The organism is Nostoc sp. (assembly GCF_036918015.1).
GTDB lineage: Bacteria > Cyanobacteriota > Cyanobacteriia > Cyanobacteriales > Nostocaceae > Nostoc.
Genome location: NZ_JBALEO010000093.1, coordinates 1 through 57,671, shown reverse-complemented (window position 1 = coordinate 57,671; position 57,671 = coordinate 1). Strand labels below are relative to the sequence as shown.

57 protein-coding genes and 2 pseudogenes are annotated in these 57,671 nt (G+C 41.3%); 46 read left to right on the top strand and 13 right to left on the bottom strand.

Features of this window, described 5'->3' with window-relative positions; genetic code table 11:
- Positions 1 to 21: 21 nt before the first annotated feature.
- The 7 genes from V7K61_RS29275 to V7K61_RS29245 all read right to left on the bottom strand — a co-directional run bounded on the left by V7K61_RS29275 (position 22) and on the right by V7K61_RS29245 (position 6,166).
- The gene (locus tag V7K61_RS29275; protein ID WP_335058990.1) at positions 22 to 963 is read right to left on the bottom strand and encodes a LysR family transcriptional regulator; all 942 of its coding nucleotides are present in this window, start codon (positions 961 to 963) and stop codon (positions 22 to 24) included.
- A 246-nt stretch (positions 964 to 1,209) separates the two neighbouring features.
- A complete protein-coding gene (locus V7K61_RS29270; RefSeq protein ID WP_094351667.1) occupies positions 1,210 to 1,998 on the bottom strand; it encodes a BMC domain-containing protein in 789 nt (262 codons plus the stop codon).
- 57 nt (positions 1,999 to 2,055) lie between these two features.
- Positions 2,056 to 2,823, bottom strand: a complete 768-nt coding sequence (locus V7K61_RS29265; RefSeq protein WP_335058988.1) for a transferase — start codon at positions 2,821 to 2,823, stop codon at positions 2,056 to 2,058.
- A gap of 179 nt (positions 2,824 to 3,002) precedes the next feature.
- Positions 3,003 to 5,009, bottom strand: coding sequence for a ribulose bisphosphate carboxylase small subunit (locus V7K61_RS29260; protein WP_335058986.1), 2,007 nt, complete (start codon positions 5,007 to 5,009; stop codon positions 3,003 to 3,005).
- Between the two features lie 102 nt (positions 5,010 to 5,111).
- Positions 5,112 to 5,414, bottom strand: a complete 303-nt coding sequence (locus tag V7K61_RS29255; protein ID WP_335010917.1) for a EutN/CcmL family microcompartment protein — start codon at positions 5,412 to 5,414, stop codon at positions 5,112 to 5,114.
- A 6-nt stretch (positions 5,415 to 5,420) separates the two neighbouring features.
- Positions 5,421 to 5,765 carry a carbon dioxide-concentrating mechanism protein CcmK gene (locus V7K61_RS29250; RefSeq protein ID WP_010995041.1) on the bottom strand — a complete coding sequence of 115 codons (345 nt, stop codon included), beginning with the start codon at positions 5,763 to 5,765 and terminating at the stop codon, positions 5,421 to 5,423.
- A 92-nt stretch (positions 5,766 to 5,857) separates the two neighbouring features.
- Complete coding sequence (locus tag V7K61_RS29245) at positions 5,858 to 6,166, bottom strand: carbon dioxide-concentrating mechanism protein CcmK (protein WP_012410633.1); 309 nt, start codon at positions 6,164 to 6,166, stop codon at positions 5,858 to 5,860.
- Between the two features lie 657 nt (positions 6,167 to 6,823).
- Between V7K61_RS29245 and V7K61_RS29240 the strand changes: the two genes are divergently transcribed.
- From V7K61_RS29240 to V7K61_RS29230, 3 genes are all read left to right on the top strand, one after another.
- Positions 6,824 to 8,680, top strand: coding sequence for an NAD(P)H-quinone oxidoreductase subunit F (locus V7K61_RS29240; protein ID WP_335058984.1), 1,857 nt, complete (start codon positions 6,824 to 6,826; stop codon positions 8,678 to 8,680).
- A gap of 101 nt (positions 8,681 to 8,781) precedes the next feature.
- Positions 8,782 to 10,299 carry an NADH-quinone oxidoreductase subunit M gene (locus V7K61_RS29235; RefSeq protein ID WP_335058982.1) on the top strand — a complete coding sequence of 506 codons (1,518 nt, stop codon included), beginning with the start codon at positions 8,782 to 8,784 and terminating at the stop codon, positions 10,297 to 10,299.
- Positions 10,300 to 10,488: 189 nt separating this feature from the next.
- A complete protein-coding gene (locus V7K61_RS29230) occupies positions 10,489 to 11,619 on the top strand; it encodes a CO2 hydration protein (RefSeq protein ID WP_335059103.1) in 1,131 nt (376 codons plus the stop codon).
- A gap of 141 nt (positions 11,620 to 11,760) precedes the next feature.
- Here the strand turns inward: V7K61_RS29230 and V7K61_RS29225 are convergent, their stop codons facing one another.
- Positions 11,761 to 12,231: a GNAT family N-acetyltransferase gene (locus V7K61_RS29225; protein ID WP_335058980.1), complete on the bottom strand. Its 471-nt coding sequence runs from the start codon at positions 12,229 to 12,231 to the stop codon at positions 11,761 to 11,763.
- 437 nt (positions 12,232 to 12,668) lie between these two features.
- Between V7K61_RS29225 and V7K61_RS29220 the strand changes: the two genes are divergently transcribed.
- From V7K61_RS29220 to V7K61_RS29190, 7 genes are all read left to right on the top strand, one after another.
- On the top strand, positions 12,669 to 13,175 hold the full coding sequence (locus V7K61_RS29220; protein ID WP_335058978.1) for a hypothetical protein: 507 nt from the start codon (positions 12,669 to 12,671) through the stop codon (positions 13,173 to 13,175).
- Positions 13,176 to 13,403: 228 nt separating this feature from the next.
- On the top strand, positions 13,404 to 13,727 hold the full coding sequence (locus V7K61_RS29215) for a DUF6464 family protein (protein ID WP_335058976.1): 324 nt from the start codon (positions 13,404 to 13,406) through the stop codon (positions 13,725 to 13,727).
- Between the two features lie 291 nt (positions 13,728 to 14,018).
- The gene (locus tag V7K61_RS29210; protein ID WP_335058974.1) at positions 14,019 to 15,281 is read left to right on the top strand and encodes an ABC transporter substrate-binding protein; all 1,263 of its coding nucleotides are present in this window, start codon (positions 14,019 to 14,021) and stop codon (positions 15,279 to 15,281) included.
- Between the two features lie 7 nt (positions 15,282 to 15,288).
- The gene (locus V7K61_RS29205) at positions 15,289 to 16,239 is read left to right on the top strand and encodes a branched-chain amino acid ABC transporter permease (protein ID WP_335058972.1); all 951 of its coding nucleotides are present in this window, start codon (positions 15,289 to 15,291) and stop codon (positions 16,237 to 16,239) included.
- A 14-nt stretch (positions 16,240 to 16,253) separates the two neighbouring features.
- Entirely contained in the window at positions 16,254 to 16,856 is a 603-nt protein-coding gene (locus V7K61_RS29200; RefSeq protein WP_335058970.1) for a Uma2 family endonuclease, read from the top strand.
- 53 nt (positions 16,857 to 16,909) lie between these two features.
- A complete protein-coding gene (locus V7K61_RS29195) occupies positions 16,910 to 17,857 on the top strand; it encodes a branched-chain amino acid ABC transporter permease (protein WP_335058968.1) in 948 nt (315 codons plus the stop codon).
- Positions 17,858 to 17,908: 51 nt separating this feature from the next.
- Entirely contained in the window at positions 17,909 to 18,700 is a 792-nt protein-coding gene (locus V7K61_RS29190) for an ABC transporter ATP-binding protein (protein WP_335058966.1), read from the top strand.
- Positions 18,701 to 18,702: 2 nt separating this feature from the next.
- On the opposite strand, the gene V7K61_RS29185 is transcribed toward V7K61_RS29190, so the two are convergent.
- Entirely contained in the window at positions 18,703 to 19,554 is an 852-nt protein-coding gene (locus V7K61_RS29185) for an Rpn family recombination-promoting nuclease/putative transposase (RefSeq protein WP_335058964.1), read from the bottom strand.
- 160 nt (positions 19,555 to 19,714) lie between these two features.
- Here V7K61_RS29185 and V7K61_RS29180 point away from each other — a divergent pair, with 160 nt between their 5' ends.
- The 18 genes and pseudogenes from V7K61_RS29180 to V7K61_RS29100 all read left to right on the top strand — a co-directional run bounded on the left by V7K61_RS29180 (position 19,715) and on the right by V7K61_RS29100 (position 33,279).
- A complete protein-coding gene (locus tag V7K61_RS29180) occupies positions 19,715 to 20,446 on the top strand; it encodes an ABC transporter ATP-binding protein (protein WP_335058962.1) in 732 nt (243 codons plus the stop codon).
- A 35-nt stretch (positions 20,447 to 20,481) separates the two neighbouring features.
- Positions 20,482 to 20,721: a type II toxin-antitoxin system Phd/YefM family antitoxin gene (locus tag V7K61_RS29175; protein WP_335058960.1), complete on the top strand. Its 240-nt coding sequence runs from the start codon at positions 20,482 to 20,484 to the stop codon at positions 20,719 to 20,721.
- Positions 20,718 to 21,110, top strand: a complete 393-nt coding sequence (locus V7K61_RS29170) for a type II toxin-antitoxin system VapC family toxin (RefSeq protein ID WP_335058958.1) — start codon at positions 20,718 to 20,720, stop codon at positions 21,108 to 21,110. Before V7K61_RS29175 ends, V7K61_RS29170 begins: the two co-directional genes overlap by 4 nt.
- Before the next feature lie 34 nt (positions 21,111 to 21,144).
- Positions 21,145 to 21,708 carry a Uma2 family endonuclease gene (locus V7K61_RS29165; RefSeq protein WP_335058956.1) on the top strand — a complete coding sequence of 188 codons (564 nt, stop codon included), beginning with the start codon at positions 21,145 to 21,147 and terminating at the stop codon, positions 21,706 to 21,708.
- A gap of 568 nt (positions 21,709 to 22,276) precedes the next feature.
- Positions 22,277 to 22,924, top strand: a complete 648-nt coding sequence (locus V7K61_RS29160; protein WP_335058954.1) for a histidine phosphatase family protein — start codon at positions 22,277 to 22,279, stop codon at positions 22,922 to 22,924.
- Positions 22,925 to 23,007: 83 nt separating this feature from the next.
- On the top strand, positions 23,008 to 24,033 hold the full coding sequence (locus tag V7K61_RS29155; protein ID WP_335058952.1) for a glucokinase: 1,026 nt from the start codon (positions 23,008 to 23,010) through the stop codon (positions 24,031 to 24,033).
- Between the two features lie 45 nt (positions 24,034 to 24,078).
- A complete protein-coding gene (locus tag V7K61_RS29150; protein ID WP_335058950.1) occupies positions 24,079 to 24,681 on the top strand; it encodes a hypothetical protein in 603 nt (200 codons plus the stop codon).
- Positions 24,682 to 25,535: 854 nt separating this feature from the next.
- Positions 25,536 to 25,918, top strand: a pseudogene (locus tag V7K61_RS29145) (fasciclin domain-containing protein).
- Between the two features lie 288 nt (positions 25,919 to 26,206).
- Positions 26,207 to 26,455, top strand: a complete 249-nt coding sequence (locus tag V7K61_RS29140; protein WP_335058946.1) for a DUF1816 domain-containing protein — start codon at positions 26,207 to 26,209, stop codon at positions 26,453 to 26,455.
- A gap of 417 nt (positions 26,456 to 26,872) precedes the next feature.
- Positions 26,873 to 27,148: a hypothetical protein gene (locus tag V7K61_RS29135; protein ID WP_335059112.1), complete on the top strand. Its 276-nt coding sequence runs from the start codon at positions 26,873 to 26,875 to the stop codon at positions 27,146 to 27,148.
- Positions 27,049 to 27,414 carry an NACHT C-terminal helical domain 2-containing protein gene (locus tag V7K61_RS29130; protein ID WP_442936381.1) on the top strand — a complete coding sequence of 122 codons (366 nt, stop codon included), beginning with the start codon at positions 27,049 to 27,051 and terminating at the stop codon, positions 27,412 to 27,414. The genes V7K61_RS29135 and V7K61_RS29130 overlap by 100 nt, the downstream gene beginning before the upstream one ends.
- Positions 27,387 to 27,449: pseudogene (locus V7K61_RS34250) on the top strand (hypothetical protein); the annotation flags it as partial. The gene V7K61_RS29130 and the pseudogene V7K61_RS34250, both read left to right, overlap by 28 nt.
- A 334-nt stretch (positions 27,450 to 27,783) precedes the next feature.
- Complete coding sequence (locus V7K61_RS29125) at positions 27,784 to 28,239, top strand: response regulator (RefSeq protein WP_335058942.1); 456 nt, start codon at positions 27,784 to 27,786, stop codon at positions 28,237 to 28,239.
- A 419-nt stretch (positions 28,240 to 28,658) separates the two neighbouring features.
- A complete protein-coding gene (locus V7K61_RS29120) occupies positions 28,659 to 29,300 on the top strand; it encodes a Uma2 family endonuclease (RefSeq protein ID WP_335058940.1) in 642 nt (213 codons plus the stop codon).
- 382 nt (positions 29,301 to 29,682) lie between these two features.
- Positions 29,683 to 31,152 carry an efflux RND transporter periplasmic adaptor subunit gene (locus V7K61_RS29115; RefSeq protein ID WP_335058938.1) on the top strand — a complete coding sequence of 490 codons (1,470 nt, stop codon included), beginning with the start codon at positions 29,683 to 29,685 and terminating at the stop codon, positions 31,150 to 31,152.
- Positions 31,153 to 31,229: 77 nt separating this feature from the next.
- A complete protein-coding gene (locus tag V7K61_RS29110; protein WP_335058937.1) occupies positions 31,230 to 32,447 on the top strand; it encodes an ABC transporter permease in 1,218 nt (405 codons plus the stop codon).
- A gap of 81 nt (positions 32,448 to 32,528) precedes the next feature.
- Entirely contained in the window at positions 32,529 to 32,690 is a 162-nt protein-coding gene (locus V7K61_RS29105; RefSeq protein WP_335058935.1) for a hypothetical protein, read from the top strand.
- Positions 32,668 to 33,279 carry a hypothetical protein gene (locus tag V7K61_RS29100; protein ID WP_335059101.1) on the top strand — a complete coding sequence of 204 codons (612 nt, stop codon included), beginning with the start codon at positions 32,668 to 32,670 and terminating at the stop codon, positions 33,277 to 33,279. The genes V7K61_RS29105 and V7K61_RS29100 overlap by 23 nt, the downstream gene beginning before the upstream one ends.
- Before the next feature lie 7 nt (positions 33,280 to 33,286).
- Here V7K61_RS29100 and V7K61_RS29095 read toward each other — a convergent pair whose 3' ends face one another.
- Together V7K61_RS29095 and V7K61_RS29090 are read right to left on the bottom strand one after the other, a co-directional pair.
- On the bottom strand, positions 33,287 to 33,460 hold the full coding sequence (locus V7K61_RS29095) for a hypothetical protein (protein ID WP_335058933.1): 174 nt from the start codon (positions 33,458 to 33,460) through the stop codon (positions 33,287 to 33,289).
- The gene (locus V7K61_RS29090) at positions 33,457 to 33,825 is read right to left on the bottom strand and encodes a Dethiobiotin synthetase (RefSeq protein ID WP_335058931.1); all 369 of its coding nucleotides are present in this window, start codon (positions 33,823 to 33,825) and stop codon (positions 33,457 to 33,459) included. The genes V7K61_RS29095 and V7K61_RS29090 overlap by 4 nt, the downstream gene beginning before the upstream one ends.
- A gap of 209 nt (positions 33,826 to 34,034) precedes the next feature.
- On the opposite strand from V7K61_RS29090, the gene V7K61_RS29085 reads away from it, so the two are divergent.
- The 5 genes from V7K61_RS29085 to V7K61_RS29065 all read left to right on the top strand — a co-directional run bounded on the left by V7K61_RS29085 (position 34,035) and on the right by V7K61_RS29065 (position 39,119).
- The gene (locus V7K61_RS29085) at positions 34,035 to 34,271 is read left to right on the top strand and encodes a hypothetical protein (protein WP_335058929.1); all 237 of its coding nucleotides are present in this window, start codon (positions 34,035 to 34,037) and stop codon (positions 34,269 to 34,271) included.
- Positions 34,272 to 34,715: 444 nt separating this feature from the next.
- Positions 34,716 to 34,961, top strand: coding sequence for a photosystem I iron-sulfur center protein PsaC (gene psaC, locus V7K61_RS29080; RefSeq protein ID WP_015175986.1), 246 nt, complete (start codon positions 34,716 to 34,718; stop codon positions 34,959 to 34,961).
- A 352-nt stretch (positions 34,962 to 35,313) separates the two neighbouring features.
- Positions 35,314 to 37,194 (top strand): glutamine--fructose-6-phosphate transaminase (isomerizing), encoded by a 1,881-nt coding sequence (glmS, locus tag V7K61_RS29075; protein WP_335058927.1) that lies wholly within the window; start codon positions 35,314 to 35,316, stop codon positions 37,192 to 37,194.
- 262 nt (positions 37,195 to 37,456) lie between these two features.
- Positions 37,457 to 38,656, top strand: coding sequence for an AIPR family protein (locus V7K61_RS29070; RefSeq protein WP_335058925.1), 1,200 nt, complete (start codon positions 37,457 to 37,459; stop codon positions 38,654 to 38,656).
- The gene (locus V7K61_RS29065; RefSeq protein WP_335058923.1) at positions 38,640 to 39,119 is read left to right on the top strand and encodes a hypothetical protein; all 480 of its coding nucleotides are present in this window, start codon (positions 38,640 to 38,642) and stop codon (positions 39,117 to 39,119) included. Before V7K61_RS29070 ends, V7K61_RS29065 begins: the two co-directional genes overlap by 17 nt.
- A 42-nt stretch (positions 39,120 to 39,161) precedes the next feature.
- Here V7K61_RS29065 and V7K61_RS29060 read toward each other — a convergent pair whose 3' ends face one another.
- Together V7K61_RS29060 and V7K61_RS29055 are read right to left on the bottom strand one after the other, a co-directional pair.
- Positions 39,162 to 39,701 (bottom strand): ImmA/IrrE family metallo-endopeptidase, encoded by a 540-nt coding sequence (locus V7K61_RS29060; RefSeq protein WP_335058921.1) that lies wholly within the window; start codon positions 39,699 to 39,701, stop codon positions 39,162 to 39,164.
- Between the two features lie 8 nt (positions 39,702 to 39,709).
- Entirely contained in the window at positions 39,710 to 40,084 is a 375-nt protein-coding gene (locus V7K61_RS29055) for a helix-turn-helix domain-containing protein (RefSeq protein ID WP_335058919.1), read from the bottom strand.
- Positions 40,085 to 40,222: 138 nt separating this feature from the next.
- Between V7K61_RS29055 and V7K61_RS29050 the strand changes: the two genes are divergently transcribed.
- The 13 genes from V7K61_RS29050 (at position 40,223) to V7K61_RS28990 (ending at position 57,564) form a co-directional block, all read left to right on the top strand.
- Entirely contained in the window at positions 40,223 to 41,374 is a 1,152-nt protein-coding gene (locus tag V7K61_RS29050) for a restriction endonuclease-related protein (RefSeq protein WP_335058917.1), read from the top strand.
- A gap of 4 nt (positions 41,375 to 41,378) precedes the next feature.
- On the top strand, positions 41,379 to 44,999 hold the full coding sequence (locus tag V7K61_RS29045; protein ID WP_335058915.1) for a hypothetical protein: 3,621 nt from the start codon (positions 41,379 to 41,381) through the stop codon (positions 44,997 to 44,999).
- Complete coding sequence (locus V7K61_RS29040; RefSeq protein ID WP_335058914.1) at positions 44,996 to 47,938, top strand: RNaseH domain-containing protein; 2,943 nt, start codon at positions 44,996 to 44,998, stop codon at positions 47,936 to 47,938. Before V7K61_RS29045 ends, V7K61_RS29040 begins: the two co-directional genes overlap by 4 nt.
- A gap of 373 nt (positions 47,939 to 48,311) precedes the next feature.
- Entirely contained in the window at positions 48,312 to 48,470 is a 159-nt protein-coding gene (locus V7K61_RS29035; RefSeq protein WP_335058912.1) for a hypothetical protein, read from the top strand.
- A 469-nt stretch (positions 48,471 to 48,939) separates the two neighbouring features.
- Positions 48,940 to 50,631, top strand: coding sequence for an FAD-binding protein (locus tag V7K61_RS29030; protein ID WP_335058910.1), 1,692 nt, complete (start codon positions 48,940 to 48,942; stop codon positions 50,629 to 50,631).
- Positions 50,632 to 50,644: 13 nt separating this feature from the next.
- On the top strand, positions 50,645 to 50,986 hold the full coding sequence (locus tag V7K61_RS29025) for a 4Fe-4S binding protein (RefSeq protein WP_322667420.1): 342 nt from the start codon (positions 50,645 to 50,647) through the stop codon (positions 50,984 to 50,986).
- A gap of 106 nt (positions 50,987 to 51,092) precedes the next feature.
- On the top strand, positions 51,093 to 51,860 hold the full coding sequence (locus V7K61_RS29020; protein WP_335058908.1) for an SDR family oxidoreductase: 768 nt from the start codon (positions 51,093 to 51,095) through the stop codon (positions 51,858 to 51,860).
- 137 nt (positions 51,861 to 51,997) lie between these two features.
- Positions 51,998 to 53,056, top strand: a complete 1,059-nt coding sequence (locus V7K61_RS29015; RefSeq protein ID WP_335058906.1) for a sulfonate ABC transporter substrate-binding protein — start codon at positions 51,998 to 52,000, stop codon at positions 53,054 to 53,056.
- A gap of 26 nt (positions 53,057 to 53,082) precedes the next feature.
- On the top strand, positions 53,083 to 54,792 hold the full coding sequence (locus V7K61_RS29010; RefSeq protein WP_335058904.1) for a fumarate reductase/succinate dehydrogenase flavoprotein subunit: 1,710 nt from the start codon (positions 53,083 to 53,085) through the stop codon (positions 54,790 to 54,792).
- A gap of 2 nt (positions 54,793 to 54,794) precedes the next feature.
- Positions 54,795 to 55,517 carry an HAD family hydrolase gene (locus tag V7K61_RS29005; RefSeq protein WP_335058902.1) on the top strand — a complete coding sequence of 241 codons (723 nt, stop codon included), beginning with the start codon at positions 54,795 to 54,797 and terminating at the stop codon, positions 55,515 to 55,517.
- Between the two features lie 8 nt (positions 55,518 to 55,525).
- A complete protein-coding gene (locus tag V7K61_RS29000; RefSeq protein ID WP_335058900.1) occupies positions 55,526 to 56,221 on the top strand; it encodes an HAD family hydrolase in 696 nt (231 codons plus the stop codon).
- A gap of 74 nt (positions 56,222 to 56,295) precedes the next feature.
- On the top strand, positions 56,296 to 57,078 hold the full coding sequence (locus V7K61_RS28995; protein WP_335058898.1) for a class I SAM-dependent methyltransferase: 783 nt from the start codon (positions 56,296 to 56,298) through the stop codon (positions 57,076 to 57,078).
- A gap of 24 nt (positions 57,079 to 57,102) precedes the next feature.
- The gene (locus tag V7K61_RS28990) at positions 57,103 to 57,564 is read left to right on the top strand and encodes a GNAT family N-acetyltransferase (RefSeq protein ID WP_335058896.1); all 462 of its coding nucleotides are present in this window, start codon (positions 57,103 to 57,105) and stop codon (positions 57,562 to 57,564) included.
- Positions 57,565 to 57,671 lie beyond the last annotated feature (107 nt).

Below are 57,671 nucleotides of genomic sequence, written 5' to 3'. Positions count from 1 at the left end.
AATTACAAATTACGAATTATCTTATCCGTGAATTGGTTCAAACGTGCTATGAGCAGTATCAGCTTTTTGCTCGACAAAATTCTTTGCCGCCTCTAGTAGATACTCATAATAGGCACGAGCGACGATAGATAGCTGTTTGCCAGATGGATAAACCATGTACCAATGCCGCTGAATGGGGAAGTGTTGCACATCTAAAATGCTGAACTCTGAAGCGTCTGATAGTAAGGTATGACGGGATAAAACAGAAATTCCTAAACCACCTGCGATCGCTTGTTTAATTGCTTCGTTACTTCCCAATTCTAGCTTGACTTTTACTACTACCCCTTCTTCTTCAAATAGCTTTTGGACGGCGCGACGAGTTCCTGAACCTGGTTCCCGCATAATAAAAGGTTCGTTAGACAGGCGTTGTATAGGAATATTTTTTTCTTTGGATAAAGGATGATTAGTCGGTGCAAAGACTATCAAAGGATTTTCTAGAAATGGTTCACAAGTCACATCGATATTGTCTGGAATTTGACTCATAATATATAAGTCATCCAAATTTTGACTCATCCGTTCTAAAATTTGTTCGTGATTTGTGACTTGCAGCGAGATATCAATCCCTGGATAAAGTTCGCAAAATGGCCCTAACAAACGTGGGATAAAATATTTTGCTGTTGTAATCACTGCCAAACGTAATTGTCCCTGCTTTAGCCCTTTTAAATCTGCCACCTTCATTTCATACTGGGCTATATTGTGAAAAATCTGCCGACAAGTAGCAAATAATTCCCGTCCTGCTTCCGTCAGATATAATCGCTTCCCCACTTGCTCAAATAATGGCAACCCTACCGATTTTGTGAGTTGCTTGATCTGCATAGAAACGGTAGGTTGGGTGAGAAACAATTCTTCAGCAGCACGAGTAAAGCTACTGTGCCGTGCCGCCGCCTCGAACACCTTTAACTGGTGCAGCGTCGCTTGGTTCAAGGGTGATTCTCCTATATATAGCGATTAATAGATATAAAACTAGTATTGCTGAACACTGGCAAATGATATAGTGATGCTCACAGAAAGTTACGAGTTTTATCATAGATAAAACTCTATCACTTTTATTAAAATAAAGGTATTTTATTTATGGATTGAAGAAGCTATTATTCAGAATAGCTAAAGCGTAAGATGCCTTCCATCTAAACGATGAATGATGATTGATGATTTGAAAAAATTCATCTATCATCATTCATCATTCCATAATTCTTCTTGAACTTTTGTCGGTAGCTTGGTTAAGTCTGGTAATCTTAGTACCTCGATTTCCGCAACTTGTTCTTTAATATTCACTGGTAAGTTTAACGGTTCGCGTTCTTCTATCCAGCAGCTTGCTAATGGCAAAGTTAACTCCATTTCGTCCAGCGGTCGGGGAATTACCATTACCGCATTCAATTCCCCAATGCGTTCTGCTTCAAACATTCCCGCTTCTACTGCTACCGCCACATTTGCTACGGAACCCCGAATAATAGCTGTACACAAACCCGCACCAATTTTTTCATAAGCTGCTAAATGAACATCAGCAGCTTTGAGCATCGCATCACACGCTCCTACCATCGCGGGAAATCCTCGCGTTTCTACCAAACCAATTGCTTGATTACTCAGACGGCTGTAATTGCCCTCTTCCATCAATTTAGTGAAACGGGTTGTGATGGGAAGCACTATATCTAGGTTGGGATAAGGTCGGGGAATCACCAAACTAGAAACCAACTGACCAAACTGTTCAGCCGTTTGCACGCCTGATTCTACCGCCAGACGCACGTCAGCAATTCCACCCCGAACGATCGCAGTACAATGACCACTACCAGTTTTTTCATACCCAACTAAGTGAACTCCCGCTGATTTCAGCATCATATCCGCCGTCCCAACGATCGCCGGAAAGCTACGGGTAGAAACTAAACCCAAAGCAGTATCCTGAAAGGTTTCTTGACTACTCGCTCCTTGGATGGTGCGAATAGACCGTTGATTATATGTTTCCATGATGAATTCTCCAAAATACGGAAAAAGGCGACACCTTACAATTAACACTTACTCTGACTAATCGTCAGGGTTTGGGTCGTTCAAGGATTGTCTGTGAGGAAACAGTGTAGTCAACAGTCTGCTTATGCTCCCTTGTCCATAAATTTGAGTCCCAAAACCGTTAGGTGGTTCTGTGGCGGACTGACTGGGGTCTAAGTTATGTTCTGTAGACGGTTCGGCGGCTGACTCCAAAGTGGAGTCAGCATCATTGGCCGGTTCCTCCACAGGAGGAGACTGACTTTCGGGAGTGGCGGGAGATTTAAAATAAGAAATCGACTTGTTTTGTTTGAAATCTACAAAAGCCGAAGCTGAGAAGTTAGTTGAGGAAACTACCTTTTCCTTAACTCCACCTGAGCTATTTTCCTCTTCCGGTGTATTTGTAGTAGAAGTTGGGTTATTTGTAGATGCTTCTAGCTGTTTTGTTGGCTCAATCTGCCGACTGGTGTCTCCTAAAATTGAACCAGGCGGTACTACTTGTTCAGGTTCAACCGAATAGTTAAAAACTGTAGTAGCCGAACCAATACAAGCATTTGCGCCAATTTTGCCTTTGCCAATCATCAAAAAACCGGCTCCCAGGTTTGCACCTGCTTCTACTTCTAGAGTGCCTTCATGGACTTGGAGAATTGCTCCCATGCCAATACAGACCCCTGCCCCAATGACGATCTTGCTATTTACAGCCGCTTGGAGAATTACCCCAGGTGCAAGTACCGCGCTTGGATGAATAGTCACCTCACCACTAATATAAGTATCAAAGTTATTGCTGAGGCGCAGTAGCGGCACAGACATGGAAATTTTAACCTCGGAAGCCGGATGTAGTTCTGAGTGCTGAGTGCTGAGTGCTGAGTGCTGAGTGCTGAGTGCTGAGTGCTGAGTAATTAGTATCTTCTAAAATCTGAGTTTACAGTTGGTGTGACTGGTGTCTTTAAAGTGTTAACTCAGCACTCAGCACTTTTAACTCAGCACTACTATGGTCTTTGAATAATCGTTTCCAATACGCGACGTTTGGCTTTGGGGTCAACACCAATTAAGCGCACATATTCCCCTGGATATTCGCCGAGTTGTCTTTCTACGGCGGCGATCGCTTCTCTTTCTGAGGAGGCTTGAATCTGACCAGTACTAGTCCAGGAACCTGTACGGAACCGTCGTTGATCTACGTGTTCAATGCTAATTTTTGAGCCACCAGCCAATAAATGCCGGAGTTGGTCTACTACTTCAGAACTCAAGCGGGTAGCTGTTGCTGTTGCTGTTGCTGTTGCAGAGGGCGCACTACTAGTAGTAAATGATTTCTGACCACCAGAGGAGGCTACTTGACCATTTGGACGTTGGATAATGGTTTCTAATACCCGCCGTTTGGCTTTCGGGTCAATACCAATTAAGCGTACATATTCCCCTTCGTATTCGCCGAGGTGTGCTTCTATGGCTGCGATCGCTTCTCTTTCTGAGGAGGCTTGAATTTGACCGGTACTAGTCCAGGAACCTGTACGGAAGCGGCGCTCATCTACGTGTTCAAGGCTAATTTTCGAGCCGCCAGCCAATAAATGCCGGAGTTGGTCTACTACTTCAGAACTCAAGCGGTTACTGCTAGCTGTTCCCGTACCAGAGGGTGCTGCACTAGTAGTAAATGATTTCTGACCACCAGAGGAGGCTACTTGACCATTTGGACGTTGGATAATGGTCTCTAGTACGCGCCGTTTGGCTTTGGTGTCAATACCGATTAAACGTACATACTCGCCTTGATGGCTTGCTATACATTCTTCCAAAGCGGAGATGACTTGATTTGTGGAGGTTGCATCAATTGGCGTGCAACTAGTCCAGGAACCAGTGCGGAAACGACGTTCATCTACGTGTTCCATGCCAATTTTGTAACCACCTGCCAAGAGTTGGCGGATTTGCTCTAGAGTTTCGCCACTGACTTTGCCACTACTAGAACCGTTGCCGTTACTGTTACCATTACTGCTGCTGTAACTGCTATTGCTACGACCAGTCGGCGCTTTAAAGCTAGTAGCTGGTTTTGCATCATCATCGGGACGTTGGATGATGGCTTCTAGCACACGCCGTCTATCTTTGTCAATGCCAAACAGTCGGACATACTCGCCGCTATGGTCATTTACACAGCTTTCTAATGCTGCGATCGCTTCACCAAGCGATCGCGGTTCGATTGGTTGACAACTAGTCCAAGAACCCGTGCGGAAACGTCTTTGGTCTACGTGTTCCGTACCAATTTTATACCCTTGACCCAATAGATACCGCAACTGATCTATTGTTTCTGCACCCAAGCTATTGCTCGACACTTCACTACTCCTTTCCAACTCTAAAACAGTAATACCATTACCTGTATAAGATTTAGCGTTCTCATCCCGGATGGGTGCTATACATTTGCTATCCGCAGCACAGAGATAACCAGCTCGTAATGCCTGATTAATCCCAACCACATGATGAGCAAATTCTTTATCCTGATCTTGCACATCTGGCAAGCGATCGGCTTGCTGCTGGCTGGTAATTATCGCTCCCGAAGGTACATACTTACCAGGGGGAATCTCTACATCTTGAATCAAGGCGTGCATCATCACGATGCAACCTGCACCCACCCTGGCATTAAACACCGTAGAGCGAAAGCCAATGAAGGAATTATCACCTACATAAGCTGGCCCGTGAATTAGAGCCATGTGGGTAATGCAAGCGTTTTTACCAATCCATACTGAGTATTTATTTTGGTCATCGCCAATTACTCGGCCTTCCGCTAACCCATGAATGACAACACCATCTTGAATATTGGTGTTTTCACCCAGATAAAAAGGTGTGCCTTCATCCGCTCTAATCGTAGTCCCCGGAGCAACGATTACATTTGCACCTACTCGTACATCCCCAATCAGATTGGAGAATGAATGTACAAAGGCAGTTTCATGGACTTTGGGTTCAGCTAAATTCCTTGACCACGGGGTTGGGGGTGCCGCCGTGCTGCGGACTGCCATCGCGAGATTCCTCCTGAAATTAAGTTATGAGTTATGAGTTATGAGTTATGAGTTTTAACTCCTCACTCCTCACTCTTAACTCCTAACTTTTCTAACTGTTGACTATCGATATTGATCTTTTTTGCTGTAGATGAGGCGATCTTCAACGTAAATAGTATCTATGATCGCCACCACTGCTGCATCCAATGGACGCTGTTCATTGCCAACAATTTGACGAGCGGCACTACCACGAGTGATGAGTACCCACTCATCTACTCCTGCTCCCACAATATCTGCTGCTACTTCATACTCTGGTAAGATATTGCCGTTTTCATCTACTAATTGTAACAATAGTAGTTTCACACCTCTAAGAGTTGGCTCTTTTTGGGTGCTAACTACTGTGCCGCGAACTTTGGCAATTTGCATTACAAATTACGGTCTTCTACCGAAAGGACGAATTGCATTCACATTTTCCCGGAACTGCTCTACGTCTTCGGTATAACGAATTGGGAGGACGTATTCTAAGTTTTCGTGAGGACGAGCAATGATATGAGTAGACAGTACTTGTCCACCGTTAACCCGCTTTACAGATTCAACTCCTGCTGCTACAGAAGCTTGCACTTCCGAAACGTCACCCCGAACAATTACCGTCACCCGACCACTACCGATTTTTTCATAACCTACTAAAGTGACGCGGGCAGCTTTCACCATCGCATCAGCAGCTTCCACTACTGCTGGAAAGCCTAGCGTTTCAACCATTCCTACTGCAATTGACATTAGTTTTAATCCCTATTTCAAAGTTTTTAGTCTTGGACAAAAGTGATGCTCTTTTCAGAAAAAGAGCGTTAATTACTTTGTTTAAACAGCTTTTAAGTACGGAATTGTTCCACCGCTTCTGTGTAACGTATCGGTAAGACGTATTCCAGGTTTTCGTGAGGACGAGCAATGATGTGAGTGGATAACACTTCACCACCAAAGACTCTTTTTGCCGCTTCAACCCCAGCTGCTACAGAAGCTTGCACTTCCGATACATCTCCCCGAACTATCACGGTGACGCGAGCGCTACCAATTTTTTCATACCCTACTAAGGTGACACGGGCGGCTTTCACCATCGCATCAGCAGCTTCCACCACTGCTGGAAAGCCCTTCGTTTCAATCATTCCAACTGCAATTGGCATCGCAGAACTCCTACAAAATTAATGCAATCTGTACTGTCGTTTGAATTTTTTGACGGGGGAGCCTGATCTTATAGCTAAGAAAACACTTCCAAATTAAGCATAGGAAAGCTTGGCGTTCCTGGCAATATAAATTACTATAATAGTTTATGATAAGAAAGTTTTAAAAAACTTAACAAAAAGTTATCTAGGCATCTGAGCAATTAAAGTTTACAGATTCCTTGAGCTGGCACTTATGCTTTATAATTTCTTTATTACATTTACAAAACGACATTCGTAACCAAGGCTAATCCTATCTGATGAGAGGTAAGCAGCGGCTGTATGTTTTGCTGTATCTATCTTTCCTCAAATAATTCTAAGTGTACAATGACTAGGTGAAACATATATAATTTTTTCAAATATATCGTATAAAGTACTCTGCTTAAAGTAGAAATACAAATGTAAAAAGGTCGGTGATATTAAGGCAAGTAAATGCTTTTGCTTATGTAAAGTTATATTTTACTTATATTTAATAGGGTAGCGTTAAGTAAAAGTACTTTTAGAAGTTTAGTTAAAATAATAGTAAAGAAATATCGATATTTTGGTAAATTAATTTTATTAAATAAATAATTGGTTGGAATTTTTTTTAAAATCAAGGCTGAGTCATCAAGGGAAATTTAAATGGATCAATTTCTATTTTCAACAAGTTGGTTTGTGCCTTTGTATAGCTTATTGGGCGCAATTTTGACCTTGCCGTGGGGAATAGGAATAATTCAGCGAACAGGGCCAAGACCTGCGGCATACATCAACTTGTTGACGACCGTTTTAGCTTTTATCCATAGCCTGTTTGTATTTAAAAATATCTGGGATAGAGATCCAGAAAACTTACTAATCAATTGGTTCAAAGCAGCAGATTTAGATTTATCTTTTTCCTTAGAACTATCGCCAGTCAGCATTGGGGCAACAGTTTTAATTACAGGGTTAAGCTTACTGGCACAAGTTTACGCTCTGGGTTACATGGAAAAGGACTGGTCGTTAGCGCGTTTTTTTGCGCTGCTGGGATTCTTTGAAGCGGCGTTGAGTGGTCTAGCGATTAGTGATTCTTTGTTTCTCAGCTATGCTCTTTTGGAATTACTGACGCTTTCGACTTACTTGCTGGTGGGTTTCTGGTACGCTCAACCACTAGTAGTAACGGCGGCGCGGGATGCGTTTTGGACTAAACGGGTGGGAGACTTGTTGCTGCTGATGGCTGTAGTGACACTTTCTACCTTAGCCGGCAGTTTGAACTTTTCGGATTTATATGAGTGGGCGCAAACAGCTAATTTAAGTCCAATGACATCGACGCTGCTAGGGTTGGCACTAATTGCTGGGCCTGCTGGTAAATGTGCCCAATTTCCACTACACCTGTGGTTAGATGAGGCAATGGAAGGCCCCAACCCCGCCTCGGTAATGCGAAACTCTCTGGTAGTAGCTGGTGGTGCTTATTTATTGTATAGATTTCAACCATTATTAGCGCTGTCGCCAGTTGCCTTGAATGCCTTGGTAGTTATGGGTACGGTGACAGCGATTGGAGCCACATTAGTATCCATAGCTCAAATTGATATTAAGCGATCGCTATCTCATTCCACCAGTGCATACATGGGGTTAGTATTTTTGGCGGTAGGGTTGCAGCAAGGGGGTGTAGCCTTGATGTTGCTGTTAACTCATGCGATCGCCAAAGCATTATTATTTATGAGTTCTGGTTCAGTCATCTTGACTACCCAAAGCCAAGACTTAACAGAAATGGGCGGTTTGTGGTCACGGATGCCAGCCACCACCACGGCCTTTGTAGTCGGTTCAGCCGGGATGGTAACACTGCTACCACTAGGAAGTTTCTGGGCAATGTTAGCATGGGCTGACGGTTTCGTGAATATTAGCCCTTGGGTAATTGGGGTTTTAATATTAGTCAATGGTTTGACAGCATTGAATTTGACGAGAGTATTTAGATTAGTTTTCTGGGGTAAACCGCAACAAAAGACCCGTCGTACCCCAGAAGTTGGTTGGCAGATGGCCCTACCAATGGTGATTCTGACAGTGCTGACTCTGCTTCTACCTCTGATGTTACAGCAATGGTACCTACTACCAGATTGGGAAAGTATTAATTGGTACGTGGTGTTAGCCTTGTTTGGTTCTACCGTAGTGGGGGTAGGCGTAGGGTGTACAGTTCATTTGCACAAAGCTTGGTCAAGATCCAGAATCTTGGCGTGGAGATTTCTGCAAGACCTGTTAGGTTATGATTTTTATATTGACCGAGTTTATCTTGTAACCGTGGTAAGTGTAGTAGCACTGCTATCTAAAATCTCTGCTTGGAGCGATCGCTACTTGGTTGACGGTTTAGTAAACTTAGTTGGGTTTGCGACCATTCTCAGCGGACAAACCTTAAAGTACAGCATTTCTGGGCAATCTCAGGGCTATATGTTGACCATCCTAGCAGTTGTCAGCGTCCTGGGTTTTTTCATCAGTTGGTCATTGGGTTTACTAGATAAATTACCTTTTTAAGCGAGTTAGGAGTGAGAAGTTAGGAGTTAGGAGTTATTATTCTCCCCCTGCTCCCCTGCTCCCCCGCCCCCCTGCTCCCCTGCTAACCTTACCTAAAGTCTATGCTTAGTGTTTTAATTCTAGTGCCGTTAATCGGCGCAGCTTTAATTGGTTTCTCCCCCTCTGGCATCAGTGGGAAATTCGCCCGTGTGGTGGCTTTGGTCTTTGCCATTATCGCTTTCTTGTGGACAATCGTATTAGTAAGTCAGTTCCATCCAGGAGAAATTACTCAACAGTTTGCTGAGTCTATCCCTTGGGTAGATGCTTTAGGGCTGAACTATAACCTTGGAATAGATGGTTTATCTTTGCCGTTGCTGGTTTTAAATGGATTGTTAACTGCCATTGCCATCTACAGCAGCGATGAATCGCTACAGCGTCCTAAATTTTATTACTGTTTGATACTATTATTAAGCGCTGGGGTGACAGGAGCCTTTCTAGCACAGGATTTACTGTTATTTTTCCTGTTTTACGAATTGGAACTAATTCCGCTGTATTTGCTAATAGCAATTTGGGGTGGTGCCAAACGGGGTTATGCTGCGACTAAATTTCTTATTTATACAGCCGTTTCGGGAATTCTGCTGTTAGCAAGTTTCCTCGGTATGGTTTGGCTGAGTGGTTCCTCTAACTTTGCACTAGCAACCTTGAACGCGACAACTTTACCTCTAGGAACACAGCTTTTATTGCTAGCGGGAATTTTGATCGGTTTTGGAATTAAAATTCCCTTGGTTCCCTTCCATACTTGGTTGCCAGATGCTCACGTTGAAGCTTCGACACCGATTTCCGTGCTATTGGCTGGGGTGCTGTTGAAGTTGGGAACTTACGGCTTACTGCGCTTTGGCATGAACTTGTTACCAGAAGCTTGGGCTTATCTGGCTCCTTGGTTGGCGACTTGGGCAGTAGTAAGCGTACTGTATGGTTCATCTTGCGCGATCGCCCAAAGCGATATGAAAAAAATGGTAGCATACAGCTCCATTGGACACATGGGTTACGTGCTTTTAGCGGCGGCGGCGGCCACACCTTTAAGTGTTTTAGGTGCTGTGATGCAAATGATTAGCCACGGCTTGATTTCGGCAATGCTGTTTTTGCTGGTAGGAGTTGTGTATAAAAAAGCTGGAAGCCGTGATTTAGAAATCATTCAAGGATTACTGAACCCAGAACGGGGTATGCCAGTAATCGGTAGCTTGATGATTGTCGGAGTCATGGCCAGCGCTGGTATACCGGGAATGCTAGGGTTTATTTCCGAATTCGTAGTTTATCGGGGAAGTTTTCCAGTTTTTCCAGTGCAAACCCTGTTATGTATGCTTGGTACTGGTTTAACAGCAGTTTACTTCTTAATTCTCGTCAACCGCGCCTTTTTTGGACGTTTATCTGCACAAGTTACCAACTTACCACGTGTGTATTGGAGCGATCGCATCCCAGCTGCAATTTTAGCTGTACTGATTGTGATTTTCGGCATTCAACCTGGTTGGTTAGTGCGTTGGACTGAACCAACAATTACAGCAATGATAAATACCCAAAACGTAGTAGTAGCAGTGTCCTTAGATAAAGCAATGGGGACTAGTGCCGCAGGGCGGAATTAAAAATTAAAAATTAAAAATTAAAAATGAATACAGCGTAAGCGTTTCATAGATTTGAAATAGGTGGTTTACTTCCGCCGTGCTGTACTAGGGATTAGGGACAAGGGGATAAGGAGAATAACCATGCCCAATGACAAATGACAAATGACAAATGACAAATGACAAATGACTAAACTTTTTGGAGAGATGGCAATGGTAACTATTAAAAAAAAAGCTGCTCACAATCCTTTAGCTGAGTATATTGAACGTCTACAAAAAGGAGATGCATTACTCCCCGATAGTCCAGAGAATGTGCTGGAAGTTGTTGGTATTCTTAAAAGCTATGGGGTAGTTTTAGATGCTTACTCAAAAAATCTTAACTATATTGCCGAACATCAGTTTTTAGTATTTTTCCCATTTTTTAAATATTTTAATGGAGACGTTTCTTTTCAGAAATTACTCCGTCACTGGTGGCATGACCGAATCAATTTTGAATATGCCGAATATTGCATGAAAGCCATGATGTGGCACGGTGGCGGCGGACTAGATACGTATTTAGATACACCAGAATTTCAAGAAAGAGCGCAAGCCGTTATTAACGCAAAATTTAAAAATAATCCTTTCATTCAGAGTATTAACCAACTGTTTCCAGATTTCTTAACAGAACACTTGCGTGTCTCTGCTTACTACACCGGTTTAGGTCAATTCTGGCGAGTAATGGCTGATATGTTCCTCAGCTTATCAGACCGCTACGACCAAGGCGAAATCAAATCGATTCCCCAAGTTGTAGAACACATTAAAGCCGGGTTAGTGGCAAATGCATCAAACCCAATTACCTACGCTGTCAAAATTCGAGGTAATGTCTATGAAATCATTCCCAAAAGCGTTGGTTTGACCTTCTTAGCAGATACAGCAATACCTTATGTAGAAGCAGTATTTTTCCGGGGAACTCCTTTTCACGGCACAGTTTCATACAATGCCCAAGGATATCAAATTCCCCCAGATCAAACCCGATTTCAATATGGCGCATTGTATGCCGATCCTTTGCCCATCGGCGGCGCGGGTATTCCTCCTACCTTGTTGATGCAAGATATGCGTCATTATCTTCCAGAGTATTTGCACGAAATTTATCGTCGCAGTCTTCGGGGTGAAGATGATTTGCGAGTCCAAATTTGTATGAGTTTCCAAAAATCGATGTTTTGCGTGACGACAGCAACGATTTTGGGACTGATGCCTCATCCTTTAGATACTAAAGATCCAAATGAGCAAAAAGATAATCGAGTTTATTTAGAGAAGTGGATGAGTCGTTTACAAACTTCGCGGTTGCTGGATGTGAATAAATGACAGATGATTCCACCATTACTCACGAGGCATTCAAGCAATTCGAGCGCGATAAATCGCCGTCTCTATAGGAAATTTATCCGTCAATTAGTTCTTGACATACTACTAGAACAACTTTTTTAAAATTGCTTGAATCCAATGAATTTAGTAATTTTTGAAGTGTTTTTCCATGACAAAATTTATCAGCTTTTGCCCTCTACGCTCTACTTCTTGCTTTTTGATAACAATAAATCCCTGACTCTCAAAAAAAGGTTTAGCTGTAATACTGGCTTCGGTAAATAACTTTTCTACCCCTAAAGAGTGTGCTTTTAATTCAATCTGTTCTAAGATTTTCTTGCCAACACCTTTCCTTTGAAAATCTTTATGACAATAGAAACGGTCAATATGACCATTAGCCTCTAATTCTCCAAAACCAATAATTTTGTCTTGTTCTTCTGCTACATAGGTAAACTTACTTCCTAAACTTTTAATCCAAACTTCAATATCCATGTTTGCTGGTGCCCAAGCAGCTACTTGTTCTTCTGTATAATCGTGAATATTCACCTCATGAATAGTGTCGTAGAACAATTTCATAATTTCTTTGGTATCAGCTATTTCGTATATTCTTATTCTCATAAAGTAATTAGCGATCGCTAACTCTAATTCACAATATTATCAGTGTTGATGAGTCTGAGTGTTTCCACAGTGAAGCTCAGTTGGCGGCACTATTTTCGCTTCATCATAATAGACTTCTGGCATGAATCAATGAGCTTTCACCCTAAATCCCTCTCCCAAGCTTACTACGGTGTATACACAAGTCTGAAATATCTGATGAATCTGGGTTTTACCCCACCCTAACCCTCCCCTTATAAAGGGGAGGGAACTGGATTTCCGGTTTCCCCCCTTTATAAGGGGGGATTAAGGGGGGTAATTCGAGTTGTGTATACACCGTAGCCCAAGCTTGGGAGAGGGACTTAGGGTGAGGGCTGATGTTCAAGGTAAATTATTTTAGTACAAAAGTACTATTTGCTGCTAAAATGCCTTACAAGTCAGCTAGCCTTACTTGAGGTAGTATGCAAAAAATCCAAAACATTGACAAAAAGCCCATTTTGCGGAAAGTTTCGTTGTTGCAGCCTAAATCTGTAACTACTGCTATAGTGCCACTGCGACCCCAAGAGGAAAAAATCATCAGCGAAGGAGAGCGTTTGATTGCACAAGTTGAACGTATCAATCGGATGGCAGGAGAGTTAGAAGCAGCGATATTCGAGTTGAAAGCGATCGCTAACACCCTAAATACTCAAAAAAGTTACCCAGTTCTCAATCAGGAGCCATGCAAAAATATTTGTCAGTATTTTACAGTTAGCGTTCCTTGGGTGAAACGAAAGCCTGATAACTCATTTATTCTGACGACGCGAAGAGTTGATTTATTCCGAGCCGAAAGGGAAGCCACACAGTTAGCACAGCAACTTCGTCAGCAAACCAAAAAAAGATTAGCATCGCAGCCACAGACAAAAAATAAGAATGGGGTTGAGGCTGACACAAAATGCTTGTTTAAAAAGGTGTTAGTAAACAAATCTTAAAATTATCAACATTCAACGGCATCTCACCCTTGAGGTTGTAACAGTTATGCTGATTGAAGTGGCAGAAGGAACTTATTTCTGAAAATTGTTAGATACCACACTGCCATTATTTCTTTGCAACCATAGTTGGCGACAAAGAGACAAAGCCGCCCTAGTATTTGCACTTCCGTAAAACCAGAGTGTAACATCAGGGACAATCAATCAGCGCACAGAAGAGGTAAAAAGAAGGTGCTAAAGACACTTTTAGTGATTGCCGTTGGTTTTTTACCGTCCTTGTTTTCTCTGTGGATGATCCGCAAAGCCCAGCGATCGCGCTTGCGGATGAGGCAAGCAGCCATGAATTTTTCAGTGGTACAGGGACGGCACAACGTCAGACCTGTGGAAGGCGATCGCTATTATCTAGAAGGCGTGGGTTATTTAATTGGCGATATCAGCTGCAAGTTTAATGCTCGGTCTGGCTACATCCGCTGTGCTATCAATCCCGAAGGCCCATGTAACGGTTGCCGTCACTACGAACCTAGAGAATTAACTGGTAATGAAAAAAGCACTTAAGATTCCTTACTTAATACTTAACCGACCTCAAATTACCTGGTTAACACAGACGCTCTGACGCGGATATTTTTCCAGCGACTTTATAGCAGTAGAACCAGGGAATGATAAAATCATTACTAATTATAATAATTTGTATTTACAAGCACTTTGAATATTTCTCTTTGCATGGTGAAATAAGAATGATTTAATAGAATTCGTGCAAAAGTGTAAATCTGCATTATTTTGTTTGCAGATTATAAGCTTTACTATTAACTCTTGCCGAATATCTCATAACTAGATGATTATCCAACGATGAACAACGCGATCGCTCGGACAACAGCATTATTATCAACTTGCGCTTTACTACTAACAGGCTGTGGTGGTGGTACTAGTACAGTCACAAATTCTCCAACTAATAGTCCAAATAGTACCCCAAATAACACTGCAAGCAATACCCCAGCGACAACGGGTACATTATCAGGTGGTATTCCCATCGGTATTGGTGTTGCCCAAACTAGTAATGTGGCATTATTGGGTCAAGAACAAGTCGCTGGAGCCAAACTTGCCCAGAAGTATTTCAATAGTAAAGGTGGTGTTAATGGCACACCAATTAAATTAGTTTTTCAAGATACTAGCGGTGATGAAGCAGGAGCAATAAACGCTTTTCAAACTCTAATTAATAAAGATAAAGTTGTTGGAATTGTTGGGCCAACTTTGTCACAGCAAGCCTTTAGTGCCGATCCGATTGGCGAACGGGCAAAAGTACCAATTATTGGGCCATCAAATACTGCTAAAAATATTCCTGAAATTGGTGATTACGTTGCTCGTGTTTCTGCACCAGTTTCCATCGTTGCGCCTAATTCGGTAAAAGCTGCACTTAAGCAAAATCCTCAACTGAAAAAAGTTGCAGTTTTCTATGCCCAAAATGATGCATTTAGCAAGTCAGAAACGGAAATTTTTCAGCAAACAGTTAAGGATCAAGGACTGGAATTGGTAACAGTCCAAAAATTCCAAACTAGTGATACAGATTTTCAAAGCCAAGCTACCAATGCAATTAATCTCAAACCAGATTTGGTAATTATTTCTGGCTTGGCTGCTGATGGTGGTAATTTAGTTAGGCAATTGCGGGAACTGGGTTATAAAGGCTTAATTGTCGGTGGAAATGGTCTAAATACATCGAATTTATTGCCAGTTTGTAAAGCGCTTTGTGATGGGGTATTGATTGCTCAAGCCTACAGTCCAGAACATCCAGGTGAAATTAACGCGGCGTTTCGTAAAGCCTATATTGAAGAATATAAAAAAGAACCACCCCAATTTAGTGCCCAAGCTTTTGCAGCAGTGCAAGTTTATGTCGAAGCACTCCAATCTTTAGATAAAAAGAGCAAAATCAACAAACTACAGCTACCAGAATTACGGACACAGTTAAACAAACAAATACTTGAAGGAGCATACAATACACCATTGGGTGAAATTGGTTTTACTCCCACAGGTGAAGTTGTGCAAAAAGATTTCTATGTAGCCCAAATAAAAATGGAAAAAGACGGGAGTCAAGGTAAATTCACATTTCTAAAATAGTTGCGACATGAATATCAATCTCTTTTTGCAGCAATTATTAAATGGGTTATCCATTGGCAGCGTTTATGCCATTTTTGCATTAGGATATACCTTGGTTTATTCTATTTTGGGCATTATTAATTTAGCTCATGGCGCGATTTTTACCTTGGGTGCATATTTCACTTATGCGCTTATGGGTGGGAACTTTGGATTTAATGGCTTGTTAGCTAATGCAGCCTTGCCGATAAAATTACCATTTGCTATAGCCTTAATTTTAGGAAGCACCTTAGCAGGATTGGTAGGGGTAGTGATGGAACGCGTTGCTTTTCAACCTTTGCGGCGTCAAGGCTCCGATCCTTTGCTAACTGTTGTTTCCAGCTTGGGGGTAGCAGTGGTAATTGTGAATTTAATCCAATATTTAATAGGTGCGGAAAGTTATACATACCCCGCAAATACTTATGGTAATTTGCCACCTGCGATTAACTTTGGGAGTCCAGAAAACCCAATTCCGATTCGCAGCGTTCAGGTGGTAATTTTTACTGTGTCAGTGGCGATCGTGGCAATTCTTACCTATTTTATCAATCGAACTAAATATGGTAAAGCAATGCAAGCGATCGCAGAAGATCCAACTACAGCTAGTTTGTTAGGAATTAATAGCGATCGCTTTATCATCCTAACATTCTTCATCAGCAGTTTTTTAGCAGGATTAGCAGGAACTTTAGTCGCCTCTAGTGTTAGTATTGCAGGGCCATATTTCGGTATTGCTTTTGGTTTGCGGGGTTTAGCGGTAATTGTCTTAGGTGGTTTAGGTAGTATTCCTGGTGCAGTGTTGGGAGGTTTGTTAATCGGATTAGTAGAGGCGTTTGTCCCTGCTGATTATTCTGGATATAAAGACGCAGTAGCCTTTGCAATTTTGTTTATCATGCTATTAGTTAGACCCCAAGGTTTGTTAGGGCGGCGGTTTATTCAGAAAGTTTAAAGAGACGTAGCGCTATGAAAACATATACTAAACAAAAATTAACTTTTGAGCAATTTTTAGAACAGTGTCCAGAGTCAGGTTTATATGAACTTGTGGATGGAGAAATTCTAGAAGTGCGTGCAACCAGAAATCATGATGATGTCGCTGAGTTTATATTATTTAGTTTTAATGATGAAATTAAGCAAATAAATCTGAATTACGTAGTGAAAAATACAGCATTACTTAAAACTATAACTGCCAATGGTATAGAACAAGGGCGCAAGCCTGATGTAAGTGTCATAGATAAAGATGTATGGCGCTCAAATCGTTCTGCTTATGCTGCACTTGAAGAACCTATCCAATTAGCTGTAGAGGTGACATCAACTAATTGGGAAGATGACTACATTGATAAATTAGATGAATATCAACGCTTAGGTATTACAGAATATTGGATTGTAGATTATTTGGCAATTGGGCTAAGAGAATATTTGGGAAATCCAAAAGTTCCGGCTGTATTTGTTTTTCTATTAGATGATGAGGGTAAATACCAATGCACACACTTTAGAGGTTCAGAACGAATTGGATCGCGAACTTTTCCTGAACTGGCGCTGACAGCAGAGCAAATATTAACAGCTTAAGAGTTGATAAAATCGATAGTTTGATTAAGTTTAATCAAAATATATTAAATAAAATGGCTGATTTCTTCGCTACTTACGCTTCTTTGATTGTCTCTATGGTATTGGGGGCGCTATTAGGATTATCGCTTTACTTACCGCTAATGACAGGACAATTGTCTTTAGCTAGTCCAGGATTTTATGCTTTAGGTGGATATATTGCAGCAATTTTATCCACAAAAGTTTTTACATCTAGCAGTAGTTTATTTCCAATTCCCTTGTTGTTATTGGAGATGCTAATTGCGGGTGTAATTTCTGGATTATTGGGTGTAATGGTGGGAATTCCAGCATTGAGATTGCGAGGAATTTATTTAGCGATCGCAACTATCGCTTTTGTGGAAGTTCTGCGCGTCATCTCTCTCAATCTAGACATTACAGGCGGTGCTGTTGGAATTTTTGGTATTCCTCAACCTTTCCAAACACAACTTGAATATTTATGGATTGCGTTGCCATTACTATTAATTAGTATGGTGTTGCTTTACCGTTTAGAACGTATCCGCGTGGGAAGGGCTTTTATTGCTATCCGCGAAGATGAATTAGCTGCGGGTGCAATGGGAATCGATCCGACTTATTACAAAGTTTTAGCGTTTACATTAGGGGCGATACTTGCAGGGGTTGTAGGTGCAATTAGCGCTCACTTTCTCAATACCTGGAATGCTCGCCAAGGTACTTTTGATAGTAGTATTATATATTTAACTTTTGTTTTAATTGGTGGTTCGAGAAGTTTTTTAGGGCCAGTAGTCGGAGGTATGGTATTTACTGCTTTACCAGAGATTCTACGAAGCCTTGCTGATACTGGTGGTTTACCTAATTGGTTAGCGCAGTTTTTGCGAGATGGGAGATTAATTATTTTTGGCTTACTAATAGTAATAGGTACAATCTTTTTCCCCCAAGGGCTAATTACTCCAGATGTTTTTCAAAGAAAAAAACGAACCGCCAAGCACGCAAAGGGCGCAAAGGAATAAGATTTTTAGAGAGTTATTGCGTAAGTTTTATATTCATAATAGTATGCAAAAATGTCACATAGTATTTCAGGAAGTAATAACAGTATTGTCTTAGAAGCAAGAGCATTAACTCGTCGCTTTGGTGGTTTAGTAGCGGTAAATAATGTATCTTTTAGTGTAAATAAATATGAGATTTTTGGACTGATTGGCCCTAATGGTGCTGGCAAAACAACATTGTTTAATTTAATTACTGCTTTCATTTCACCTTCTAGCGGTAAATTAATTTATCAAGGCGCAGAAGTTTCTCAACTGCGTCCTCATCAAATTGCGGCTTTAGGTATCGCCCGTACCTTCCAAAATATCCGCTTATTTGGGGAATTATCAGCGTTAGAAAATGTGATAATCGCCCGACATTTACACACTAAAAGTAATATGATTACAGGTGTTTTGGGATTACCACCAGCGCCTCGTGAAGAATTAAAAACTAAGCAAAAAGCTTTAGATTTATTAGATTTGGTGGGATTGAGCGATCGCGCTGACGAAAAAGCCAAAAACTTTGCCTACGGCGATCAGCGACGGCTAGAAATTGCCCGTGCTTTAGCGTTACAACCACAAATTTTACTTCTCGATGAACCTGCGGCGGGGATGAATCCCAACGAGAAGCAGCAACTCAGTGAATTTATCCGTAGTCTACGCGATCGCTTCAATTTGACGATCGTCCTCATTGAACACCATGTACCATTAGTTATGGGTTTGTGCGATCGCATTGCTGTATTAGATTTTGGGCAATTGATTGCATTGGGTGAACCCGCAGTTGTCAGAAATGATCCGGCTGTAATTGAAGCTTATTTGGGAAATGAATGAATTTATGCGGACAAAATTACCATAAATTCGTCTAAAGAACTCACAGCGATCGCGCTATCCATTAAATTTTCTAATTTTTCCACACTTTCGCTCTCAAGCCTTGCTTCTACTTCATGAGGAATTTCACCAAAGCGTCGTCGCAATACTCGTATTAACTGCCGTTGTACACCCTGCTGAAGACCTAGCTGAATACCTCTTTGCTCAATTTCTTGATACCAAGGCGATTCTCGCAATACTGCCATATCCCACCTCATGATTTGTTGCACTAAAGGCGTGTCTAACACAAAGCTAGCAAAAAATGCCAGCAATGATTCTAATTGGTTCAACTGTTCATCGGCTCGTAGCGCCTGTAATGCGCGTTGCACAACCGATACTTCTCCCCCTCCTCGCAGGATTGGCACAAAGGGTAACAATGATGGTAGTGGTTCCTGAAACACTATTTCAGCATCGATTTCCCACAAATTAATCACGCGATAATCTTGAATAGCACGTAATCCTAAAAATTCCTGCTCGTAACTATTAACAATAGTTAACGTAGGTGGAGGCGGTAAAATGTTGATCAGTACTGGGTAAGTTGGCAATCGATACCGTTCTTGTGCCAAGGCAGCATAGGCTCTCATCCGTAGAGGCATCTGTGCAGTGTAACGCAGTTGTAGTTCATTGAGTACGAGAAAATCGCCGTGAGTGGCACTGTATGCTTTCACTAACACATCTGTTTCCCGGCTAATCCAATGAAACTCAGAGCCGAGAATTTCTTTCGCCACGACTTCAGGACGTTGTGTCACCCACTTTACCCATGCATCGGGAGCTAAATTAATTAGTCGCTTGCTACCAATATCTGCTACTTTTGCCACTGGACGCTTGATATATTTATCAGTAATTAATGGTACATCATAAAGATTACGGTATTATGGCGTTGGTTTGAAGTTGAAGCAATGTCTACGAACTGTTTTAAGAAATGTATGATTGATGTATCTTAGATTTTGAATCAACATTTCTGGATGTAAACCGCCAATGAATGCCGATAGTAGACCAAACTATACAATTTTAGAAGTTCAAGAACTTGATGTTAATTATGGCGGCATCCAAGCTTTAAAAAAGATTAATTTAATTATTCAAAAAGGCGAGGTAGTTACTCTAATTGGTGCTAATGGTGCTGGAAAAACGACTACACTCCGCGCCATATCTAAAGTAGTTAATCCTAAGAGTGGCGTAATTATCTATAATGGACATAATATTACCCGCTGCCAAACTCACGAAGTTGTACAACTTGGTATCGCCCATTGTCCTGAAGGACGCAGAGTGTTAGCGCGGCAAACAGTATTTGATAATTTACTTTTGGGTGCTTATATTCGCTCCAATCAAGCCGAGATCAAAGCAGATATTCAGCGCCAATTTGAGCTATTCCCCCGTTTATCGCAAAGACGCAATCAACTAGCAGGAACTCTCAGTGGTGGCGAACAACAAATGTTAGCGATCGCACGTGCTGTAATGAGTAAACCACAACTCTTACTTTTAGACGAGCCTAGCTTAGGTTTAGCACCTGCGATCGTCCGGGAAATCTTTTCTATTATTGAAAATCTCCGTGCTACAGGCGTGACTATTTTGTTAGTTGAACAAAACGCGAATTTGGCGCTACAAATTGCCGATCGCGGTTACGTTCTAGAGGCTGGTTCTATAACTTTAACAGGTGCAGCCTCAGAATTAATTAGTGATGAGCGAGTTAAAAAAGCTTATTTAGGGTGATGATTATAGTAGAGTAATAATCCAATAAATTTCTTATGAACTGGATTAGTGTCGATGAAATAAAACGTGACTTATTAGGCTACCTTCAGCGCGTTGAAGCTGGGGAAACTCTTGTAATTATACGTGCTGGAAAGCCAATTGCTGAAATTAAACCGATGGTAAAAGCACCTGAACTCTCTAGACCATTCGGACTCTGCGCAGGAGAGTTTATTGTACCCGATGATTTTGATGAACCACTGCCAGAGAATATTATAAGTGAGTTTGAGGGGAAATGAAACTCCTACTAGATACCCATATTTTTCTCTGGTTTATTAGTAGTGATCGCCGTTTGTCTAATACGTTTATAGAGATTATTCGTAATACTGACAATGATGTATATCTAAGTATAATTTCTATTTGGGAAGCAACCGTTAAGTATCAATTAGGCAAATTACCTTTACCTGAATCACCTGAGATTTATCTGCCGATACAGCGTGAGCGGCATTTGATTACTAGTCTTCCTTTAACAGAGGATAGTGTTGTACAACTTAGCAAGCTTCCTAATATCCATCGCGATCCGTTTGACCGAATGCTAATTTGTCAAGCTTTGCAGCATGACCTTACTATTGTAACTGTCGATGATGCAATTCGTGCTTACCCAGTTAAAATTTTAAACGATACATGATTGTTGTATGTAAAAAATTAGGAAGTAGAAGCAGATGGTAAAATCACCAACTAAACCCCTAACTTTAGAAGAGTTTTTGAAACTACCAGAAACAAAGCCTAGCTCAGAATACATCAACGGTCAAATTATTCAAAAGCCAATGCCTCAAGGAAAACATAGTAAATTACAGGGTAAGTTAGTCACAGGTATAAATGAAGTAGGTGAAAGTCGAAAAATTGCCCTTGCTTTCCCAGAATTGCGGTGTACTTTTGGCGGACGTTCAATTGTCCCTGATGTCGCTGTGTTTGCTTGGGAAAGGATTCCCGTAGATGAACGTGGAGATATTGCTAATGTCTTCAATACATATCCAGACTGGACAATTGAGATTCTTTCGCCAGATCAAAGCCAGACTAAAGTAACTGGAAATATTCTACATTGTTTAAAATATGGTAGTCGTTTAGGTTGGTTAATTGATCCAGGCGATCGCTCTGTTTTAGTCTATCCACCAAAGCAGCAACCAGAACTTTTACAAGAAGAACAAGAAATATTACCAGTTCCCGATTTAGTTAGCGATTTTAAATTAACTGTAGGGCAACTATTTGGATGGTTGAAATTATAGCTTTTCCTAACATCATAGCCCCCTCCTCGCTTGCGGGGAGGGGGTTGGGGGTGGGGTTCTTCTACCTACTCAACTGAGAAGCGCTATATAAGCAATTGTATAAATTCTTGTCTAGCTTTGGGAATACTAAAGGTAGTAATTTGCTGAAGTTAGAGCCAAATAATGGATTTCGTAAATTTAATAAAAACGGGTAATAGTTGGAAATTTGCGACTGAAGCTGATTTAGAAGATTTTGTCTGGGCTAATTTAAAGGAACTTTTCGGATTAATTCCGCTAAAGCGACAATATTATGTTAATGGTCAAATTTGCGATATCTTAGCGACATAAAGAGTATCAAAATGCTATTAAATCTCGAAAAACTTTGAATGAGCTAGTCGATATTGCTTTAGAAACTTGGCTAAAAAAGCTTTAAATAAAACTAAATTGACAACACTTATAACTTTTCCTAATCATTAGTATTATTAAATATTATTACGATTTTTGTCCTATATTAATATTTGCAGGCCTCCTTGCAGATATCTATATATTTGTTTAGCGGCGAATTCTATTCACCGGAATGATTAAACTTATGAGTCAAATAGTCTGGATAGCAAGACACGCTAACCGCCTCGATTTTGTAAACCCCGATTGGTTTCTCACCGCCGAACGACGCTACGATCCACCCTTGTCTGATGATGGTATGCTTCAGGCACAGCAGTTAGCTAGACGATTGAAAAAAGAAAAGATTGGACATATTTTCGCTTCTCCTTTTCTGCGAACCGTACAAACAGCAAACGCAGTTGCAGAAATGCTCAACTTGCCGATTAAACTCGAAACAGGCTTGAGTGAATGGCTAAATCCAGTTTGGATGACGGAAGAACCCGAAAGACTCTCAACTCCAGCTTTAGCGAAGTTATTCCCCAGAATTGACACCAGCTATACCTCGCGTATCGCCGCCAAATTTCCTGAAACCCACGAAAAAGTGCGAGAACGTTCTGGGCAAACTGCTAGATGTTTAGCTACTGAGTTCTTCCCAGAGGATATCCTGCTAGTGGCGCATGGTGCATCTGTGTTGGGCGGAGCAATGGGGCTAGTAGGGGACATTGCCAAAACAGAAGTTAAAGCTTCTTTATGTTCTCTGGTAAAAGTGGTACGCCAAGACCCAGAATGGTTATTAGAACTAACGGGAGATACTTCCCATTTAACCCACATAGAAGAAGTTATTCGATTTGCTTAAACCTTTGATAGAGATTTGCGTTCACGCCTTCTGGTACGTTGGGTATATCCTACAAAAAAAGTAATTAATTCACGAATAATTCTATGACTTTGTTACTAGCAGGAGACATCGGCGGGACTAAAACTATTTTGCGATTGGTTGAAACATCAGATTCACCAAATTCACATACTATTTATCAGGAAAGTTACCACAGCGCTGATTTTCCCGATTTAGTACCTATAGTGCAGCAGTTTTTGGTCAAAGCTAATACACCGACACCAGAAAAGGCTTGTTTTGCGATCGCAGGCCCCATTGTCAAAAATACTGCCAAACTAACCAATTTAGCCTGGTTCCTAGATACCGAACGTTTAGAAGAAGAATTGGGTATCCCACACATTTCTTTGATTAACGACTTCGCCGCCGTTGGCTATGGCATTTCAGGTTTACAAAAACAAGACTTGCACACGTTGCAAGTTGGCAAACCTCAAGCCGAAACCCCTATTGCTATTATTGGTGCTGGTACTGGCTTAGGGCAAGGATTTTTAATTAAACAGGGAAACGACTATCAAGTTTTTTCTTCGGAAGGTGGACACGCTGACTTTGCCCCTCGAAACGAAATCGAGTTTCAACTATTGAAATACCTGCTGGGTAAACATGATATCCAACGCATTTCTGTAGAACGCGTGGTTTCTGGAATGGGAATTGTGGCAATTTACCAATTTCTGCGCGATCGCAAATTTGCTGCTGAATCACCAGATATCGCCCAAATCGTGAGAACTTGGGAACAAGAAGCCGGACAAGAAGAGAAGAGTGTCGATCCCGGTGCTGTCATTGGTACGGCTGCACTAGAAAAACGCGATCGCCTCTCGGAACAAACTTTGCAATTATTTATAGAGGCTTACGGTGCAGAAGCCGGCAATCTCGCCCTGAAACTCCTACCTTACGGTGGCTTATACATTGCTGGTGGAATTGCGCCCAAAATCCTGCCCTTAATCCAAAACAGCGGCTTCTTATTAAATTTCACCCAAAAAGGTAGAATGCGCCGCCTCCTTGAAGAGATCCCGGTGTATATTATCCTCAACTCACAAGTCGGCCTAATTGGTGCTGCTTTATGTGCTGCTAGGTTATAACAGCTGGCATCATCAGTGAGATCAGCATCTCAAAGGGCAAAAAATATGACAGTTAAAAGTCTGTTGCCACTAATAGCCGCCACCTTTGTCTGTGGTGGCTCTGTTCTTGTAGAAGCGCGTCAACCAAAACATCCGGTAGCTGTTGTCAAACCAAAGGTTTCTCAACCCGTGCAGCCACAATGGAAGTTATTCACCGCTCCAGATGGACGTTTTACGATTTTGATGCCGGGAAGCCCCAGCAGAAATACCGAATCCCAAAAAACTTATATGGGGGAAATTAACCTAGAAATATTTGTTGCTCAACCACCAAAACAGCAAGTAGCATACATAGTTGCTTACAATGATTTTCCTTATAGTTACGGTCAAATGGCTGATCCTCAAGCTGTACTTAATAATGCACGGGATATGGCTTTAAAGACTACGAAAAGTAATTTAATTAGTCAACGAAACATTCGTAGTTACAATAATCATCCCGGCAAAGAAATTGAGTACATCAATTCTGGAGGGAAAATTACTAAAAGTAGAATGTATGTTGCCGAAGGAAGACTATATCAAGTAATGGCAATAACTACAAAAAAACAGCAGAAGACATTAGCTAAAACTATTAATGGGTATTTAAATTCTTTCCATGTAGTTTTAAAAAAGTGAAATAAATAAAACTTCTACATTAGCCTTGTAATTAATTGCAGGGCTAATATAGCGTTTTCTAGTAATATAAAGAACATCAGATCAACTTCTCGCTTGCTGGGAGAAGGGAATTAGGGCAATAGGGTTCGGTTAAAGTTTTTTGATGAAAATTCAATTCTAGATCGCTAAAGACGCGATAAATCGCCGTCAAGACGAAAGACTGATTATTGTAGAGACGGCGATTCATCGCGTCTCAGATTCATCGCGTCTCTTGCCTTAACTCAGATATTGCACCTAGCCCTAGCGATTATAAATCGCGGCTATACAAACGTACTCCTTCCCTACGGGACGCTACGCGAACGGAGAAGCAAGCTACGCGTAGCGTCTCGCAGAGAAGTCCGCCTATCGCGCTTGGGCTGCGCGCACCACGCAAACTAACGCCAAATCAAGGCTTTTCAACCTGCGTTCGCCCTTGGCGTTGCCGCAGGCTAGGTAGGTTTTGTATTTCGACTCCGGTTCCATCGAGCGAAGTCGAGATGCTCAACACAAGTCTGTGTGGCCGCGACTTCTAGTCGCCTGGTGCAAGATATAAGTTAATTTATGCAAGATGTATAGTGTAGAGTATGTTTATCGCTTCCGCAATCCACCAGCAACCTAATCAAAAATTTTGGATTATCGCTAACAATATTTTTCCATTTACTCCAAAATCCTAACTTCTAATTATTAAATTATGCTGTATTTTAATTATTTAATTTTTTTTTAGCTCATATTATACAAATCATACATTAATCAACCTCTTGCTCAAACACGATTTCTAACACTAGGATGTCATACTCAAAATAATTAGCAAATTACATAATAACTAAGTGAAATAAATGGCTGATGCTATTGATACTGACCTTACGGCTGGTTCTTTTAGTACCTTGGTTAATGCAATTAAGGCTGCCAATTTGATAGACGCTCTCAAAAGTGTTGACTCGTTTATCGCCTCTCCATCCACAGATCAAGCTTTTGCAAAGCTTGCACCAGATACTGTAGAGACATTGCTTAACAATATTAATAAGCTCCAGGAAATCCTGACCTATCACGTCATTTCCGGCAAGGTGATGTCCATAAAGCCGATTGAAGGTTCAAGTATTAAAATTGACCCTTTCTATAATGTCAAGGTAGATTATGCCCCACAGCCTCAAAACCCGATGCTGCTGATGATAACAGTGTCATCCACATCATTGTTGATTCCTCGGTAAATAAAATATAATATATAGATAGCGAATAACCTCTGTGGGGTAGAAACTATTGATAGTAACTACCTCATTACTGTCTAAATATATTTTAAGTAACTCAACTTTCATTAAATATTATAGGTCTCTCCTTTTAAGAGAAAGGCTTTGAATCTTCCTTTCCACTGTGGAAGGTGAGGTTAGGTCTTTTTTAAGTTTTTAAGAAAGTTTCACTTAGTAGTAAATATTTGAGAATGCGACATTATTTATCTTTAAAGTTGCCAGTTTAATAAAAACATCATCTTAATTAATCATTGGTATCCCTCATGAATTTATTTCAATCTAATCAGTCAGAGTTTGCTTGGTGGGTAGAAATTAACACGGCTGTTCCACGCTGTACTTATTACTTTGGCCCTTTTGATAGCGAGAAAGAGGCACAACTTTCTAGAACTGGCTACATCGAAGACTTATATCAAGAAGAAGCCAGGGATATCATTGCAATAGTCAAAGAATGTCAGCCTAATGTTTTGACAATTTTTCAGGATAAAGCAGAATTCCAAATATCTAGTTTTTGAAGCCCGTCTCGCAGATATTTTGCTAAAAGGGGTCTTTCGATAATACAAGTGGTTGTAAGTAGTTGCATAATTTTGAGATATAAGCTCTACTACTTGTTTAATCAAATTGGCTTAAATTATCTCCATGTGATGCAACTATCAGCTTATATCAAGCAAGTAATTTGCAAATAACCCTTCAATTCATACTTGAGCATTACAGATCAGTGTTTGAATTCATGTCTCGTCGAAAGGTTGAAATGTATAAGATCAATGTCTAACGTTTTATTTCAATATAAAAGTTTAAGAAAACGAAAGTATACTCTGGGGTTTTGTATAACTTTAAACGAGTAGAATTGTTATTATCATAGAAACAACTATAAGATTGCAGATATTAATAAAAGTTAAAGTCCATGATTTGAGGAGCAGGGTTTTTGTCCTATGGTCAAGCGATCGCTCCAAGCATCACTCACCGGAATTCAAGAGGCTAAAAGGGCATTTGCTCTCAAGGGGTGGATACAAGACAATCTAGCCGCAGAAGTCAATCTCAAGACTAGACAACCGATTTGGCGGTTTTTTAGTGGTCGATTGTTCTGGATGTTGGACTTTATAAATCTCTGCAACAACTCTCGGACGAATTTCCCAATTCTCGTCAAAGTCAAGAACGGTTTGAACTGTGGTGGCAGACGAACTATTCAATCTTGGCTGAACAGTTAAAGACAACGGTGATTAATTATCGAAACATTAACCACCAGTGGGAGTTTAGCCTGGATTTCTCACAAGTGAGAAATCCAAAGGGTGTGGGAGGTGTGGGGGGATGGGGAAGAAGTCTTACCCCCCACACTCCCCACACTCCCCACACTCCTCTGCCTACACTATGCGTGAGAAATCCGGGTTTAGCATTGAACAACAGCAAGTGTTACAACGTTACTATGATGCTAATCAGTTACGACTCGATTGCCTGTATAGCAATTGTGAAGTAACCCTTGCTATCAGGCAAGAAATTGAAGCCACCTGATTATTGCCTCAGAAGGAACTTGAGGACAGGGAATGGGAATAGTTTTGTTGATTAATCGTTTACAGCTATTTTCAGTTAATTGAACCACAAATTTTTGGAGTGAACATACCGTGCCTTTTTTTGAAAAGTTTTTCTACGTTTTGTGTCGTAGTTAATCAATTCATTTAGGAAATCAAACAACACCCGCTCATAGTATAAAAACAGAACCTAGTAATTCTCAACCATTTAGTGGTTCTCTACTACTCTTTATTTACCTATCCGTTTGTCTCGTCTCCTTAAGACTAAGGATTTTTCAGATCGCTTTGCCCTTAAAGTCTTAATCGCAGGTCTTATTATGAATTTAATCAATGACTTTTGCTTGGCAGTTGGGATACTCAAAGGTGTACAAGTACTCGTTGTAGACAACGATCGCGATAGTAGAGATTTGTATGCTTTTTTACTCGAAGACCTAAGCGCAAATGTAATTACCGCTGGTTCCGTAAAAGAAGCTTTAGAAACCCTGAGTTGGTTCACACCCAACATTATTGTCAGTGAAATTAGGTTTTTAGGTGAAAATATTTATACATTGCTAAATACATTGAATGCTATAGAGGCAGACAATGGTAAGCATATCCCAATCATTGTGACTTCAACATCTACCACAGGTACTTATGACCAAATTCCAGATGTAGACTTTGAAGAATATTTACTTAAGCCATTCGACCTTGAGGAGTTTGTTTCTATGATTTTGAATCAAGTACAGGAAAATGTGACGGAAAATTTTTGCACAGAGCTACTAGTTGCAAACTAGTAAGTAAGTTTAAGTATCTGCGTTGTTTAACTGCCCGAAAATAAATTTCTAGACTGCATAGCTAAAACCCTTGTTCAGAGCATAAATGTAGGTTAGACACAGCCTACAATATAAGCACATGGGTTTGAGGAATGATAAGCTATGCCCACAAAAATTACAAATATACTCGTTCATCCACCTCAAAACTCCGTTCATCCACTTTTGAACTGAATTCATCCACCCGGAGGGCAACCCAACTGATTATCAGGATGTTGGGTTACGCAAAGCCTCCACCCAACCTACATTTTTTTGCAACATATTAGCCTTGACACGCCACTACGAAAATTGTTAGCAAGGATGCAGTTAAAGCTTTGCTGTCAGCTTAATGCTGGAAAATGAAACTTGTATGATCGTTGTTAAAGTTCCTCTTTCGCAATATTATGAGCGAATTACAGACCCAACTAGCAACCGATACCTGGATAACAGCAACTTGGGATGAATATATCCAAATAATTGAAAATCCTGACTACGAAAAAGCCAAGGGCTACTACCACAATGGACAGATGAGGATTGAAATCTACGCAATCGGGAATGACCATGCCAGCGACCATGCAATTATTCTCTTTGCTGTTAACTTGTTTGCGAGCATTAAAGGCATTGCTCTAAATGCCAAGGATAATTGTACATATCGGAAAACAGGCTTTAGGGAAGCTCAACCTGATGTGTCTTACTATATTGGTGAAAATGCTGATGTCATTCCCTACGGCACTTCTATCATCAATTTAGATATATATTCACCACCAGATTTAGTTATTGAAGTGGCTAATACCTCACTTGCTGACGATCAAGGTGAAAAACGACTTTTATACGAAGATTTAGGAGTGAAAGAATACTGGATTTTAAATGTCCAGAATGTCCAAGTTATGGCTTTTGCCATTGAAAACCAAGGTAGTAGGCGGATTACAGAATCTCAGGTATTACCAGGATTAGCAATTTCTTTATTAAACGATGCATTACGGCGAACTCGTCAAATAAATCAAAGTCAACTTGGTGCTTGGCTATTAACCCAATTTCAGCAATAATTACAAACTGCTTTGCGGTAGGGAAAAAGCAAAGGATACAGAGCAACTAAAGCGCGATCGCACTATAGCAATCCTATCTGATTTGTGAGAATTGCCAGCCGTAGATTCCCAGCTTCTCAAAAAAGTCGGGGATCTTGTTTCTCACGAATAGTTCAGGATTGCACTAATATGCTGTGGCTAAAGTCACCCTTTTAGGTGAAGACATACAGAAATACAAATGCCTAGTATGAAGGAAGATTAAGCAACTGTGAAGCTTATTATGCGTCTAGTTGTTAATTAACTCATACAAATTTAATCCCAAAGCTTTAACAACTCCGTATTATCCACTTGTCCCCTAACTAAAAAATACTCTTATACCGCAAGATTTACAGGCTTCTATAATATGGCTACGCACATAGAAATTCCAGTTATTGGCAAAGTTAAGTATCCATTGCGCTGGCTGATGGGGCTAATGGCGGGGAGTGCTTTGGTTGTGGGTACTATAACAACTTACACTTTGGTAAATCAAGGGACAAATAAAGAAGATATTGCTCAACTAACTGTGCCAGTTGCAGCCCAAACCGTCACGTTGCGGATTACAGCTAGTGGCAAAGTCGTGCCAGTTCAGAGCGTAAATATTAGTCCGAAGAATCCCGGAGTGCTGTCGCGATTATATGTGGAACAAGGCGATCGCATTCAACAAGGGCAAATTCTCGCCCGCATGGATAGCGCCGGTATTGAGGCTCAAAGGAGCCAGTATCGTGCCAACTTAGCCCAAAGTCAAGCACAGCTAGCCCAAGCCCTTGCTGGTAGTCGTCCTCAAGAAATCGCTCAAGCGAGGGCCCGATTAGCACAATCTCAAGCCCAATTAGCCGCAGCTAAGGCTGGTAATCGTCCCCAAGAAATTGCTCAATCTCAATCCCAAGTGGATGCGGCTCAAGCAAGGGTGAATTACACCAGCGAACAGGTAAAGCGTTACGAATATCTATATAAAGAGGGAGCAGAGAAAAAACAATTACTCGATCAAGCCATCAGCGATGACAAAAGTGCTAGAGCTAATTTAGAAGAAGCGAAAAAACGATTTTCCTTAGTCCAAAGTGGGACTCGGAGTGAGGAAATTGACCAACGCCAAGCCGCTGTTAACGAAGCACGGGCAGCATTGGTACTGTTAGAAGATGGAACCCGTTCTGAGGAAATTGCCCAGCGTCAAGCCGCTGTTGCATCCGCTGAGGCTCAGTTAAAGGGTGTACAAGTGCAGTTGGAAGATACTATTATTCGCGCTCCTTTGTCGGGAATTGTTACCCAAAAGTATGCCGAACCAGGTGCGTTTGTCACACCCACAACTTCTGCTTCTACTAGTGCATCGGCAACTTCCAGTTCAATTGTTGCCGTAGCAAGGGGTTTAGAAATATTAGCTCAAGTTCCCGAAGCCGATCTTGGCAGAATAAAACAGAGACAGCAGGTGGAAATTGTCGCCGATGCCTATCCCGATCAAGTTTTTAAAGGTCATGTGCGTCTGATTGCTCCCGAAGCAGTGGTGGAACAAGGTGTGACATCCTTCCAGGTGCGGGTTGCTCTCGATACTGGCATAGATAAACTGCGTTCTGGCTTAAATGTGGATCTGACTTTTTTAGGCGATCGCGTTAATAATGCTTTGGTATTACCAACGGTGTCAATCGTCACCGAAAAGGGTAAAACTGGCGTACTCGTACCCGATGCAAAGAATAAACCCCAGTTCCGCGAAGTTACAGTTGGGGCACAAATTCAAAACCAAACTCAGATTTTAGAGGGAGTTAAAGAAGGCGATCGCATTTTTGTTAACCCACCCAAAGATTACAAAATCGAAAAGGCTAAAGAACAAAATAATTCGTAATACTTCGACTACGCTCAGTACAAGTTCGTAATACTTCGGCTACGCTCAGTACAAGTTCGTAATTCGTAATTTAAGATATGAATTTTCTCGAAAGCATGAATATGGCGGGGAAAACCCTGCTGTCAAATAAACTGCGTAGCGCCCTCACAATGTTGGGTATAGTTATTGGCAACGCTTCGGTGATTGCCATGATTGGTATTGGCGAAGGTGGGCAGAAGTATGTGAATAAACAGTTGCAGTCATTAGGACCAAATGTGCTATTTGTACTGCCAGGTAATCGAGAAACTCAGCGGATCTCCTTTGAAGTGCCAAAAACTCTGGTGTTGCAAGATGCGGATGCGATCGCTTCTCAAGTCCCAACTGTAGTAGGAGTTGCACCAGAGTTAAATAGAAGACAGGTAATTACATACCGCAACAGAAACACCGATGTCAACATCATTGGCACAACTCCCAGTTTCCTATCTGTGCGGGATTTTGAAACTAATAAAGGCAGGTTTTTCTCTGAGATAGACATCAAGCGAAGTAACCAAGTGGTGGTGCTGGGTGGAGACTTGGCAGAAAAACTATTCGGTAATAGTAACCCTGTAGGACAGCAATTGCGAGTTGGAAATACCAGCTTTCAAGTGATTGGAACGTTAACAGCCAAAGGTTCCAGCGTGGGAGCAGATTATGATAATGCTGCCTTAATACCAATCACCACATCAGCAAACCGACTTGTGGGTAAGAATTCTCCTTATGGTATTGCCTTAGATTATCTCGTTGCTGCTGCTCGTGATTCCGATAGCGTGGATGCAGCAGAATTTCAAATTACTAATTTGCTGCGTCTACGGCACAAAATTAATGGTGAAGATGACTTTACCCTTCGCAGCCAGAAAGATGCTTTGCAAACTGTCGGTCAAATTACAGGTGCATTAACAATTATGCTAGCTGCGATCGCAGGTATATCCCTGTTTGTCGGCGGCATTGGCATTATGAATATTATGCTCGTCTCCGTCACCGAACGCACCCAAGAAATCGGATTACGAAAAGCGATCGGTGCAACTGAGCAAGATATTTTGCTACAGTTCATCATTGAAGCAGTGATTGTTTCCGCAGCTGGCGGCTTAGTCGGGACTGCGGTTGGTGTCAGTGGCATCCTATTGGTGGGAGCCTTGACTCCTTTAGAAGCAAGTCTTTCTCCTGTAGCGATTACTATGGCAGTTGGTGTCTCTGGGGCTATTGGTTTATTCTTTGGCGTTGTTCCTGCACGTCGCGCTGCTAAACTCGACCCCATTGTGGCTTTGAGAAGTGCCTAGATAAATCATCACAAAGACGCGATAAATCGCCGTCTCTACAATAATCAGTCGTTTTGTCTTGACGGCGATTCATCGCGTCTCTTGCCTCAACCGAATAGTATTGATATAAGTTTTATCGTTGAGCGATCGCTACAAACCATTGAAGTAATTTTGCTGAAAAACGGGAAGACTATGGTTAATCCCAAATGGGGAAATTTCTATGAAAATCCTGAACAGCAAAATGCTCAAAAAATCTCTACTTAACTGTTTAATTTTACCTTTTTCTCTAGTGCCCTGGCTCTGTGTGGGAACGCTTTTTGATTCCCAAGCCAATGCTTTACCAGGACAAAGTACAGAAGAGGTAGGCACTTGGATTAAAGCACATCCGACACTCCGCCCCAGGAGAGGGGAGCAATTATTTGTGCAAAAGACTGATACTGCTGCCCAACGATTCACTTTTCAAGCGTCGGTATTGCCTCCTGGTAGAGTCGAGTTTTCCAAAGACCGTGGCACAATTCGGACTGAGCGTATTACTATGTATGATGCTATTAACGGCATGACATTTACGCGTCTCCAAGAATCCTTGCGGGTGATTTATGGCTTGGAGATTTATCAAGACTACGATCGCGCCCAAGTCGTGTATCAATATCCCAACCAGAAGGTAGTTAATTCAGCGCGTCTGGCCAGAACTCCAATTCGGGAAGCCTTAAAGGGAGAATTACGAGTAGGCGATCGCTATGTATATTGGGTGGAAGTTGCCCAACCCAAGAATGGCAAAGCTTTTACCGGTCAAATGACCGTTTTGCTCAAAACTGACCTAGACAAGTTAGAAAATGAACTGCAAATTCGTTAATAGGCATCTATCTGAGTGCTGAGTGCTGAGTACTGAGTGCTGAGTGTTGAGTTAGAAGTGAGGAATTATTTTCCTTTCCCCCTGCTCCCCTGCTCCCCTGCTCCCCTGCTCCCCTGCTCCCCTGCTCCCCTGCTCCCCTGCTCCCCTGCTCCCCTGCTCCCCTGCTCCCCTGCTTCCTCATCTCTTCCCCAACTCCATCGGAGCTAAGGTTTGCCATATACCCGAAAAGATACTTTCAGCTGCTAAGGAAATTCGTAGTAAATCTTCTTTGAGTAGTGGTGGCCAATCTACCCCGGCTTTACGCCCTGCACCAAATAGCTGTTGTGCCTTAATGCTTAACTGATAAAGGGTCAAAGCCAGTTCTCGGTCTAGGCTCTTTGCATCTTTGAGGGCTTCAAACACCACTTTCAATGCCAACAAAATCGAAGTGATCTGACCGGGTACCGGCGGTTTGCCCTGTTTCATACGCGTTAACAGTGCATCTGGGTTTTCCTCGGTTGTGATTGTCTGATCTATGAGGAGTTTCCTAGCTGTTTCGTAATTCATGTAGTCAGTTTAGCGCACATTTTGCTTCAGCAGTAATACTTAATTAAAAAGTCATAAAACGGCTTTCTAGTTATTTATAGCAATCTCTGATGATTTGTGAAATGATAGGCGTGGGGAAAATAATCGGGGATTGACGATGCTCTAGGTTAACCAGATAGACTGAATATAATATCTTTGAAAAATACACCTTACTAGGAATCAAAAGTAAAATGATCTCACCGAATTTACTAGAAATTGAGCGCTCTATCCTTGCCTTGTCTGTAGAAGAACAACTTTGGCTGTTAGAAAGTATTGTTCGACAAATCCGAGAAAGGGAGTATGTAAAAGATAAATTTAATGATGATAAAAATATAGATGAACAACTGCAAGTAACCGCTACCCTGCCAAATATTAAAACACAAATTCCTACTATAAATGATGAGTTTGCAAGTTCTGAAATCCTCTGATAGGTAGGAATAAACATTATGAGATTGCCAGAATTAAAAAATTAAATATACAAGTTATTAGTGAGCGATCGCTAAAAATTTCTGATTGCGATCGCAGTCTTTAAATTAATGATTTACACCGCAAAAGCTTTTGCGTAATCTAGATTGCCAAACTGTTTTCGTTTACACAGAGAAGTGGCGATCGCAAATTCCCTTTTAATTTTGTTTCATCTATCTTTACGATTCAACGCCATTATGGTATATCACTGTGGTAAATACGCTCTGATGATGTTGCTAATTATCAGTCAATAGGGACAATCTCGCAAAAACAAATTTTAAGGGTACTTATTACATTGTTTGAAGTTATGTAGCCTTTTGATTACGGCCTATCAACCACTGCGGTAGACTATGCGTTGATTATGATTCTTTCGCAGAGAAGAACACTCGAAAGGAGCCGTTTATTCAATGTCTCATTCCGTAAAAATCTACGATACCTGCATTGGCTGCACCCAATGCGTCCGCGCTTGCCCTACTGATGTACTTGAGATGGTTCCTTGGGACGGCTGTAAAGCTGCTCAAATTGCCTCCTCACCCCGTACAGAAGACTGCGTGGGCTGTAAGCGTTGCGAAACCGCTTGTCCCACCGACTTTTTGAGCATCCGGGTTTACCTGGGCGCTGAAACAACTCGCAGTATGGGTCTAGCTTACTAAAAAGCTGAGTGCCGATCGGAGTGCTGAGTGCTGAGTGCTGAGTGCTGAGATAAAAAGAAGTAAATCACAAATACAATTTTTTGATTCTTCACTCGGAGATCGGAACTCAGCACTCTTCATGAAATCGCAATTTTAGATTGGGGATATAATCTCTGGGTATCTAAATCCTAGAAGCTGTATTTGTACCGTCAAGTCAAAAGCTGACGGGGAATCCGCTGTAAAAAAACCTAAAATCCATAACAATACCTAGTGATAGAGGGAGTAAAATACTCCCTTTTTTCTTTGCAAAACGTCCACTTTATGCTACCTACTATACTGGATTTAATCATCCTGAAAAAAAGTGGCGTGAAGAATGTGCGGAATTGTTGGATATATAGGCACTCAAGCGGCGACAGACATTTTACTAGCTGGACTGGAGAAACTAGAGTACAGGGGCTACGATTCGGCTGGAATCGCCACTGTTTGGGAAGGTGAGGTAAATTGTGTACGGGCAAAGGGCAAACTCCATAACCTGCGTTCTAAACTGGAACAAATAGAAACCCCTGCCCAAATTGGTATTGGTCATACACGCTGGGCAACTCATGGTAAACCAGAAGAGTACAACGCCCATCCCCATTTGGATACAGCAAAACGAGTAGCTGTGGTGCAAAATGGCATTATTGAAAACTACCGCGAGTTACGCGAAGAACTCAAAGCCAAAGGACACATATTTCTTTCTGAAACCGATACAGAAGTAATTCCCCATTTAATAGCCGAATTTTTAAAGAATCTTCCTCCCTCATCTTCCTCATCTCCCTTCCTAGAAGCAATTCGCCAAGCCGTTAACCACCTAAAAGGGGCATTTGCGATCGCAGTTATTTCTGCTGACTACCCCGATGAATTGATTGTTGTCCGTCAACAAGCACCCTTGGTAATTGGTTTTGGGCAAGGGGAGTTATTTTGTGCCTCTGATACCCCTGCGATCGTTGCCTACACCCGTGCAGTGCTACCTCTGGAAAATGGCGAAATTGCCCGCCTCACACCTTTGGGTGCTGAGATTTACAATTTTGCTGGCGACAGGTTGAAAAAACAACCCCGATTGCTCAACTACAATCCGGCAATGGTAGAAAAGCAGGGGTTCAAACACTTCATGCTCAAAGAAATCCATGAGCAACCAGGGGTAGTGAGAGCTAGTTTAGACGCTTACTTTAATCCAGCCGATTCTACCGAATCCCCAATCAATCTTGGTTTACCTGAAGATTTATACACTGATTTAGAACAAATTCAGATCGTCGCCTGTGGTACTAGTTGGCACGCAGCATTAATCGGCAAATATTTACTCGAACAATTAGCAGGAATTTCAACTCAAGTACATTATGCTTCTGAGTATCGTTATGCACCATCACCCGTGACAGCTAACACCTTGATTATCGGTGTTACCCAATCAGGTGAAACCGCCGATACCCTAGCAGCTTTGACAATGGAAAAAGAACGTCGCCAGGGGAAAGAAGCTAAATATCAAGCGCGACTACTAGGTATTACCAATCGCCCAGAAAGCAGCCTTGGTCATTTGGTGCCGCATATTATCAGTACCCTAGCGGGAATTGAAATTGGGGTAGCAGCGACGAAAACTTTTACCGCCCAACTGATGGCGTTTTATGCTTTGGCATTGGATTTAGCTGCTCGTCGTCAGACAGTTTCAAAAGATACATTAAATCAAATTATTAATGGGTTGCGGCAGATTCCCAAAGAAATTGAAGCAACTTTAGAAAGTCAGGAACGTTTAACCGAACAGTTAGCCCACGAATTCGCCGAAACCCAAGATTTCATTTTTATAGGAAGAGGAATTAACTTTCCCATTGCTTTAGAAGGGGCGTTGAAATTAAAAGAAATCAGCTATATTCACGCCGAAGGGTATCCGGCTGGAGAGATGAAACACGGCCCGATCGCACTTTTAGATGCGAAAGTACCAGTAGTTGCGATCGCAATCCCTGGTAGTGTTTACGAAAAAGTTATTTCTAATGCCCAAGAAGCCAAAGCTAGAGATTCTCGCTTAATTGGCGTGACTCCCGTCAACGATGGCGAAGCTGCGGAAATCTTTAACGATCTTCTTCCCGTCTCTCATGTAGAAGAATTACTTTCTCCAATTCTGGCAGTAGTTCCCCTGCAATTATTGGCTTATCATATTGCTGCCCGTCGCGGTTTGGATGTCGATCAACCTCGTAACCTTGCTAAAAGTGTTACGGTAGAATAGTATAATTTTATACTTAAAAATTAAAGTATAATGGCTTCTGAAGAAGTTCTATGGCTTGCAGAAGCCATTTTTATGGCAATACTTATAAGTATAATATATTTATTAATACTTAAGTAAGTATTCGCTGGATTTGCAGTAAAGGGTAAAATTATCCAAACGCGATCGCAAAAACCCGAATGTATATTTTTATAACGTCTTTATACTACAGACAAGCCTGTAAAAATTTGAGCCAACATCCAAGTTGATTACATCTACCAACATTATGAGTGAAATCCACCTACGTCAAATAAAGTCATACCTTCAAAAAACATTTAATGGTTTGATTGACTTATCAGATTATCAAAATAAATCTGAAACAGACAAAGAGTTACTTTTCTTAACAAGAAGTTTAGCTGCATTTACTTTGATGGTAATAGCTGATATTTCTCCTCAAGAAGCATCAAAAGCTATAGTCGATGGGGGACAGGATAATGGAATAGATTCCCTTTATTTTGACAGAAGAGAAAAAATAATGTATGTATTACAATCAAAATGGAAACAGGAAAGTAAAGGAAGTATTAAAACAGATGAGGTCATGAAATTTACTAGAGGATTTAAAGACTTAGTAAATGCTAGATATGACAGGTTTAACTCAAAACTCAATGATAAGACTCCAGATATTGAAGAAGCCCTAAATGATGCAGGAACAAGGTTTGAAATAATTCTTGTCTATTCAGGTCAAACTCCCTTAGCAGATGAACCTAAAAGAGAATTTGATGATCTACTAGGTGAAATGAATGATTCATCAGATATTGTTAGTATGAGAGTTTTTAACCAGGCGAATATATATAATATTATATCTCAAGGAGCATCTGGCAATCCTATAAATTTAGATGTTTGCCTGTTTGAGTGGGGACAAACAAAAGAACCCTATCAATCTTATTATGGACAAGTCTCTGCAAGGGAAGTAGCTGATTGGTGGGATAAACATTTTCCTAAATTGTTCTCTTCAAATATTAGACTATTCGTCAAAGATAGCGAAGTCAATGAAGGCATTGTAAATACAGTTAAAAAAGAGCCGGAAAAGTTCTGGTATTATAATAACGGCATAACAGCTTTGTGTTCTAGTATTGGGAAAAAACCACTGGGAGGTAGTGGAAGAGATACAGGTATATTTGAATGCAAGGATGTGAAAATAGTTAATGGCGCTCAGACTGTTGGTTCAATAGCAAGAGCATATCAAAATTTTCCTGAGCAAGTTGAAAAAGCGAGAGTTCATGTTCGTTTTATATCTTTGGAAAACTGTCCTGAAGAATTTGCTACAGAGATCACTAGATTTAACAATACTCAAAACCGGATTGATCGTCGAGAATTTGTGGCTCTAGATCCTGAGCAAGAAAGAATCAAAAATGAACTTCACTTAGAGGGAATTATTTATACTTATAAGTCAGGTGAATCAATTCCCGATGGACGATCTGAATGAAGCTACGATTAGTCGAGCGTGCAAACAGAATGAGGTTTCTTTCGCTACGCGAGTTAAAGATAAGATTGGTGTTTTATGGGAGGACATAGAAAAACCCCCATACAAGACTTTATTTAATAGATCAGTAAATGGTTCTCAGCTTTGGAAATTAGTTCAAATATTAAGAGTAGTAGAGAATAAATTATCAGAAGTACAAAAACAACGAGATGGAAGAGAAAAGTTATTTGCAACTCATAGTAATCGTTTCATCCTACACCTTATCTATAAATCTTTACCAGATATTTTTTTCAATATATCATCTGATTTAACATCAGAACAAATTGATGATATTCAATCTATGACCTCAAAGTTCTTAGGAAGTGTTATGAGTGAAAGTAGCAACTTATTTCCAACTTCCTATCCGGCAAATATATTTAAAAATGTCACAAAATGCCGGGAAATTGTGGAAAAAATTTTAAATTGAAGTTACTTCCAGAAGCCTCAAAATGTTTTACATAACATTTATCTAAATATTTACTCCAGTGACGTTGCTACGGAATCGCACCATTTCCTCACTTGCATTAAAATGCACCGCTATTTCCGTCTGTGTCATTTGACGCTGAACAGCCCAGAGTAGACCCCGATGAGGAATCTGGAAACACCCACCTAAATAAGTCGCTTCATCTTCATCTATCTGTCGGCGCAGAGGAAGCCCAGTATTTGGATCAAAGTGGACAATTTTATGTCTTAATAGCAGGTGTCCAAACTCGTGCATTAGGTTCGACTCGCGTCGCGCGGGAGTATGGCGTGGATTGTTGACAATCCAGAGTGGGTTTTGATTAATAATTCCTGCTGACCATTGGTCGCTATCGAGCAATACGGCTACTACACAAGGGTCTAAGCTGGGAATCTGTTCAGGCGTCAAAATTTTTGCATTCAGTTGAGCCGCCAGCATATCTGCTGGTAATGGGTTAAATGCCCGTAAATTTAATAAACTACGTTGCTCGGTGGCAATTCCTTCACACCTTTGCCTGAACTCAGTTGGTAATTTCTCTGTTAGTGTCATAATTCTTTTTAATCCGGGTGTTGGTTGTCGCTTTGTTGAGAATTATCGCGGTACGCTGCTTTGACTAATTCTGCTAGTGCATTGGCGATCGCTGGATCGAGTTTTTTAGATGCTCGCAATTGAATTTCTATTGTCTCTAATGTGTTGAAGTCAAAAGAGGCTTCGGATTCTTCTGTTTTCTTAAATAGTTCAGATGGTGACGCTTGCAGCCAATTGCAAAGTAATAAAAACGTTTCCATATCTGGCATTTTGCCATTTTCTACCCGTGAGAGTGTAGAAGAACTAATATTACCTATTTCTTTAGCTGTGTCTCGCAGACCCTTGCTCCCTCGCTTCGTCTTCACCATTGCACCCAATAAAGCTGTGTCTAAGTTGTATCCCATACGTACTTACTGTTTCATTTATGAAACGTGTTCCTTTATTGTCTCACATCAGCTATAGTTGTTGTGTATTCTTAAAATGACACGTTTCACTAAAGAAACACAATATCCAAAGGTTGCTTTATACAAAGGAGGTACTTCTTGGATAATAGCGAAATAATCATATTTGATTTCCTGATTGTTGGTTTAGCAGAGTTTTTCCGTCCAGATACTCAATACCAACTTCCGAGATATCCATACCCTGATTTCTTACAGCGTGCCTGCAATACTCTGGCATTGAAGATGACAGCTATTGCTTATCCACGTACTTTAGAAGGTCTTTTTACTCTTTTAGAAAAACCCTTACAAACATGGTATCCACTGGTAATACCGAAAGAGTTTGACTCAGAATATGGCTTAATATACGATAGGGCGCTAAGTGAAGAAGCAAGCCAGTATTTCTACGAACAGCTAGTAAAACGATCGCAACTGCCTGAGTTTGCTTCTGTGAAAATACAGCAAATTGCACTAGAAAACTTCCTGTTTCAGAGGTTGCTGAAGAAATTGCAGGAAGCCAACGAAAAAGATGCTGAACGCGCCCTGCAAGAATATGTTTTACTGCGGCGATTCTTGATTGAGAATCCTTACACTACTTTAGAGCGGCTACGCAACACATTTTCTCAGACGCTTTACATATCTATTAATGATGTTGGCGAATTATACGAAGACTGTAAGGAAAATGAATCTTATTGGTGCTGCGATCGCTGCGGCCCTTTAATTAAAAAACATGGACATTTACGTGGCATTAAGCCAAGCGTTTGCAATGACCATCGTAAAAACTTGTCCCATGTCCGGCGCATTTCTGGGAAGCAAGGTCTGCGTCGCCTCAAGTTTGGTATTCACTGGCGTGTCTGTTTGCCTGGAATCCCAGAGATACATCTATTCCATGCTTTAGAAAAGCTGCATAAACAACAGCCAGAGTATCTTTGTGAAGTTCATCTGTGGCCTGGTATTGACCGTTACGATCTGCAACTACGTTTTGGTGACGGCTCAGTGTGGGCTGTAGATATCAAAGACTACCGAAATCCGTATGATTTGGCTTTTCAACTAAAACCGATATTTGGTGAAGGCGATTTGCGCTATGACGAAAGTTTTTATGTAATTCCTAACCATCGTCTGCATCAGCGCCAAGACTACATCGAAATTCTGCGTGAAGAAGCAACAGGATTGCCAAAAAGCACCCATCTTTTCAGCGATACAGCTTTTGAAGAACGAGTCAGCGCCAAGATAATGCACCTGAGTAAAGGGAAATAGCATTATGAGTCAAATGACATTATTTAAGCCACCTGATATTTTTACAGAACGCTTAAAGGAATTGAAAGATAACTCTGAGCTAGATCGAGAGCAAACCCAATTATTACTTCAGGTAGAACTTGGCTTTGCCTTGATGGAGCGTTTAGAAATGGATGATGAACCAGTAACAGCAGTTTGGGCAATACTCAGTGGTATGCTTTTGCGACACCCACGTTTACAAAACTTAGATGAGGTGCAACGGCGTGCAGTTGCTAACGCTCGGCAAATTATTCCGTTTTCTGCACGTTTTGCCTGGTTGCAGGCATTACGTTTCTACATCCGCAATATTCCGCAAAATAGACGTAACTATGATTTTGATATCCAGGATTTAGATTCTCAGATTATTCATGCTGCGAAACATCTGAGGGATCAAGTCAACCAAAATTTATATGAAAGCTGTTTGAGTGCGGATTTGGAGTTTTGCCAACGCAGGGCTGAACCAGTAAAGGCAGGAGTCGGATACCAATTCCAGGCTAAGACAGAAAAAGAAACAGTCACAATGCAAGTACAGTTCACACCAGAACATTTAAGTACTCCACGACAACAGCCTTGGTTTACTACACCTCGCTCTCGTGAGCCTTTTTCATTAAGAATCCCAGATTTAGAGTCAAATGCAGAGTTCCTCGATCGCCGCGAACAGTTACTCGCACGCCGATATGGTTGGCATGAAACACAAAAGGGACACTGGGTAAGCCGCTTTCATAAAATCAACTTTCACAAAATTCAGGAAGACGGTACGCTGAGTGAGCGGAATACACAAGCGCTGGAGTTAGATGGTTTTGTACATATTGCGGGACAGGTTGCCTCTGGAAAGTCTACCCTGTCAAAGTTGCAGGCCGTTGATATTGTGCGAAATCACCACGATCGCCGCATCACATTGGTTGTCAGTGATGTACAGTCGGCAATTCAGTTAGCAAATCAAATTAATTGGTGGTTCTGTAACGATCCAGAAAATGATGAGCCAGTTGCCGTACCGTTACTAGGACGCAGTAAACGAGACGCGCACCTAAAAAGTTTCTATGCCTCGAAAGACTTTCAGGAACACTGGCAACGCGGACAACCACACTGGGGCGATCGCTTTTTGGGGACAGCTTGTGCTTTACAAGGATTGCTACAGTCTAGCGACATCTTCGACGGTTTGCACGGCAAGCCACTCAAGCCTGGAAACGAGCCATGTCACTCTTTGAAAGAAGCACCAAAAAGTGAAAGCGATCGCAAAAAACAAAACAATAACCCTGGTGTTTCTCACTTATGTCCATTTTTTGCCACTTGCCCATCAAAGCAGGTATATCATGATATGCCAACTGCCCGTGTTTGGATCACAACCCCAGGTGCAATGGCAATGGCTGGTTTACCACGTCATTTGGAATTACGTCCGATCAAAATAGGGGAACTCGTTTATCAACATTCCGATATTGTTGTATTCGATGAAGTAGACACGGTTATTAAGTGGTTTGACGATGTGTATGCTGAGACAGTTTTACTCACAAATGGTGGTGTTTTTGATGACATTGGGGTGAAAACTGAAGATTACATGAGATTTAACCGTGTCAGTCCACCATTGATGCAGCGATGGACAACCGCAGAACGTCATGTACAAAGTGTAGTTACAGCAACATTAACGCTATTAGATAAACATTTGGGACACGAATTTTTGCGTAAATGGATAGAACGTGGCTATTTCACACCTAATTCTCTGCTTTACAAATTTGCTCGTCGCCTTGCCGGACTTGAAGAGTTAGATCATGCTGATGTCACTGAGCAAGAAATTAAGGCTAATAACCGACGTGTACAGGAGATAATGCAGTATTTTGACGCATTACTCGACGATGATCCATTACTTGGGCAGCCTCGATCCAATCCTAAAGTTAATAGACTGGCACTTTTGATTCAACAGATTAATAGTATTGGCGAAAGTGCTACCGATGACAGTATTTATCGTGCTTGTAAAGCCTGGATAGTTGATTTTTTTCCCAATACAGGAAAACGGTTAGCGCGACTGCGATCGCAACTGGAAAAACGTCAAAACAATTTACAGCAGACAGTTAAGAAAAAACGGCAAAAGTCCTCAAAAAAGGAGGAAGAATTAGATCCAGTAGATACTATAGAAACCCTGGCATATCGTTTACAGTTTGCGCTTACCATCACCCTTTTAGATCGGCACACACGCATTGTTTTTTACGAATGGCATCATCGACCACCTATCCTAGATGACGAGCCACCACATCGCCGTATGCCAACAGCAATGTTAAATATTTTACCACTACCTCCAACAGGAAGGCAGTTTGGTACTTACTATTCCCGCAAGGATGACAATCACAACCAATCTGAGAATAGCAGCGAAAATGCTTTATCTTTGTTTGCCTATACGAATATTGGTCGTTACTACATTTTGAACTTTCATCGTTTACTAACAGACTTGGATAGTCAACGCGGCCCTAACGTCTTGGCATTATCAGGAACTTCTTATCTACGAGATTCCACTCAGTTTCATGTTGGCAATCCCCAGGGTATTTTAATGCCAGAGCCGAGCGCCACAGAAGCGATCGCTCAAAGCCGCTTCAAGTTCCTGCCTCAACCGAACCGCAAAAATGAACCTATCCGTATTTCTGGGACACCTGAACGTCAGAAAATGGGAATGTTTAAAGAGATGGCACAAGCGTTAGTTGGCAACAACGGTAGCGGTGATTTAGGACAAGAGCTTGAGGAATTGAAACAGCTTGGTGAGAGCGAGCCAGATTTTTGGCAGGATAGGGAACGCCTACTGTTACTCGTCAATTCCTATGACCAGGCGCGATGGGTAGCAGACGAAATCCGCCAATGTTGGTGGGGTATGCGCGATCAAGTCTACCATTTGCAGCGCGATCGCACCGAAACTTTGACTGAGGATGACATCGATTATCAGTCAAGGATGGAAATTGGCACTCTCAACCGTGCTGACATCGAAACTTTCGTGCTTACTGGCGGCAAAATCCTGGCTGCACCGATAAGTGCTATGGGGCGCGGATTCAACATTTTGAATGCAAATGGCAAAGCTGCTTTTGGTGCGGTTTACTTTCTCACCCGTCCTTATCCTCATCCAGATGATACTCAAGCGATCGCTCAAGAAATCAATCGTCGGGCCTTGGATTGGATAGAAGATGCGAATTTCGTTGCTTGGGAAGGAGACGGAATTTTAGGGCGTGCGGAAGCCTTGCGTCGATTGGCAGCGCGTTACTGGCGATCGGTAGAACATCGCTCTTACTACAAGACACTGCGTCCAAATGAAGAGTTACGTGCCTTTCCGCGGCAAGATTTAGCTGCGACTACTGCTGGTGTAATAGTTCAAGCTGTAGGTCGTCTTTTGCGGGGAGGTGTTCCCTTTCACGCTTACTTTGTCGATGCTGCTTGGGCCCCAAACTATGCCAAAGAGCAAAAACCTGATACACCGCGTACCAGCTTACTAGCAGCAATCATCGATTTGCTTTGTGAATATGTTAATGAAGATTTTATCAGTCAAGCTTTATACCAATCAATAGCAGATGCTTTGGCTGATATCGATGGCTTTAACTGGGAAATAGACCCAAGAGATAGGGAAAGATTATGACTAGTAAAATTACACCAGCAAATATTTTGTTACCTGCACGCATGAGCTTGGTGACAGATGCCTTTGCCAATCTAGAGATTGCTGTGCTGCCATTTCCTTTTGTTCAAGTGGTTGCAGACTTTTGCCGGGATATAAAACAAGTCTTGTATCGTAGCAACAACAGAGAGGTTAGGCCGCCCTATCGTCAGTTAAATAATGCTCTGCTTGCCTGTGCATCTACGCTCACATACGGCTTTGAGTTTCATAGTTTTGACGAGGAAAGGAAGCTTTCTGTATATCAGGCGTTAGCTGTGGGAACACCAGAGAACCCATTGAAGACTCCCACACCCCAGCAAATACATCAATTAGTGATAATTTGGGCGCAGGAATGGACGAAGCAATATCGTGATAAAGGTAAAACAGATGAAGTGAATAGCGTGTGCGATCGCTTCCTCGAAAGGATAGCTGTAATGCCGCCTGATTGGGATTGGCAACGCATTAAGCCAGAGACACTTGTGCGCGATATCAACGCAGAGAAAGGATTGGGATTTCAAGCTATTCCCAGTCTTCTCGCAACCATGTTGCATGGTAAAAAGTGCATAATTCACTCTGGAAAAACAGAGCAGGAAATTCAATGGCGGAAAGTACAGGGAGGTGGTTCGAGTAAGGTTGGACTTTACCTAGTTAGTAAACCGTTTAAGGCGAATTACACGGATAAAAATGGCAAGGAAAGAGAAGGTTATTTTGCTTATCGCCTAGACTTTAATGTTGAGACGCAAGCAGGACGGCTCAATAACAACGGCAATTTAGAGCCGTGGATTTTCTTACATTTAAGTTGCCAGCGATATCCTCATGAACCCTTATTAGATGGCAATTATGGCCGTGACTTCTCTGTTCTCATGGGTATGAACAAGGCACGTTTATCCGATTACGAGGTAGATTCTACCCTAGTACGTCTGGTCATCGAAAACAACGGCAAAGAAACAGAGAATTTGTGGAGATTGCAACTGCCGGAAATGCTTGCATCCTTCAAGGCACGCGCTCTAGAACAGCCAGAAAATATTCTTAACAATCCCGCGACATTGGGTAATTTAAACAACTCAACTAACTGGGGTGATAGAGACGAATATTATCTAATTCATGTTGAAGGGTATGGGTACGAGCATGAGAAACGTAGACGAGGACACAGTATCAAAACGGGATTTAGTTTTCTAGAACGAGGCGATCTCATTGCACGGGTACTGGAACCGCTCAATGGCGTTTTAATACCAGATAATCCAATGCAATCTGATATTCCTACGCCATCTGGTCAGAAAGTACCATTAGCTATGCGCGATTACGAATTTATTTCTAGACCTCGTAAAGGACGCGAATTTTATCAACAAATTGTTGCTGATACTATTTGCCGAGCATTGCAAGGTAAACCAATGCATATTTTTCTTATTTATCGAGAACAAGATACTTATGAAGTGGTTTACCAGAAATTACGCGATGTATTCCTTCTCAATGAAAATGAAGATTTTCCAGCACACATTACAGTTTCAAAAATTTTGATTGATAATGCCAAGCTTTTAGAGAAATTTAATACAAATGGTTTTAGACCTAAAGATGGTAGCAGATTTGATGAGCAGATACGCGATCAGCATCAAAAAAAGCGAGACTTGTGGCGTAGCTTTTTTAAGCAACTTGCTATTCCTCTGATAAATTTTGAGACTAATCCCCACTGTTTAGCAATTATCGAAATTGGCCGAATCAAAACAAAGGGAGTTCTCCCCCAACAGAATATCAAAGGAGCTATTCGTGAAGCTTGTGTCAGAGAGGGAATTAGTTCTCAAATGATACAGACGGTTACAGCAAAATCAAATGATACAGAAGATGATGAAGACAAATCACCATCTTACAGCAAACCAGTAAAAGGGCGTGTGATGAATGCTGTACTCGATGGAACATTACGTCAAATTGGGGCGCTATACGGACTACCTTCTCAAGTTTATGGTTCAGCAAAGATACCGAAAGAAATTGCCCAAGACTTAGATGTAATTGCCTTTTATCGTCACAAAACTACCCAATATCAAGGTGATATTCACTATGCTCTTGCGGTTCGTTTGCGTGCAACGGGTGAGGTAGATGTACTACTTCCCGATGCTAATGATTGGATTCCTTACACACAGGCGGGAATTGCTGTCGGAAAAATTTTTGCTGAGGCACGTAGCGATCGCCAAGAAAATAAAAAGCGCCTTCAAAGTAAAATCAAGTTGAACGGTACACAATTAGTACAGTTTGTTGCACGCGTACTAACCAAACATTTAGACCGACCAACTATTGTTCTAATTGAAGCTGAAGGGTGGCGTAATGGACGCGGTGAAGACAATGATGGCAAAATCTGGCCCCAGTTGCAAAATGAGAACCTTTTGGCAAAACGCAACGTTCTCGACTTCTGCCATGTTCCTGGTAACAGTTGCGAGTATAAGCGTGACAATAAACAACTACAGAACTTATTAGCAGTAATTCGGATTCGCACTGGTAAAGAAACACCGCAGTACATTACCAATCGAGAAGCTTGGAACGAAGATTATCCAGCACGAGATTTCCAACATCTGAGCGGTTTTTACGATAAGTCAGCACCAGAACTACTACATTACTTCTCTGTGGGAAGGCTACCAAAAACACAGAAGGTGCAAGATGAAATGCCAATACCCGAACTTTATAAGCTTGGGTTCCAAGAGGATAAATACGGTGCTAACATTCCATTCAAACATCAACAGATGGTGGAGATAGTGCCGTTCTTTGTACACCCAGATTTTCAGACAGAAGAAGCTTTAAAGGCACTATGTCGAGTACCTCACTATTTAAGATGTTCACCTGCTTGGTCTATGGGAAATATCATTTTGCCATACCCAATGCATTTAGGGCAGAAACTCATAGAAGATCATCTGTGCATACTTGGTGTAAATTTCTAAATTTAACGTGAGGCATAACCAAAGGAATTTGTTATGCCTCGTATTCCTCAAGCTCTGAGCTAACGCTGCAAAAAAGCGCAATTGAGGCAGATGCCTGCGGTGGGAGGAGAAGCTGATTTGGAGGGGTTAGGTGCATTTGATCCAATGCCTTTTGAGATCGTCGCATTCAAGCGATCGCTAGAATAACTTTTACCCAGTTTATTACTAGCTGACTCGGTTGGGCTAAACTTTATTTTTACAACCAAACAAAACATACGATAAATCGATAGTCTTATAGTAGTATACTATGAGATTTGCATAGATGAGGATAAAAAATAAGGTATATCTCCCCAGTCCCCATTTGATTTGGAGGCAAGAATGTCAGAACCACGCTATGGTATTTGGCCCCCTCAATGCGCCAGATGAACCGATTGATGCTAGTTATGAACGCACGCGATCGCTAGTATTTAGAAGCAGAACGTTTAGAATATGTCGCAACCTTAGTCGTATAGCACCTTTTCAACTAGATAAGAAATTAACTTGCAATACTTAATGTTTGATAAGCTAACAATTAGAGTATCATGTTAACTGTAATTCGCCGTACACTCTTTGTATATATTATGCAAACTCTATCTACTGCATAAGTTAGTCAGACAAATCAGCGAGACCTCTGGTATAGCGATCGCTAACGCAATTTTATAGACAAAAAAGCAGATGAGCAAAACACGTGAGTAATAGTAGCTCATTGTCGAAGATAACACCGATGACAAATTAACCCGGATTTCTCACCACACCTCTCAAAGCCTGCGCTTGTGCAGGGGAGCAGGGGAGCAGGGGAGAGAACAAAAATACCAAGTTCTTTCCCCTCTGCCCCTCCGCCCCTCTGCTCCATCAAACGCCTGAAGCTTGTGAGAAATACGGGATTAAGTGGTGCTTAAAATGCAGGCGGGTGGATTTTTGCCTGTAGAAGCTGCTCACAGTGGTAAAGAAATTATGTTGACTGCTAAAAGGAGGACAAGGAATTGCTAACAGAAAATGAACTACAACTATCTGCTGATGTGCTAGTAATTGGTGGTGGTCCTGCCGCCGCATGGGCAGCATGGGCAGCCGCATCCCAAGGAGTCAAAGTCATCATTGTTGATAAAGGTTTTCTGGGTACGAGCGGTGCAGCTGCTGCTAGTGGTAACGGCATCATGGCTCCTTCTCCAGAGAATTGGGACAAAGTTTTATCGGAGCGTTATCGCGCAGGAAAAACCCTCGCTAACTCACGTTGGATTGAGCGTGTGATCGAAAAAACTTGGCTCAGTTTGCCCTTAGTAGAAGATTGGGGCTATCGTTTCCCCAAGGAAAATGGGGAATCTGTGCGCCAGAGCTATTATGGCCCTGAGTATATGCGGGTACTTCGCAAAAACCTCTTGCGTGTTGGTGTACAAATTTTCGACCAAAGCCCGGCTCTAGAACTTTTATTGGCTGACGATGGCTCAGTAGCCGGGGCAAGAGGTGTGCAGAGGCAACATCATCGTAGCTATACCGTTCGTGCTGGTGCAGTAGTCTTGGCAAATGGCGGTTGTGCATTCTTGAGTAAAGCATTAGGGTGCAATACTAATACCGGTGATGGGCTGCTGATGGCAGTGGAAGCTGGGGGGGAACTCTCTAGTATGGAAGCTTCCAATCACTATGCAATTTCGACCGCTTTTAATGCCACAGTGACGCGGGGTGTTCCCTTTGGCTGGGCTAGTTACACCGATGAAGCCGGTAACGATCTTGGTGGCTATATCGATGGTCGTCGCGATCCATCGTTCCTTCCCAATGCCCTCCTGAAAGGCTCCGTTTATGCCCGTTTGGATAAAGCCACACCTGAAGTCAAGGCAGTAATTGAAAAGTCTCATTTCATCTCTTTTCTACCCTATAAAAAAGCTGACATTGACCCCTATACAGAACGAGTGCCTGTAACCCTAATTTTAGAAGGTACAGTCCGTGGTACAGGTGGAATCCGTTTGACTGATGATAGTTGCGGTACAAAGGTTCCTGGACTCTACGCCGCCGGTGATGCTGCATCGCGGGAGTTTTTAGCCGGGTTAGCTTCTGGAGGCGGTGGCCCTAATGCTGCTTGGGCAATCTCTACAGGACAATGGGCTGGAGTTGGGGCAGCTACTTTTGCGAAAAGTTTGGGCGATCGAGCAAATGAACGGGTTGCGCGTCCTGCTGGTCAAGTGGGATTGCGATCACCTACGGTGGGCGGAACGCCATCGCCTATGGCGGGGCGTAGCCCATCGCCTTCACCATCTTCTGAATTCGATAGTGAGGCGATCGTGCGTGGTGTACAAGACCAGATGTTCCCGTTGGAAAAGAACTACTTGCGTTCTGAGCAGGGACTTCTGGATTCCCTGGCCAAATTAGAAACTCTGTGGCAGCAAGTACAAGGGAACCCGAAACAAGATACAGTGCGCGATGTAGAATTTTCTCGTCGAGCGGCTGCTCTGACGGCTGTAGCGCGATGGGCATACTTTAGTGCTTTACATCGCACGGAAACACGCAGCGAACATATTCGTATGGACTATCCCGAAACCGATCCAAATCAGCGTTATTACCAAGCAACCGGCGGCTTAGAAAGACTTTGGGTAAGGCGTGATTGGATAACAGAACCGCAAAGCGTCTACGCTACACCACCAGTACAAACCACTCAAACCACACCCTCTGTATCAAAGTTGTAGTAGGAGCAGAATCATGATCGAGCTTGTCAGCCATAAACTTTGTATCAATTGCAATCTGTGCGTCCAAGTATGTCCTACTAATGTTTTTGACTCTGTACCAAACCAACCACCTGCGATCGCGCGACAAGAAGACTGTCAAACTTGTTTCATGTGTGAGGCATATTGTCCTGCGGATGCGCTCTATGTTGCGCCTGAATCTCACACTAATGTTGCAGTCAATGAGGACGAATTAATTGAAAGTGGCATCATGGGTGAATATCGTCGCATCTTGGGTTGGGGATATGGCAGAAAAAACAATAGTGAATTAGATACTGCTCATAAACTACGCCAACTGCCGCGCCCCTATCAAAGTTAATTTCAGTAGGCTTGATTCTTAGGAAAGAAATACACCTAAGAATCAAGCCTTTGTAGCAAGTTTTTGGTCAGATATCGGCTCAATAGCACCCTGAAAAGTAATTTTTGTGACGTTATCAGAGTTTTCCTTGGCTGGAAAAGTTGCCTTAGTAACTGGAGCGGGACAAGGTTTGGGACTAGAAATTGCCAAATCACTTGCCAAAGCTGGTGCGCGTGTCATCGTCAATGGGCGAAATTTTGAAAGGCTGAATCAAGCAGTTGCAGTTATTGAATCAATTGGCGGATTAGGTTTTTCATTACCGTTTGATGTGACAGACGAAGTTGCGGTTCAAAGTGCGTTTATTGAGATCCGAGAAAAGCACGGCTATTTAGATATTTTGGTTAATAATGTGGGAATGCGCGATCGCCGTGGATTGTTTGAGTTTGAAATGGATGCAGTGCGTCGGTTAATCAATGCTGATTTAATTGCACCATTCAATTTGTCACGAGAAGCGGCAAAACTGATGATGCACAGGGGTGAAGGTCGGATCATTAATATTACGTCAATAGCAGGACAACTTGCAGGTGCGGGTGACGCAGTTTATACGACAGCTAAAGGAGGACTCGAAGCCCTAACCCGTACACTTGCCGCAGAACTTGGGGCTTTTGGAATTACAGTCAATGCAGTCGCTCCAGGCTTTTTTGCAACAGAGAGTAATGTTGATGTAGTTGCCGATCCAGCAGTCACAGAATGGTTGAAACATCGAACTTCTCTGGCGCGTTGGGGATCTCCACAAGAAATTACAGGCGCTGTTGTGTTCTTCGCTTCTCCAGCCGCATCTTACATCACGGGACAGGTTTTAGCTGTTGATGGTGGCTACCTTTCCCATTTCTGATTAATTGTTATTATCCGTAGACATACTTTTTCGGATCTTGCATTTGCAGCTTATCTGTGTGAATATTCTATGAGCCAAATACGGTAAATCACGCGATTTATCGTAGTATTTATATTGATTGTAGTTTAAATGTACTTATGCTCACTAAGTATTTACCACATCGACTGATGAGGATTGTCAGCAGCTTTCTTCAAAATTATGAAATATCCAGAATTGGTATATTTGCCTTATTCTTTACCTGTGGGTTAAGTTTGACTCTTGTGATATCTGCGTGTTCTGCTAACAATACAGGTAACTCTGTAGCAACACAGACAGCAAATCAAGGTGTAGTAGTTCGTATCGGCTATCAAAAAGCGGCGACTATTCTCAGCGCTCTCAAAAACCGAGGCAATTTAGCGCAAACTTTAACGACTGCTGGTGCTTCGGTGACATGGGCAGAATTTCCTGCCGGCCCACCCATGCTAGAAGCAATGAACGCAGGTAGTATTGACTTTGGCTATACAGGTGAATCACCACCAATATTTGCCCAAGCCGGAGGTACTCCCTTGCTTTATGTTGCTTACGATCCTTGGAGTCCCAAAGCTGAAGCAATTATTGTACCGAAAGATTCACCAATTAAAACGGTTGCTGACCTGAAAGGGAAAAAATTAGCCTTTGCTAAAGGCTCGAACACTAACTATCTTGTTGTCAAAGCTATAGAAGCTGCCGGATTAAAGTATAGTGACATTAAACCAGCACATCTAACACCAGCAGATGCCCGTGCAGCATTTACTGGTGGTAACGTTGATGCTTGGGCAATTTGGGACCCTTACCTAGCAGCAGTTGAACACGACACAAAGGTTAGGATATTAACAGATGCGACAAATTTAGCACCGAATCGGGGTTACTATCTTGCGCGTCAAGAGTTTGTTAAATCTCACCCAGATGTGTTGAAAACCCTGTTAGATGAAGTAAGCAAAGTAGATAAATGGGCAACAAATAATCCAGAAGAAGTTGCCAAGTTTTTAGAACCAGAGTTAGGGATTCCCGCAGCAGCATTAGAAATTGCCGAAAAACGGCGAAAATATGGCGTTTTACCGCTAACAGATGAAATAATCACTCAGCAACAAAACATTGCTGATACTTTTTACAAAATCAAGCTAGTTCCCAAGCAAATCCAAGTCAAAGATATTGTTTGGAACGGTAATAAATCTTAGAAGTTTCTCCCTACTCGCAAAAGCTTATGGACATCAATACCCAACAAATAAAAACTGATGTACTTGTCATTGGTGGCGGTACAGCCGGGACAATGGCTGGAATTAAAGCCAAACAAGCGAATCCCGATGCAGAGGTGCTGATCTTAGAAAAGGCTAACATCCGACGGAGTGGTGCGATCGCAATGGGTATGGATGGTGTGAATACCGCAGTCATTCCCGGCCATTCCACCCCGGAACAATACGTGCGCGAAATCACCCTAGCTAACGATGGCATTGTCAACCAAAAAGCCGTATATCAAACAGGCAAATTAGGTTATGAAGTTATCCAAGAATTAGAAAGTTGGGGCGTGAAATTTCAAAAAGATGCTCAAGGCAACTATGACTTAAAACAAGTGCATCGTGTGGGTAAATATGTCTTACCCATGCCAGAAGGAAAAGACCTCAAAACAATTCTTACCCGCCAAGTTAAACGCCACAAAGTCAAAGTCACAAATCGCGTCATGGCAACCCGCGTCTTAGTCAAAGAAGGACGTGCTATTGGGGCGGTGGGATTTGATGTCAGAAACGGAGATTATATAGTCATTCAAGCTAAAGCAGTCATCCTGTGTACAGGTGCTTGTGGCAGATTAGGATTACCTGCTTCCGGCTATCTCTACGGCACTTATGAAAATCCTACCAATGCCGGAGATGGCTATTCAATGGCTTATCATGCAGGTGCAGAACTTAGTAATATTGAATGCTTTCAAGTTAATCCTTTAATCAAAGATTACAATGGCCCCGCCTGTGCTTATGTCGCCGGGCCTTTTGGCGCACATACAGCCAACGCCGAAGGAAATCGCTTCATTAGTTGTGACTATTGGAGTGGTCAAATGATGTTGGAAATCTGGAAAGAATTAAATTCTGGAAAAGGGCCAGTCCAACTCAAAATGACCCATCTTGATGAAGATACAATTGCCGAAATCGAATCCATCTTGTGGGCGAATGAACGACCGAGTAGAGAACGTTTTCATCAAGGTAGAAATGAAGATTATCGCACTCACGGCGTAGAGATGCACATTTCCGAAATTGGCTTATGTAGTGGTCATAGTGCTTCTGGTGTATGGGTGAATGAAAATGCTCAAACAACCGTCACAGGTTTATATGCAGCCGGAGACATGGCCAGTGTTCCCCATAATTACATGATTGGGGCATTTGTTTTCGGTCGCATAGCCGGAACTCATGCCATTGAATATATCCAAGATTTGGATTTTGTCGAACCAGATACAGATTTTTTAGAAGCTGAAAAAGCCAGAATTTATGCACCTTTAACTCGCCCTAATGGTGTACCTCATACTCAGGTAGAATATAAATTAAGACGCTTAGTTAATGATTATCTGCAACCACCAAAATCAGGTAATAAAATCGAGATTGGTTTAAAACATTTTGTCCAATATCAAGAAATATTAGATTTAATGGGCGCTCGTGACCCTCATGAATTGATGCGTAGTCTAGAAGTTCACTTTATTCGTGACTGTGCAGAAATGGCAGCCAGAGCATCATTATATCGTCAAGAAACTCGTTGGGGTCTTTATCATTACCGTTTAGATTATCCCGAAAAGAATGATGAAGAGTGGTTTTGTCATGTCAACTTAAAGAAAGATGAATTAGGACAAATGGTATTGTTTAAGCGTCCTGTTGATACTTATATTGTGGGTGTGGATATAGATCGTGAAGTTTATGATATAGCAGCGAGATAAAAATGAAATATTTATTTTGGGATTTTGAGCATACACTAGGTTATCGTGATGGAATGTGGAGTGAAACATTACATTCAATTTTAATATTGAATGGAATCTACAATATAGATTTAGAAGATATTCGACCATTCTTGAAGAATATCTTTCCTTGGCACTCGCCTGAAACTCCCCATAGTTTATTGTTTAATGAAAAAACATGGTGGGAATACATGAATGAATACTTTGCAAAAATATATGAGAGAGTAGGGATAAATAGAAATCAGGCGATAAAATATGCTTTACAAGTCCAAAATGAATATAAGAATATTGAAAAATGGCATTTATATGATGATGTAATTCCTACTTTACAAGATACCATCAAGAATAATTATAAAAATATAATTTTATCAAATCATATACCTGAGTTACACGAAATCATAGAGCAATTAAATATTACAGAATACTTTGAAGAAATATATACATCTGGAAAAATTGGATATGAAAAACCCAACCTCAAATTTTATGCTCATGTCATCAATGATTTAAAGATTGAAAAAACAGAATGTGTAATGATAGGTGATAGCTACAATGCTGATATCGCTGGAGCTTTACGGGCAGATATACAAGCAATTTTAGTCAGGAAGCCTAATGATAAAAATTATAAACTTTATAGTCAAGATTTCAGAGGAATACTAAAAATAATTAGAAAAGTCTCAACTATGGAAGAAAGTATTTTCGTAAATTAAAGAATTCAATGAGTTATAAAGCCATAATTTTCGACCTCGATAATACACTATTAAATTTTGAAATATGTGAACGTCAAGCTATTCTTGGTGCCTTGGAAGCTTGTACAATATCTTTGGATTTACATGGGATAAGTGAAAATGTTTTTCTGCAAGCATTTGAAACTTATAATTCCAAGTACTGGAGACAGCGAGAAATCTTTTCTCCTAGTGAGTTAATCGAGATGTCTTATCGAAGTACACTTGCTCAATTAGCTATACAAACAGATCAAATCAGCAATCTTAGTCAAAGTTTTTGGCATATTTTTAATCATTCGGGCGTAATGGAACCTGATGTAAATGAAGTACTAACTGCTCTCGCAGGTAATTATCGTTTGGCTGTCATTACGAACGGGTTTGTATCAGCGCAACTACCCAGAATGCAAGCTGCTGGAATTGAGCATTTTTTTGAAGAAGTTGTAGTTTCTGAAGCAATTGGTTTTGCCAAACCATCTCCTCAGATATTCCATCATGCTTTATCTAGGTTAAATTTAACATCAGCACAAGTTCTTTACGTTGGAGATTCTCTTACTCATGATTATGCGGGAGCAACACAAGTCAAAATGGATTTTTGCTATTACAACAGAAAAAATCAAAATTTACCACAAGAAGCAAAACCAAAGTTTATGATCAGTGAACTCTTAAATTTGCTGGAATTGTTTAACTAACAAAATTTTGATTTTTTCATCTAAAGTTAAATTTTAAATAGTTCATTTTAAATTATTTTTAAGAATTTTCTAATATGTCTATATATAATTCAATTGGTCAACAATACTCAAAAACTCGCGTTCCTGATATCCGTATTGTCAACAAATTAATTGATTTACTCAATTTACCCAAAGATAGCATTATTGCTGATATCGGCGCTGGTACTGGTGGTTACAGTCTAGCGCTAGCTAATAAAGGATTTCTTGTTAATGCTGTTGAACCTTCTGTAGTTATGCAAAAACAAGGAGTAGAACATCAGCAAATTAAGTGGTTTACTGGCTATGCAGAAAATTTACCTCTACCAGATAAGTCTGTTGATGCTGTTGTAAGTATCCTAGCAATTCATCACTTTTCTCATCTCGAAAAAGCTTTTCAGGAAATGCACAGAATAATTAGAGATGGGGCAATAATTTTGTTAAGTTTTGATATTAGATTAGCTCAGAAAATATGGCTTTATGATTATTTTCCATTTTTGTGGGAAGATGCGTTACGATTTTTACCACTTAACAAACAGGTTAATTTAATTCAGAGTAATACTAAAAGACGTGTTGAAGCTATACCCCTTTTTTTACCATACGATTTATCTGATTTATTCGCAGCAGCGGGCTGGAGACGGCCAGAGTTATATCTTCAACCAGAAGTACGTGCAGGAATATCATCTTTTGCGTTAGCTAATCAAGATTTAGCAGAACAAGGAGTAAAGTTACTTGCAGCAGATTTAAGTAGTGGGGAATGGACGAAAAAATATGGTGATATTCACAATTTGACAGAGATTGATATAGGCTATCGTTTTGTCCGTGCAACGCTGGATAACTAAATAATTGTAATTTTAAATTATATTATGACAAATAAAGTTACTGTAGGTGAGAAAATTAAAATTAGACAAGCTGAGATTAAAGATGTAGAGCAAATTGCTAGTCTTTGCGAACAACTTGAATATTCTGTGACAAATCAACAAATAGAGCAACGCCTTACTAAAATTAAAAATAACGATGCTCATATTGTGTATGTTGCCACTGTAGAAGATGAATATGTAATTGGTTGGGCGCACGCTCATATTTGTGAATCAATAGTTATTCCAACTCCAGCGCTTATTTTGGGATTAGTTGTAGATAAAAATTATCGTCATAGTGGAATTGGACGTTTTTTGATGCAGCAAATTGAACAGTGGGCTTCTCTGGCTGGATGTGATAGTGTTCTGCTACGTTCTAATATTAAACGCAAAGAAGCTCACTTGTTTTATGAAAAAATTGGCTATACCAATATCAAGCAATCATTAACTTTTTATAAAAAATTGCTGTAGTGATAAATATGTAGTGCGATCGCTATCTCCTGTAGGTTGGGTGGAACGTAGTGGAACCCAACACATGATATTGGGAAAGCAGAAAATATTTACACTATAATAATCTC

Bases quoted from the DNA above. Each gene is read 5' to 3' on its own strand.
- V7K61_RS29270 (WP_094351667.1), bottom strand. From the start codon at position 1,998: ATGGAAACATATAATCAACGGTCTATTCGCACCATCCAAGGAGCGAGT.
- V7K61_RS29265 (WP_335058988.1), bottom strand. From the start codon at position 2,823: ATGTCTGTGCCGCTACTGCGCCTCAGCAATAACTTTGATACTTATATT.
- V7K61_RS29260 (WP_335058986.1), bottom strand. From the start codon at position 5,009: ATGGCAGTCCGCAGCACGGCGGCACCCCCAACCCCGTGGTCAAGGAAT.
- V7K61_RS29255 (WP_335010917.1), bottom strand. From the start codon at position 5,414: ATGCAAATTGCCAAAGTTCGCGGCACAGTAGTTAGCACCCAAAAAGAG.
- V7K61_RS29250 (WP_010995041.1), bottom strand. From the start codon at position 5,765: ATGTCAATTGCAGTAGGAATGGTTGAAACGCTAGGCTTTCCAGCAGTA.
- V7K61_RS29245 (WP_012410633.1), bottom strand. From the start codon at position 6,166: ATGCCAATTGCAGTTGGAATGATTGAAACGAAGGGCTTTCCAGCAGTG.
- V7K61_RS29240 (WP_335058984.1), top strand. From the start codon at position 6,824: ATGGATCAATTTCTATTTTCAACAAGTTGGTTTGTGCCTTTGTATAGC.
- V7K61_RS29235 (WP_335058982.1), top strand. From the start codon at position 8,782: ATGCTTAGTGTTTTAATTCTAGTGCCGTTAATCGGCGCAGCTTTAATT.
- V7K61_RS29230 (WP_335059103.1), top strand. From the start codon at position 10,489: ATGGTAACTATTAAAAAAAAAGCTGCTCACAATCCTTTAGCTGAGTAT.
- V7K61_RS29225 (WP_335058980.1), bottom strand. From the start codon at position 12,231: ATGAGAATAAGAATATACGAAATAGCTGATACCAAAGAAATTATGAAA.
- V7K61_RS29220 (WP_335058978.1), top strand. From the start codon at position 12,669: ATGCAAAAAATCCAAAACATTGACAAAAAGCCCATTTTGCGGAAAGTT.
- V7K61_RS29210 (WP_335058974.1), top strand. From the start codon at position 14,019: ATGAACAACGCGATCGCTCGGACAACAGCATTATTATCAACTTGCGCT.
- V7K61_RS29205 (WP_335058972.1), top strand. From the start codon at position 15,289: ATGAATATCAATCTCTTTTTGCAGCAATTATTAAATGGGTTATCCATT.
- V7K61_RS29200 (WP_335058970.1), top strand. From the start codon at position 16,254: ATGAAAACATATACTAAACAAAAATTAACTTTTGAGCAATTTTTAGAA.
- V7K61_RS29195 (WP_335058968.1), top strand. From the start codon at position 16,910: ATGGCTGATTTCTTCGCTACTTACGCTTCTTTGATTGTCTCTATGGTA.
- V7K61_RS29190 (WP_335058966.1), top strand. From the start codon at position 17,909: ATGTCACATAGTATTTCAGGAAGTAATAACAGTATTGTCTTAGAAGCA.
- V7K61_RS29180 (WP_335058962.1), top strand. From the start codon at position 19,715: ATGAATGCCGATAGTAGACCAAACTATACAATTTTAGAAGTTCAAGAA.
- V7K61_RS29175 (WP_335058960.1), top strand. From the start codon at position 20,482: ATGAACTGGATTAGTGTCGATGAAATAAAACGTGACTTATTAGGCTAC.
- V7K61_RS29170 (WP_335058958.1), top strand. From the start codon at position 20,718: ATGAAACTCCTACTAGATACCCATATTTTTCTCTGGTTTATTAGTAGT.
- V7K61_RS29165 (WP_335058956.1), top strand. From the start codon at position 21,145: ATGGTAAAATCACCAACTAAACCCCTAACTTTAGAAGAGTTTTTGAAA.
- V7K61_RS29160 (WP_335058954.1), top strand. From the start codon at position 22,277: ATGAGTCAAATAGTCTGGATAGCAAGACACGCTAACCGCCTCGATTTT.
- V7K61_RS29155 (WP_335058952.1), top strand. From the start codon at position 23,008: ATGACTTTGTTACTAGCAGGAGACATCGGCGGGACTAAAACTATTTTG.
- V7K61_RS29150 (WP_335058950.1), top strand. From the start codon at position 24,079: ATGACAGTTAAAAGTCTGTTGCCACTAATAGCCGCCACCTTTGTCTGT.
- V7K61_RS29140 (WP_335058946.1), top strand. From the start codon at position 26,207: ATGAATTTATTTCAATCTAATCAGTCAGAGTTTGCTTGGTGGGTAGAA.
- V7K61_RS29135 (WP_335059112.1), top strand. From the start codon at position 26,873: ATGGTCAAGCGATCGCTCCAAGCATCACTCACCGGAATTCAAGAGGCT.
- V7K61_RS29125 (WP_335058942.1), top strand. From the start codon at position 27,784: ATGAATTTAATCAATGACTTTTGCTTGGCAGTTGGGATACTCAAAGGT.
- V7K61_RS29120 (WP_335058940.1), top strand. From the start codon at position 28,659: ATGAGCGAATTACAGACCCAACTAGCAACCGATACCTGGATAACAGCA.
- V7K61_RS29115 (WP_335058938.1), top strand. From the start codon at position 29,683: ATGGCTACGCACATAGAAATTCCAGTTATTGGCAAAGTTAAGTATCCA.
- V7K61_RS29110 (WP_335058937.1), top strand. From the start codon at position 31,230: ATGAATTTTCTCGAAAGCATGAATATGGCGGGGAAAACCCTGCTGTCA.
- V7K61_RS29100 (WP_335059101.1), top strand. From the start codon at position 32,668: ATGCTCAAAAAATCTCTACTTAACTGTTTAATTTTACCTTTTTCTCTA.
- V7K61_RS29095 (WP_335058933.1), bottom strand. From the start codon at position 33,460: ATGAGGAAGCAGGGGAGCAGGGGAGCAGGGGAGCAGGGGAGCAGGGGA.
- V7K61_RS29090 (WP_335058931.1), bottom strand. From the start codon at position 33,825: ATGAATTACGAAACAGCTAGGAAACTCCTCATAGATCAGACAATCACA.
- V7K61_RS29085 (WP_335058929.1), top strand. From the start codon at position 34,035: ATGATCTCACCGAATTTACTAGAAATTGAGCGCTCTATCCTTGCCTTG.
- psaC (WP_015175986.1), top strand. From the start codon at position 34,716: ATGTCTCATTCCGTAAAAATCTACGATACCTGCATTGGCTGCACCCAA.
- glmS (WP_335058927.1), top strand. From the start codon at position 35,314: ATGTGCGGAATTGTTGGATATATAGGCACTCAAGCGGCGACAGACATT.
- V7K61_RS29070 (WP_335058925.1), top strand. From the start codon at position 37,457: ATGAGTGAAATCCACCTACGTCAAATAAAGTCATACCTTCAAAAAACA.
- V7K61_RS29065 (WP_335058923.1), top strand. From the start codon at position 38,640: ATGGACGATCTGAATGAAGCTACGATTAGTCGAGCGTGCAAACAGAAT.
- V7K61_RS29060 (WP_335058921.1), bottom strand. From the start codon at position 39,701: ATGACACTAACAGAGAAATTACCAACTGAGTTCAGGCAAAGGTGTGAA.
- V7K61_RS29055 (WP_335058919.1), bottom strand. From the start codon at position 40,084: ATGGGATACAACTTAGACACAGCTTTATTGGGTGCAATGGTGAAGACG.
- V7K61_RS29045 (WP_335058915.1), top strand. From the start codon at position 41,379: ATGAGTCAAATGACATTATTTAAGCCACCTGATATTTTTACAGAACGC.
- V7K61_RS29040 (WP_335058914.1), top strand. From the start codon at position 44,996: ATGACTAGTAAAATTACACCAGCAAATATTTTGTTACCTGCACGCATG.
- V7K61_RS29035 (WP_335058912.1), top strand. From the start codon at position 48,312: ATGGTATTTGGCCCCCTCAATGCGCCAGATGAACCGATTGATGCTAGT.
- V7K61_RS29025 (WP_322667420.1), top strand. From the start codon at position 50,645: ATGATCGAGCTTGTCAGCCATAAACTTTGTATCAATTGCAATCTGTGC.
- V7K61_RS29015 (WP_335058906.1), top strand. From the start codon at position 51,998: ATGCTCACTAAGTATTTACCACATCGACTGATGAGGATTGTCAGCAGC.
- V7K61_RS29010 (WP_335058904.1), top strand. From the start codon at position 53,083: ATGGACATCAATACCCAACAAATAAAAACTGATGTACTTGTCATTGGT.
- V7K61_RS29005 (WP_335058902.1), top strand. From the start codon at position 54,795: ATGAAATATTTATTTTGGGATTTTGAGCATACACTAGGTTATCGTGAT.
- V7K61_RS29000 (WP_335058900.1), top strand. From the start codon at position 55,526: ATGAGTTATAAAGCCATAATTTTCGACCTCGATAATACACTATTAAAT.
- V7K61_RS28995 (WP_335058898.1), top strand. From the start codon at position 56,296: ATGTCTATATATAATTCAATTGGTCAACAATACTCAAAAACTCGCGTT.
- V7K61_RS28990 (WP_335058896.1), top strand. From the start codon at position 57,103: ATGACAAATAAAGTTACTGTAGGTGAGAAAATTAAAATTAGACAAGCT.